The sequence below is a fragment of the Pseudomonas sp. Root71 genome, from assembly GCF_001429045.1.
GTDB lineage: Bacteria > Pseudomonadota > Gammaproteobacteria > Pseudomonadales > Pseudomonadaceae > Aquipseudomonas > Aquipseudomonas monachiensis.
In genome coordinates this window covers 343157-400827 of the sequence record NZ_LMHY01000025.1, presented here as the reverse complement: position 1 = coordinate 400827, position 57671 = coordinate 343157, and the positions used below count along the sequence as shown (strand labels likewise).

The 57671-nt window shown below is 59.9% G+C and carries 51 protein-coding genes, 1 other RNA gene and 2 pseudogenes (2 of these 54 running past the window's edge); 36 read left to right on the top strand and 18 right to left on the bottom strand.

What is annotated here, in order from left to right; translation table 11 throughout:
• From ASD95_RS18075 to ASD95_RS18065, 3 genes are all read left to right on the top strand, one after another.
• Positions 1-1992, top strand: partial view of a LuxR C-terminal-related transcriptional regulator gene (locus ASD95_RS18075; RefSeq protein ID WP_056726242.1) — the 3' portion only. Its footprint begins 747 nt before the window's first position; 1992 of the gene's 2739 nt are visible here — the last part of the coding sequence; its start codon lies beyond the left edge, outside the window; its stop codon occupies positions 1990-1992.
• Positions 1993-2078: 86 nt separating this feature from the next.
• Positions 2079-2720, top strand: a complete 642-nt coding sequence (locus ASD95_RS18070) for an MBL fold metallo-hydrolase (RefSeq protein ID WP_056726241.1) — start codon at positions 2079-2081, stop codon at positions 2718-2720.
• 104 nt (positions 2721-2824) lie between these two features.
• Positions 2825-3565 (top strand): OmpA family protein, encoded by a 741-nt coding sequence (locus ASD95_RS18065; RefSeq protein WP_056726240.1) that lies wholly within the window; start codon positions 2825-2827, stop codon positions 3563-3565.
• Between the two features lie 267 nt (positions 3566-3832).
• Here ASD95_RS18065 and ASD95_RS18060 read toward each other — a convergent pair whose 3' ends face one another.
• Positions 3833-4267: a YhcB family protein gene (locus ASD95_RS18060; protein ID WP_056726239.1), complete on the bottom strand. Its 435-nt coding sequence runs from the start codon at positions 4265-4267 to the stop codon at positions 3833-3835.
• A gap of 144 nt (positions 4268-4411) precedes the next feature.
• Here ASD95_RS18060 and ASD95_RS18055 point away from each other — a divergent pair, with 144 nt between their 5' ends.
• The 3 genes from ASD95_RS18055 (at position 4412) to zapE (ending at position 7606) form a co-directional block, all read left to right on the top strand.
• Complete coding sequence (locus ASD95_RS18055) at positions 4412-5041, top strand: alpha/beta hydrolase (protein ID WP_056726238.1); 630 nt, start codon at positions 4412-4414, stop codon at positions 5039-5041.
• Positions 5042-5065: 24 nt separating this feature from the next.
• A complete protein-coding gene (locus tag ASD95_RS18050; RefSeq protein WP_056726237.1) occupies positions 5066-6421 on the top strand; it encodes a tryptophan--tRNA ligase in 1356 nt (451 codons plus the stop codon).
• A gap of 90 nt (positions 6422-6511) precedes the next feature.
• On the top strand, positions 6512-7606 hold the full coding sequence (gene zapE / locus ASD95_RS18045) for a cell division protein ZapE (RefSeq protein WP_056726236.1): 1095 nt from the start codon (positions 6512-6514) through the stop codon (positions 7604-7606).
• A gap of 90 nt (positions 7607-7696) precedes the next feature.
• Here zapE and ASD95_RS18040 read toward each other — a convergent pair whose 3' ends face one another.
• The 5 genes and pseudogenes from ASD95_RS18040 to ASD95_RS18020 form a co-directional block, all read right to left on the bottom strand.
• Positions 7697-8680 (bottom strand): asparaginase, encoded by a 984-nt coding sequence (locus ASD95_RS18040; protein ID WP_056726235.1) that lies wholly within the window; start codon positions 8678-8680, stop codon positions 7697-7699.
• Positions 8681-8757: 77 nt separating this feature from the next.
• Positions 8758-9951, bottom strand: coding sequence for a hypothetical protein (locus tag ASD95_RS18035; RefSeq protein ID WP_056726234.1), 1194 nt, complete (start codon positions 9949-9951; stop codon positions 8758-8760).
• A 16-nt stretch (positions 9952-9967) separates the two neighbouring features.
• Positions 9968-10855 (bottom strand): nitrilase family protein, encoded by an 888-nt coding sequence (locus tag ASD95_RS18030; RefSeq protein WP_056726233.1) that lies wholly within the window; start codon positions 10853-10855, stop codon positions 9968-9970.
• A 207-nt stretch (positions 10856-11062) separates the two neighbouring features.
• A pseudogene (locus ASD95_RS18025) lies at positions 11063-13010 on the bottom strand (flavin monoamine oxidase family protein).
• Positions 13011-13208: 198 nt separating this feature from the next.
• Positions 13209-14129, bottom strand: coding sequence for a GlxA family transcriptional regulator (locus ASD95_RS18020; protein ID WP_177336483.1), 921 nt, complete (start codon positions 14127-14129; stop codon positions 13209-13211).
• 221 nt (positions 14130-14350) lie between these two features.
• Here ASD95_RS18020 and ASD95_RS18015 point away from each other — a divergent pair, with 221 nt between their 5' ends.
• On the top strand, positions 14351-15487 hold the full coding sequence (locus tag ASD95_RS18015; protein ID WP_046041911.1) for an acyl-CoA dehydrogenase family protein: 1137 nt from the start codon (positions 14351-14353) through the stop codon (positions 15485-15487).
• A 109-nt stretch (positions 15488-15596) separates the two neighbouring features.
• Here ASD95_RS18015 and ASD95_RS18010 read toward each other — a convergent pair whose 3' ends face one another.
• On the bottom strand, positions 15597-16637 hold the full coding sequence (locus ASD95_RS18010; RefSeq protein ID WP_056726231.1) for an NADP(H)-dependent aldo-keto reductase: 1041 nt from the start codon (positions 16635-16637) through the stop codon (positions 15597-15599).
• Positions 16638-16882: 245 nt separating this feature from the next.
• Between ASD95_RS18010 and rplM the strand changes: the two genes are divergently transcribed.
• The 7 genes from rplM to ASD95_RS17975 all read left to right on the top strand — a co-directional run bounded on the left by rplM (position 16883) and on the right by ASD95_RS17975 (position 21771).
• Complete coding sequence (rplM, locus tag ASD95_RS18005) at positions 16883-17311, top strand: 50S ribosomal protein L13 (RefSeq protein WP_007917032.1); 429 nt, start codon at positions 16883-16885, stop codon at positions 17309-17311.
• 14 nt (positions 17312-17325) lie between these two features.
• Positions 17326-17718: a 30S ribosomal protein S9 gene (rpsI, locus tag ASD95_RS18000; RefSeq protein ID WP_003228056.1), complete on the top strand. Its 393-nt coding sequence runs from the start codon at positions 17326-17328 to the stop codon at positions 17716-17718.
• A gap of 268 nt (positions 17719-17986) precedes the next feature.
• Positions 17987-18580: a ubiquinol-cytochrome c reductase iron-sulfur subunit gene (gene petA, locus ASD95_RS17995; RefSeq protein WP_046041913.1), complete on the top strand. Its 594-nt coding sequence runs from the start codon at positions 17987-17989 to the stop codon at positions 18578-18580.
• A complete protein-coding gene (locus ASD95_RS17990; RefSeq protein WP_008045954.1) occupies positions 18580-19791 on the top strand; it encodes a cytochrome b in 1212 nt (403 codons plus the stop codon). Before petA ends, ASD95_RS17990 begins: the two co-directional genes overlap by 1 nt.
• Positions 19791-20573 (top strand): cytochrome c1, encoded by a 783-nt coding sequence (locus ASD95_RS17985; protein ID WP_056726230.1) that lies wholly within the window; start codon positions 19791-19793, stop codon positions 20571-20573. Before ASD95_RS17990 ends, ASD95_RS17985 begins: the two co-directional genes overlap by 1 nt.
• A 150-nt stretch (positions 20574-20723) precedes the next feature.
• Positions 20724-21341: a glutathione S-transferase N-terminal domain-containing protein gene (locus tag ASD95_RS17980; RefSeq protein ID WP_007972581.1), complete on the top strand. Its 618-nt coding sequence runs from the start codon at positions 20724-20726 to the stop codon at positions 21339-21341.
• A gap of 16 nt (positions 21342-21357) precedes the next feature.
• Positions 21358-21771 (top strand): ClpXP protease specificity-enhancing factor, encoded by a 414-nt coding sequence (locus ASD95_RS17975; protein WP_007998247.1) that lies wholly within the window; start codon positions 21358-21360, stop codon positions 21769-21771.
• Between the two features lie 50 nt (positions 21772-21821).
• Here ASD95_RS17975 and ASD95_RS17970 read toward each other — a convergent pair whose 3' ends face one another.
• From ASD95_RS17970 to ASD95_RS17955, 4 genes are all read right to left on the bottom strand, one after another.
• Entirely contained in the window at positions 21822-22400 is a 579-nt protein-coding gene (locus ASD95_RS17970; protein ID WP_056726229.1) for a BON domain-containing protein, read from the bottom strand.
• Complete coding sequence (locus ASD95_RS17965) at positions 22397-22990, bottom strand: phosphoheptose isomerase (RefSeq protein WP_007972584.1); 594 nt, start codon at positions 22988-22990, stop codon at positions 22397-22399. The genes ASD95_RS17970 and ASD95_RS17965 overlap by 4 nt, the downstream gene beginning before the upstream one ends.
• Positions 22991-23094: 104 nt before the next feature.
• Positions 23095-23457, bottom strand: coding sequence for a YraN family protein (locus tag ASD95_RS17960; RefSeq protein ID WP_008045939.1), 363 nt, complete (start codon positions 23455-23457; stop codon positions 23095-23097).
• On the bottom strand, positions 23457-25268 hold the full coding sequence (locus ASD95_RS17955; protein WP_056726228.1) for a penicillin-binding protein activator: 1812 nt from the start codon (positions 25266-25268) through the stop codon (positions 23457-23459). Before ASD95_RS17955 ends, ASD95_RS17960 begins: the two co-directional genes overlap by 1 nt.
• 176 nt (positions 25269-25444) lie before the next feature.
• Between ASD95_RS17955 and rsmI the strand changes: the two genes are divergently transcribed.
• The 18 genes from rsmI (at position 25445) to lpxC (ending at position 44969) form a co-directional block, all read left to right on the top strand.
• On the top strand, positions 25445-26350 hold the full coding sequence (gene rsmI / locus ASD95_RS17950) for a 16S rRNA (cytidine(1402)-2'-O)-methyltransferase (protein ID WP_177336479.1): 906 nt from the start codon (positions 25445-25447) through the stop codon (positions 26348-26350).
• A gap of 75 nt (positions 26351-26425) precedes the next feature.
• An RNA gene (gene rnpB / locus ASD95_RS18510) (RNase P RNA component class A) lies at positions 26426-26779 on the top strand.
• 356 nt (positions 26780-27135) lie between these two features.
• Entirely contained in the window at positions 27136-27591 is a 456-nt protein-coding gene (mraZ, locus tag ASD95_RS17945; RefSeq protein ID WP_007917012.1) for a division/cell wall cluster transcriptional repressor MraZ, read from the top strand.
• Positions 27588-28535: a 16S rRNA (cytosine(1402)-N(4))-methyltransferase RsmH gene (gene rsmH, locus ASD95_RS17940; RefSeq protein WP_056726226.1), complete on the top strand. Its 948-nt coding sequence runs from the start codon at positions 27588-27590 to the stop codon at positions 28533-28535. Before mraZ ends, rsmH begins: the two co-directional genes overlap by 4 nt.
• Positions 28532-28825 carry a cell division protein FtsL gene (gene ftsL / locus ASD95_RS17935; protein ID WP_056726225.1) on the top strand — a complete coding sequence of 98 codons (294 nt, stop codon included), beginning with the start codon at positions 28532-28534 and terminating at the stop codon, positions 28823-28825. The genes rsmH and ftsL overlap by 4 nt, the downstream gene beginning before the upstream one ends.
• Entirely contained in the window at positions 28825-30564 is a 1740-nt protein-coding gene (locus ASD95_RS17930; RefSeq protein WP_173900782.1) for a peptidoglycan D,D-transpeptidase FtsI family protein, read from the top strand. The genes ftsL and ASD95_RS17930 overlap by 1 nt, the downstream gene beginning before the upstream one ends.
• Positions 30564-32027: a UDP-N-acetylmuramoyl-L-alanyl-D-glutamate--2,6-diaminopimelate ligase gene (locus tag ASD95_RS17925; RefSeq protein WP_056726223.1), complete on the top strand. Its 1464-nt coding sequence runs from the start codon at positions 30564-30566 to the stop codon at positions 32025-32027. The genes ASD95_RS17930 and ASD95_RS17925 overlap by 1 nt, the downstream gene beginning before the upstream one ends.
• On the top strand, positions 32020-33387 hold the full coding sequence (locus ASD95_RS17920) for a UDP-N-acetylmuramoyl-tripeptide--D-alanyl-D-alanine ligase (RefSeq protein WP_056726222.1): 1368 nt from the start codon (positions 32020-32022) through the stop codon (positions 33385-33387). The genes ASD95_RS17925 and ASD95_RS17920 overlap by 8 nt, the downstream gene beginning before the upstream one ends.
• On the top strand, positions 33387-34469 hold the full coding sequence (mraY, locus tag ASD95_RS17915; RefSeq protein ID WP_008045924.1) for a phospho-N-acetylmuramoyl-pentapeptide-transferase: 1083 nt from the start codon (positions 33387-33389) through the stop codon (positions 34467-34469). Before ASD95_RS17920 ends, mraY begins: the two co-directional genes overlap by 1 nt.
• 6 nt (positions 34470-34475) lie before the next feature.
• A complete protein-coding gene (gene murD / locus ASD95_RS17910; protein ID WP_056726221.1) occupies positions 34476-35822 on the top strand; it encodes a UDP-N-acetylmuramoyl-L-alanine--D-glutamate ligase in 1347 nt (448 codons plus the stop codon).
• On the top strand, positions 35819-37036 hold the full coding sequence (ftsW, locus tag ASD95_RS17905; protein ID WP_056726220.1) for a putative lipid II flippase FtsW: 1218 nt from the start codon (positions 35819-35821) through the stop codon (positions 37034-37036). Before murD ends, ftsW begins: the two co-directional genes overlap by 4 nt.
• Positions 37026-38096, top strand: a complete 1071-nt coding sequence (gene murG, locus ASD95_RS17900; RefSeq protein ID WP_056726219.1) for an undecaprenyldiphospho-muramoylpentapeptide beta-N-acetylglucosaminyltransferase — start codon at positions 37026-37028, stop codon at positions 38094-38096. The genes ftsW and murG overlap by 11 nt, the downstream gene beginning before the upstream one ends.
• Complete coding sequence (murC, locus tag ASD95_RS17895; protein WP_056726218.1) at positions 38089-39549, top strand: UDP-N-acetylmuramate--L-alanine ligase; 1461 nt, start codon at positions 38089-38091, stop codon at positions 39547-39549. Before murG ends, murC begins: the two co-directional genes overlap by 8 nt.
• Entirely contained in the window at positions 39546-40529 is a 984-nt protein-coding gene (locus ASD95_RS17890; RefSeq protein WP_056726217.1) for a D-alanine--D-alanine ligase, read from the top strand. The genes murC and ASD95_RS17890 overlap by 4 nt, the downstream gene beginning before the upstream one ends.
• A gap of 4 nt (positions 40530-40533) precedes the next feature.
• Positions 40534-41403 carry a cell division protein FtsQ/DivIB gene (locus ASD95_RS17885; RefSeq protein WP_056726216.1) on the top strand — a complete coding sequence of 290 codons (870 nt, stop codon included), beginning with the start codon at positions 40534-40536 and terminating at the stop codon, positions 41401-41403.
• 15 nt (positions 41404-41418) lie between these two features.
• Positions 41419-42678, top strand: coding sequence for a cell division protein FtsA (ftsA, locus tag ASD95_RS17880; RefSeq protein WP_007972611.1), 1260 nt, complete (start codon positions 41419-41421; stop codon positions 42676-42678).
• 73 nt (positions 42679-42751) lie between these two features.
• Positions 42752-43945 carry a cell division protein FtsZ gene (gene ftsZ / locus ASD95_RS17875; protein ID WP_046041931.1) on the top strand — a complete coding sequence of 398 codons (1194 nt, stop codon included), beginning with the start codon at positions 42752-42754 and terminating at the stop codon, positions 43943-43945.
• Between the two features lie 112 nt (positions 43946-44057).
• Positions 44058-44969: a UDP-3-O-acyl-N-acetylglucosamine deacetylase gene (gene lpxC, locus ASD95_RS17870; RefSeq protein ID WP_007916984.1), complete on the top strand. Its 912-nt coding sequence runs from the start codon at positions 44058-44060 to the stop codon at positions 44967-44969.
• Positions 44970-45139: 170 nt separating this feature from the next.
• Here lpxC and ASD95_RS17865 read toward each other — a convergent pair whose 3' ends face one another.
• The 7 genes and pseudogenes from ASD95_RS17865 to ASD95_RS17835 all read right to left on the bottom strand — a co-directional run.
• Complete coding sequence (locus ASD95_RS17865) at positions 45140-46642, bottom strand: sensor domain-containing diguanylate cyclase (RefSeq protein WP_056726215.1); 1503 nt, start codon at positions 46640-46642, stop codon at positions 45140-45142.
• A gap of 247 nt (positions 46643-46889) precedes the next feature.
• Complete coding sequence (locus tag ASD95_RS17860; protein ID WP_056726214.1) at positions 46890-47114, bottom strand: hypothetical protein; 225 nt, start codon at positions 47112-47114, stop codon at positions 46890-46892.
• 123 nt (positions 47115-47237) lie between these two features.
• Positions 47238-48602 (bottom strand): heavy metal sensor histidine kinase, encoded by a 1365-nt coding sequence (locus ASD95_RS17855; protein ID WP_056726213.1) that lies wholly within the window; start codon positions 48600-48602, stop codon positions 47238-47240.
• On the bottom strand, positions 48592-49269 hold the full coding sequence (locus ASD95_RS17850) for a heavy metal response regulator transcription factor (RefSeq protein WP_056726212.1): 678 nt from the start codon (positions 49267-49269) through the stop codon (positions 48592-48594). Before ASD95_RS17850 ends, ASD95_RS17855 begins: the two co-directional genes overlap by 11 nt.
• 8 nt (positions 49270-49277) lie before the next feature.
• Positions 49278-52379 (bottom strand): multidrug efflux RND transporter permease subunit, encoded by a 3102-nt coding sequence (locus ASD95_RS17845; protein ID WP_056726211.1) that lies wholly within the window; start codon positions 52377-52379, stop codon positions 49278-49280.
• Complete coding sequence (locus ASD95_RS17840; RefSeq protein ID WP_056726210.1) at positions 52376-53536, bottom strand: efflux RND transporter periplasmic adaptor subunit; 1161 nt, start codon at positions 53534-53536, stop codon at positions 52376-52378. Before ASD95_RS17840 ends, ASD95_RS17845 begins: the two co-directional genes overlap by 4 nt.
• 587 nt (positions 53537-54123) lie before the next feature.
• Positions 54124-54267: pseudogene (locus ASD95_RS17835) on the bottom strand (LysR family transcriptional regulator); the annotation flags it as partial.
• Positions 54268-54605: 338 nt separating this feature from the next.
• Here ASD95_RS17835 and ASD95_RS17830 point away from each other — a divergent pair.
• The 4 genes in view from ASD95_RS17830 to ASD95_RS17815 are tightly spaced (at most 29 nt apart) and all read left to right on the top strand, a layout consistent with a single transcriptional unit that may run on beyond the window.
• Complete coding sequence (locus tag ASD95_RS17830; protein ID WP_056726333.1) at positions 54606-56648, top strand: lipase family protein; 2043 nt, start codon at positions 54606-54608, stop codon at positions 56646-56648.
• A gap of 29 nt (positions 56649-56677) precedes the next feature.
• Positions 56678-57451, top strand: coding sequence for a hypothetical protein (locus tag ASD95_RS17825; protein ID WP_056726332.1), 774 nt, complete (start codon positions 56678-56680; stop codon positions 57449-57451).
• Positions 57448-57636 carry a hypothetical protein gene (locus ASD95_RS17820; protein WP_056726208.1) on the top strand — a complete coding sequence of 63 codons (189 nt, stop codon included), beginning with the start codon at positions 57448-57450 and terminating at the stop codon, positions 57634-57636. The genes ASD95_RS17825 and ASD95_RS17820 overlap by 4 nt, the downstream gene beginning before the upstream one ends.
• 29 nt (positions 57637-57665) lie before the next feature.
• Positions 57666-57671 carry the start of a hypothetical protein gene (locus ASD95_RS17815; protein WP_056726331.1) on the top strand. 768 nt of this gene lie beyond the right edge of the window, so 6 of the gene's 774 nt are visible here — the first part of the coding sequence; it begins with the start codon at positions 57666-57668; its stop codon lies off the right edge, out of view.

Sequence of the window (57671 nt, the reverse complement as noted above, 5' to 3'; positions counted from 1 at the left end):
CTGGCCGCCTCGGAGGCGGGCACCGATGGCGCGTTGCCGCAATCGTTGCACGGCGGGGAAGGACTGATCCGCGATTACCTGCTAGAAGAGGTCATCGATTGCCTGCCCGCCGAGGTCCAGTCGTTCCTCTATGACACGGCGCCCCAGGAGCGTTTTTGCAGCGAACTGTGCGACGCCGTTCGCGACGCACATGACAGCGCAGAGATCCTGCGTTTCCTGCTCGCCCACCAAGTGTTCCTGGTGCCTCTGGACGAGCATGGCCACTGGTATCGTTACCACCACCTGTTTTCCGATCTGTTGCGCACGCGCCCGACTTCCCAGTCGATGGTGCCGGCCGCCAGCCTGCACCTGCGTGCCTGCCGCTGGTTCAATGCCCAGGGGCTGCTCGATGAGGCCGTGGAGCAGGCCTTGCGCGCCGGTCACCTGGACGTCGCGGCGAACCTGGTACAGAACCTCTCCGAAGAGCAACTGCTGGCCGAGCAGAATGTCGGCATGTTGCTGCGCTGGAAAATGGACTTGCCTGACAGCTTGCTGATCAGCACGCCGCGACTGATTGTGCTCTATAGCTGGGCGCTGGGGATGGCATGCCAACTGGATGCCGCGGAAGAACTGGCCAGCCATTTGAGCCGCTTCCTGCCCGCTCCGTCGGCCACCGCCCAGAAGTCCATGTTGGCCCAATGGCTGGCATTGAGCGGCATTATTGCCCGTGGGCGCGGCAACCGCGAACTGACGCTGCGGTACTGCGGCGAAGCGTTGGAAAGCCTTCCACCCAAACGTTACGGTCAGCGCCTGATGTGCCTCTCGACCCTGTCCAACCTGGCCATTGCCGACGGTGATTTGTGGCGGGCACGAGGGCTTAACCGCGAATCGCTGGAGCTGGCGCAACGGGTCGGCAACCCCCTGTTCGAAGCACTGGCGCACTACGACCGCGCCCGGGTGCTGCAAGCGCGCGGGGAAATCTGTCGGGCGCTGGAGGAGGTCCGTCAGGGAATGCAGCGCCTGCAGAGCTTGCCTGCGCAACGGCTGTATGCGGTTCGCGCCCGGCTGACCTTGTACGAAGGCTTTTTACTGGCACTGCGCATGCAGCCGCAAGTGGCGCGCTTGCGATTGCAGGCCGGTTTGAGCGAGGCGCGGGCCTGCCGTGATATCAGCGTGCTGATCGGTCACTGCGTGATTGCCAGGCTGGAAGGCAGCAGCGGCGAGTTCGCCAAGGCCTTTGCCGAACTTGCCGAAGCCGAACGCCTCATGCACATCTGGGACGTACCACCGATCTACTACCTGGCCATGATCACCCTGGTCAAATGTGAACTCTGGCTGGCCCAGGGGCGCACCGATCTGGCCGAAGCCTGGCTAGCGCGCCTGGGGCAGACCTATAACGGCGAAAACGGGGCGGCACCACCGGAGTTCCACCCGCAACTGCCGTTGCATATCGAATTGCAACAAGCCTTGCTCGACGTCATCCAGGGCCAGCCGATGCTGGCCGAAGGGCGTTTGAATGCGCTGCTTGAACATGGCCAGCAAAGCGGTCGTCAGATGCTCAGTGCCATGGCGCTCACCCAGAAAGTGGCGTTGTTGCTGGGCAGCGGCCGGGAACCGGAAGCACGCAGGGCGCTGGCCCAGGCGCTGGACGCTGCTGGCGGAGGAGGGCTGCAACCCTTTGAGGGCTTGTTGGCCGAGCACCCGGACTGGCTGCGTGGGCAGCTTCAAAACTGTCCACAAACCCCCGTATCCCTGAGCCTCAGTGAGAAATTGCCGGCATTGGCTGCCCGTTCCGGGCCGGAATCCTGCGCGACCGCGGAACAACTCAGCACCCGGGAAATGGCGGTCCTGCGATTGATCGCCCAGGGCTGTTCGAATCAGGAAATCAGCGATCAACTGTTTATTTCCCTGCACACGGTCAAGACCCACGCCAGTCACATCAACAGCAAGCTCGGGGTCGAGCGGCGTACACAGGCGGTGGCACGGGCCAAGGAATTGGGGGTGTTGGGTTAAGGATTTTTCACGTTACCCATCGCAGCCATTGGTTCGCTGCTCAATTGTGCGAAAATCGCTCGTCCCCGTTAATCGAGCAGGCCACGATGTCCCAGCAGCCCACCCTCATCCGCGAAACCTTCCCCGTCGGGCCTTTGCAGTGCAACTGCACGATCATCGGCGATCCGGTAACGAAAAAGGCCATCGTCGTCGATCCGGGTGGCAATCATGAACTGATCCTGGCGCGTCTCGATGCCCTGGGGCTGAAAGTGGTCAGCATCATTCACACCCATGCGCACCTCGATCATTTCCTGGCTTCCGGCCAACTCAAGGAGAAAACCGGCGCGACCCTGCATCTGCACAAGGAAGACCAGTTTCTGTGGGACAACCTGGAAATGCAGTGCCAGATGTTCGGCGTTCCTTATACCCCGGTGCCGTCCCCGGATCGCTGGCTGGCCGATGATGAAGAACTGGCCTGCGGTTGTGGCGTGGCGCTGCACACGCCAGGTCATACGCCGGGCTCCATGAGCTTCTGGTTTTCCGAGGCCAAGCTGCTGATTGCCGGTGATACGTTGTTCAAGCGTGGGGTAGGGCGCACGGATTTGTGGGGCGGCGACCAGGCCACCATCGTGCGTTCGATCAAGCAGCGTTTGTACACCCTCGACGAGGAGGCGATAGTGGTGGCCGGGCATGGTCCGGATACCCGTCTGGGCGATGAAATGCGCGAAAACCCGTTTGTACGGGCCTGATTTGTAACGAGCGGAATTTTTATTCCAGGAAGTGATCCAACGCCCGCAAAGGCTGATGCCTTGGACCGTTGCACCACAGAATGCAAAAAAAGTAGGAGCTTTACATGTTCACCACGCGTCGTTTGATGATTGTCGCTACAGCTGTGGCCGTTTTGTCCGGTTGTGCCTCGCCTAACCCTTACGGCGGTCAGGGCCAGGCTCAGGGCCAGACGGATAGCGGCTCCGAAGGCATGAGCAAGACCGCGAAATACGGTGGCCTCGGCGCTCTGGCCGGTGCGTTGGCCGGTGCTGCGATCAACCACGATAACCGTGGCAAGGGCGCACTGATTGGTGCTGCGGTGGTCGGTGCTTCCGCCGCCGGCTACGGCTACTACGCCGATCAGCAAGAGAAAAAGCTGCGCGCCAGCATGGCCAACACCGGTGTTGAAGTGCAGCGCCAGGGCGACCAGATCAAGCTGATCATGCCGGGCAACATCACGTTCGCGACCGATTCGGCGAACATTGCCCCAGGTTTCTATCAGCCGCTGAACAACCTGGCGGGCTCGCTGAAAGAGTTCAACCAGAACCAGATCGAGATTGTCGGTTATACCGACAGCACCGGCAGCCGCCAGCACAACATGGACCTGTCCCAGCGTCGCGCCCAGAGCGTGGCAACCTACCTGACCTCGCAAGGTGTCAGCGGTGCCAACCTGAGCGCTCGCGGTGCCGGCCCGGATGGCCCGGTTGCCAGCAACGCTGACGTCAATGGCCGTGCACAGAACCGCCGTGTAGAGGTTAACCTCAAGGCGATTCCAGGCCAGCAGTATGGTGGTCAGCAGCAAGGTCAGGTTCAGCAGTACCCTTGATCGTCTGATTGAACCCCAGGCGTAAATAAAACCGTTCGGTCCTTTTGGGGTCGAGCGGTTTTTTTGTGTCGTCGATTCCGGCCCCATCGCGAGCAGGCTCGCTCCCACAATTGATCTTCAATAGACACAAATTCTGTGATCGAAGTAGAACCCTGTGGGAGCGAGCTTGCTCGCGATGGGGCCAGTACAGGCAAAGAAGAATGCAGAAACAAAAAAGCCCCCGGACAAGTGATTGTCCGGGGGCTTTTTGCCATGCGCGAAAGCTGATTACTTCTTCAGGCCATAATGCTCATCAAGCATGCCCGGCGAGTTCGGGGCTTTCGGTGCGTAGTCGCGCGGCGGCTCCTGATCGCGCGGTGGCGTCAGGCGCTCACGGGGTGCCTGCGTCGCATCGGCGTGCAGGGAGGCCAGCAGGCGTTGGCGGGTCTGTTCGTCCAGGGCCAGGCGGTTGGCGCCCTCGGCGAGATGGTCCTGCACTTCCTGATAGCTCTGAGTCAGTTTCTTGACCAGTGTCGCGGTGCTGTTGAAGTGGGTCACCACCTCGTTCTGATAACTGTCGAAACGTTCCTGAATATCGTCCAGCTGACGCTGCGTGCGGCTGGGCGCGGCGTTCGGTGCAACGCGAGCGATCAGGAACCCAATGGCGACACCCACAACCAGGGCAAGAGTCGGTAACAACCAAACTAAGAGCGAGTGTTCCACGAGTCCTTCCTCTATAAACGGCTTTGCTTTACGTTAACGGCTCGAACCTGCGCTGTATACCGCGATTCACTCGCAATAGACAGCCACAGACAATTTGCTAGACGAGTCGACCTGATCCGAGGTCACGGAGTTCCTTCCTTGCTTATGCGTGAAACCCCTGTAGTGATTGATGGCCCGGTGGGTCAACTGGAAGCACTGTACCTGGACAACGAGCGGCCTCGCGGCCTGGCACTGATCTGCCATCCGAACCCGGTGCAGGGCGGCACCATGCTCAACAAAGTGGTCTCGACCCTGCAGCGCACTGCGCGTGATGCCGGTTTGATCACCCTGCGTTTCAACTACCGTGGTGTCGGCGCCAGCGAAGGCACCCACGACATGGGCACCGGCGAAGTCGATGATGCCCAGGCTGTGGCTGATTGGTTCAGGGCCAAACACCCGGAGTTGCCACTGACGCTGTTCGGTTTCTCCTTCGGCGGATTTGTTGCAGCAAGTCTCGGTGGACGTCTGGAAGCGAAGGGCGAACAGCTCAAGCACCTGTTCATGGTCGCGCCGGCGGTCATGCGCCTCGGCGATCAGGATCAGCTGCCGCAACAGGGCGAACTGACCCTGATCCAGCCGGAAACCGACGAAGTGATCGATCCGCAGTTGGTTTACGAATGGTCCGACAAGCTCGAACGCCCCCATGAGCTGCTGAAAGTGGCAGAATGCGGACACTTTTTTCATGGCAAGCTGACCGATCTCAAGGATCTGATCCTGCCGCGTCTCTCGAATTGATTGCAGTCTGACAAGCGATTACCCATGACGACTCGTACCCGTATCCTCACCGGCATCACCACCACCGGCACGCCGCACCTGGGCAACTACGCCGGCGCCATCCGCCCGGCGATCGTCGCCAGCCGTGACAGCAATGCCGATTCGTTCTACTTCCTGGCCGACTACCACGCCCTGATCAAGTGCGATGACCCGCTGCGCATCCAGCGCTCGCGACTGGAAATCGCCGCGACCTGGCTGGCCGGTGGCCTGGATGTGGACCGCGTGACCTTCTATCGCCAGTCCGACATCCCGGAAATCCCCGAACTGACCTGGCTGCTGACCTGCGTTGCCGCCAAGGGCCTGCTCAATCGCGCCCACGCCTACAAGGCTTCGGTGGACAAGAACGTCGAGACCGGTGAAGACCCGGACGCCGGCATCACCATGGGCCTGTACAGCTACCCGGTGCTGATGGCCGCGGACATCCTGATGTTCAACGCGCACAAGGTGCCGGTCGGTCGTGACCAGATCCAGCACGTGGAAATGGCGCGGGACATCGGCCAGCGCTTCAACCACCTGTTTGGCCAGGGCAAGGAGTTCTTCACCATGCCCGAGGCGTTGATCGAAGAGAGCGTCGCCACGTTGCCGGGCCTGGATGGCCGCAAGATGTCGAAGAGCTACGACAACACCATCCCGCTGTTCTCCAGCGCCAAAGAGATGAAGGACGCGATTTCGCGGATCGTCACCGACTCCCGCGCGCCGGGCGAAGCCAAGGATCCGGACAATTCGCACCTGTTCACCTTGTTCCAGGCGTTCGCCACTGCGGCGCAGGCCGACGAGTTCCGTAGCGAACTGTTGCAGGGCCTGGGTTGGGGCGAGGCGAAGAATCGTCTGTTCCAGTTGCTCGACAACGAACTGGGCGAATCCCGCGAGCGTTATAACCAGCTGATCGAGCGCCCGGCGGATCTGGAAGACATCCTGCAACACGGCGCGAAAAAAGCCCGTGCGGTGGCGACGCCATTCCTCAACGAACTGCGTGAGGCGGTGGGCCTGCGCTCGTTCGTTGCCCAGACCCAAGTGGCGGCGACCACCAAGAAGAAAGCCGTGAAGGCTGCACGTTTTGTCAGCTTCCGTGAAGACGACGGCAGTTTCCGCTTCCGTCTGCTGGCGGCCGATGGCGAACAACTGCTGCTGTCGCGCAACTTCGCCGACGGTAAAACCGCAGGGCAGGTGACCAAGCAACTGCAGTCGGGCCAGGATCTGGACGTGCGCAGTGAAGACCTGAGCTTCAGCGTCTGGCTGGAAGGCGAGTGCGTTGCCGACAGCCCGGCGTTTGCCGACAGCGCCGCCCGTGACGCTGCCGTCGAGGCTTTGCGCATCGCCCTGACGCCTGTTCAGGAATAAACAACGGTTCGGCCCGACCAAGGGCCGATTGCCATTCCTCGGGGCCGTCGCTACAGTGTCGGCCCGTTTTTGTTGCCTTGCTAACGAATTATGACGCCCCTAGAACGATATCAAGCTGATCTGAAACGCCCGGAATTCTTCCATGACGCCGCACAGGAAACTGCCGTGCGTCATTTGCAGCGCCTGTACGACGACCTGGTCGCGGCCGAGCAAAACAAGCCGGGCCTGCTGGGCAAGTTGTTTGGCAAGAAGGATCAGACCCCGGTCAAGGGCCTGTATTTCTGGGGCGGCGTAGGTCGCGGCAAGACTTACCTGGTGGATACCTTCTTTGAAGCGCTGCCCTTCAAGGAAAAGACCCGTACGCACTTCCACCGCTTCATGAAGCGCGTGCACGAAGAGATGAAAACCCTGGGTGGCGAGAAAAACCCGCTGACCATCATCGCCAAGCGTTTTGCCACCGAAGCCCGGGTCATCTGCTTCGATGAATTTTTCGTTTCCGACATCACCGACGCCATGATCCTTGGCACCCTGATGGAAGAACTGTTCAAGAACGGCGTGACCCTGGTCGCGACGTCGAACATCGTGCCGGACGGCCTCTACAAGGACGGCCTGCAACGCGCGCGCTTCCTGCCGGCCATTGCGCTGATCAAGCAGAATACCGAGATCGTCAACGTCGACAGCGGCGTCGACTATCGTCTGCGTCACCTCGAACAAGCCGAGCTGTTCCACTATCCGCTCGACGAAGCCGCCAACGAAAGCCTGCGCAAGAGCTTCCGTGCGCTGACACCGGAATGCACGGCGGCGGTCGAAAATGATGTGCTGATGATCGAGAACCGTGAAATTCGTGCCGTGCGCACCTGCGATGACGTGGCCTGGTTCAACTTCCGTGAACTGTGCGATGGCCCGCGCAGCCAGAACGACTACATCGAGTTGGGCAAGATCTTCCACGCCGTGCTGCTCAGCGATGTCGAGCAAATGAGCGTTACCACCGACGACATCGCCCGACGCTTCATCAACATGGTCGACGAATTCTACGACCGTAACGTGAAGCTGATCATTTCCGCCGAAGTCGAGCTTAAAGACCTGTACACAGGTGGTCGCCTGAACTTCGAGTTCCAGCGTACCTTGAGCCGACTGCTGGAAATGCAATCCCACGAATTCCTGGCCCGGGCGCACAAGCCGTAGGACGATTCGGAAAATAAAAAAGGCCTGCGATTGCAGGCCTTTTTTGTCAGCGCAAATCCTCCGCCCACAGGTTTGTACATTGTTTTGAAGTCAAATGTCCTCGTTGAGATAATGCGCAAGCTCGTGCTGCCGTTGGCAACCAAGCAGCAGCCAAAGCAGAATTCTGGCTTTTCGCGGACATAGAAAACCCGCCATCGATGCCCCCTTGCGAATTAAGTCCATTTCACCACCGCCAAAACCGTAAGAGGCACGTGCGGTGGAGCCGGAACCGGTTCGGGTCGCAATGATCACGGGGATTCGTTCGGCAATATGTTCAATCATTGTCGCCCAGCGCTGCGAGATGTGGCCGGCGCCGAAACCGCCGATCACCAGCCCGTCGTAATCGAGTGCGAGAATATTTTCCAGTAGCAGGGTGTCGGCCGAAAGTGAGGCCTCAAGCAGCGCAACCTTCTGCGTGGTCTGTTGCGGCAGCGGTAACACCGTGCGTGGCCCTGGCGGGCGCAGGTAGCGAACACGGTCTTCCAACAGTAGGCCCGCGGGCCCCACGACCGGAGAGGAAAACGCCTGTAATGCCAGCGAATCGGTTTTGCGGACGCTGCACGCTTGATGAATCTGTCCGTTCATCACGACCTGGACACCGCGTTGCTGGCTGTTCTGCGCCAAGGCAACGCGACATGCATCCAGAAGATTGGCCGGTCCATCGGCACCTGGCTGCGCTGCGGAACGCATGGCACCGGTCAGCACCAAGGGGGTGTCGTAGGGCCACAGGTAATCGAAAAACACCGCGGCTTCTTCGAGGGTGTCGGTGCCCTGGGTTATCACGACCCCATCGGTTCCCTGTTTGACCTGAAACTCAGCCCAGGACAATACGTTCAGCAAAAGCTCGAAATCCAGGGATGCACTGGGCAGCAGGCCGAGGGTCTCGACGGTGACTCCGGCCAGTGTCGTCAGTTCCGGTATGGAAGTCAGCAGGGCTTCGCCGCTGACGGTCGGGATGACGCCTTCACCGGCATTGCTCGCTTGCATGCTTACCGTGCCGCCAAGTGCCGCGATGGACAGTTTGGGCAGGTCCATGGGATACCTCGCTTGTTTGTAATGAAAAGTGGCTGTATCCGCTTTTGAGGCCGCGATACAGCCGAATAGCTGGGGCATTAATCAGCGATCAAAAAACCGATCAGCGGCACGATCAGCAGTGTGCTGATGGCCATCGACAGTACATTAGCGATGTAGGCGTGCATGTCGGCCGGTAATTTCCTGGCAATCACACAGGCCAGCGGTGGTGCGAGTAATGCCCCCAGCAGTGCACTTGAGACGATAATCTGCCAGCTGCCGCCATAGGCCAGGATTGCCGCGGGCACCACTGAAACCAGCGGGATGTAAGTGGGATACCAGCCGCGCAACATCCATTGTCGACGCCAGATCAGCACGCCGATGGCTGAGGCTAATGCCTGCGCGCCGATGATGTGCAGCAACAGGCCCGATCCGTACGCGGGGCTTGAAGGGTTCAAGCTGTACGCCAGCAATGCACCCAGTATCAGGCCAAGGCTAGCCAGCTCATTGCCGAAGAACGGTGCTTCGGAAAAGTCCGCCAGAATCCGGCGCAGGCTCCAGATGACGCCATAGTCGGGCGCCTTGGCGGGAGCAATCGAGGCGGGTGGCGTTTGCGACGACCTGGATTTCACCAGGCTCGGCCAATAGCGGCAGAATAGAAACGCCAGGACGCTGGCAATCGCCATGCCCAGCACATTGCCAATCACTGCAGGTAAGGCCAGCGGTTGGCACACGTAGTTGACGATCAGCAGGCACATCGGTGTGACGAATAGGGCGCCCATGAGTGCGCCGTTGATTGTGACCTTCCAGCCTCCACCAAACATCAGCACCATCGCCGCTGGCAGCGAGACGAATGCTACGAATGTGGGTTGCCAGGTTGTGGCTGTCACCGTCCAGCCCCACAGCAGATTGCTCAGCAGCAGCCCGAGCAACGAACTGGTGACCAGCCAGGGCCAAAGTCCCGTTCCATAGGAGATGGCAAACCCTTGCCAGGATTTCCCCGTTCGACTCGCCCAGTAAGCCAGATAAGCGCCCGCCAGCAGGCCGATCGAGGCGAACTCGTGCTTGTAGAAAGCCACCTCGCTGATGTCACCTAACACCCAGCGCAGCCGGGCACTCGGTTCGGGTAGCAGCGATACCATGTCGCCGTACCCGGGCCAATGTGCTCCCCAGAAAGTCCGGTTGCTGAAAGAAAGCCAGACGATCAGCAGTGTCGCGCCGATCATTAGCAGGACGACGGCTGTATCAATCGGTGATTTGCGCGATGGTTGGTTTTTGTCGGTTGTAACTTCCATGGGATAGGCCTCCTGATCAACGTGGGAGGCAAGGGTGTTGGGTGTAGCCGAGCATCTGATCGTAAAGGTCGGCTCGGCGATCGCGATGCAGATCGTTCAGGTTGTTCCAGATGGGCGCACTGCGGGAGCTGGTCAGGTCGACATCGGCAAACAGGATTTCCTGTCTGTCTGCCGAAGCCACGGCGCCAATCGGCCAGCCGTTGGTTCCGGCAATCAACGAGCAACCTAGGTAGCGCGCGCCGCGCTCCTCGCCGATCCGGCTGGCGGCAGCGATAAACACGTTGTTGACGTGAGCGGCGGTCATCGTCAGATACGACGCCATGCACTTACCGGCATCGTCGAACAGCGGCGGCGGTGTCCAGACCCAGTTGTTCAGGCTGCAAATGATGTCTGCGCCTTGCTGGGCGAGGATCCGTGGCACCTCCGGGAACCAGATGTCCCAGCAGATCAACAGCCCGATGCGGCCGATCGGTGTGTCGAAAACCGGGAAACCCAGGTCGCCGGGGGTGAACCAGAGCTTCTCCAGATTCCACAAATGGGCTTTGCGGTACTTGCCGATAAAACCGTCTGGTCCCACCAGAACGCCGGTGTTGAAGAGTCGCATGCCGTCGCGTTCGGCCAGGCCGGCCACGAGGTAAACGTTGTGTTCGCGGGCGAAGTCGATCCAGCACTGCACGCTTGGCCCGTCGGGAACCGCTTCGGCATGGGCGAAGGCATCCTGTCGATTGCTGAAGAAATAGCCGGTATTGGAAAGCTCGGGCAGAACGATGAGATTCGCACCGCTGTTTACCGCTTCAAGCGCCAATTCCAGGCTGCGACGCAGATTACCTACACATTTCTCGATGCCGACTTGTGGATCGAATTGCACGACTGCTACACGAACAGGGCTTGTTGGCTCAGTCATTCCGTCGTTCCTCTTTTTATTGTTTTTCAAGCTGTTAAATGGCGTGTGTATAAGAGGGGAGTCAGGAGTGGGATGTAAGTCAGCTACTTCCGTTTAGGTCGTAGTCCTTGTCCGAAAGTGGATCAGGGTGATGTTTGATGGCGGTGGGTAGCCGGCGCGAGAGGTAGAGCCATGTATTGCTTGCATGGCTCTGGAACGGGGATGTGATCAGATTTTGAGTTGGTAGTGCGGGTAGTCGCTCAAGGAAAATCCGCCATTGAAGGTCGCGGCGGTTTTGTTGCAGATATGAATCACTGCATCGACAGCACCGCGAAAACATGGCTCCGTCCAACCGGCATCGACGGAAAATGACTCGCCGGACAAATACAAGCCAGATACATGAGCAAAGTCCCGGTTGTACTTCATCAGGCCGACGGCATCATAGTAGGTGCCCGGTCGGTAAAGCTTGGCACAACCCAGAGCATTTTTATCAGTGATCCAACGCTGAACCACCGCTTGATCAATGCCGATGTAGGGAGAGATTTTTTCCTGGACGTTGGCAGAGTTCATGAGTATGCGATCCAGCTCTTCGGCGCATTTTGATACCAGCTCCTTATCGCTGAATGAGGCCAGCTTGGTTGCGTCATCTTCCCAGGTATAACTCAGCAGGATGCAGTCATAGCTGTAATTGTCGTTGTAGCGGTAGGTATAGACATCATGGATGAAACTGTCGGTTACGATGGCTTGCGGGATGTTTTTGTTTTTCGAGAGAAATGATTTTTTCAGCGGTGCAAACACTTTGCAGCTAGTTTCCCAGTGTGCGGTTTTGTAGGCGTTAATCGTCTCGAAAGGCAGCATCTCCCGGGTGAAATTTTCGAGCTTGATTCGAGTTTCAATCAGCCAGGAGGGTAGTGTCATGATGACCGAGTCAAAGTCATCAAATTGCTCCTGGATTTGCTCGGGTTGACTGTGTTTCCAGTTGTAATAGACGCGTATTCTTTGATTGGTCAGTTTTTCCAGTTTTGTGACGGATGAGTTGGTGAGAAGCCCATTGCTTCTTTCGAGGCAATGTTCGTAGAGGGACTTTCCGGTTTCGTCGGTTTTCACAAATAGCAGGCATTCGTCCAAAGCGGCGAGGCCGATGTAGCGGGGCCTGTCGAAACTCTGCCCCCATTGAGTCAAAAACGGCTTCGCTATTGAGGTAGGGCGAATCCAGTGGATCGCCGTTTGAGTCCACTCGACCATGGATCAGTTGCAATTGGCTGCTGAAACCGAAAATCGCGGTACGCAGAGGGTAGAGGCAGCAGACGTCGTAAAAAGCTCCCCAGCTACCGTCACCTATACCTATCGCGTAAAAAATTGCGGACTCTTGCGCAGACATTCCCATTCCGCCGAAATCCCCGGGTGAGCGGCGATCCCAAGTTTCCAGTGCTGGCATGCTGACCAGGTCGCGGAACGAGACACTCTCGTATTTTTCAACGATAGAAGCCCATATGGCTTCCCATTCCTGGCTCGCATAAAGCTCAGCAACGTGGCGGGTCATGCGATCGGCAAAGGCTTTCCACTTGGAATAAACCTTTTGCAATTCATCGCCGGGAGGCGGTGTGGCGCCGTCTTCGTTTTTCCATATCAACATTTGCGGCGCCGACCCGCCGCCCATGCTGCCCTCTCGGAGATAGATGCCTGTCGAGTTAACCCATTGGCTACCGGGGTTGGCGAAGTCTGAAAACGCCAATTCAAATTGATTGGCGTAGTAAGCCATCAGCGACCGACCTTCTGTCGGTGGCTCATCCGCCCGGTTAAAGAAGGGCATGCGCATGGCGCCCATTTCAAACGGTGTATGGCTTACTGCCGAGTTTTGGCTACCGGGAACGGTCAGATGCCTGCCGCCGATGCGTCTGGATTGTTCGATGAGAGTGATATGGGTAAAGCCGCAGCGATAGAGTTCTCTGGCGGCGGTCAGGCCTGTGACGCCGGCGCCGATGATGCAGATTTTATGTTGCGGGTCAGTTGCCTTGGCGATGCCGTTTTCCTGTTCTACCAGTGCACGATAGTCAAAGCACAAATCCGGCGGATTGGGAAAGCGAGCCGCCCATTTGCTTTTAGCCGAGCGCTTTGTTCGGGCGGCCTCCTTGGCGATGTATGAAGGGTAGTTGTAGCTTGATCCGATAGTCATGGTTGATCTTCCCTGATGGTGTTTGCAGGGAAGATTTTCAAGTTTTTTAAGGGGCTGCGTCTGTGGGCGGGGTTGGGTTCTTCGGCGCTCTGTATTCCGCTTTTTGCGTAGGAAAATGCACAGCGAAAGAACTGCGTGGCCGGCGCAAGATCTGCGTGGAAGCGAGCAGGCTCGCTTCCACATTCGGTTGGTGTTCGGCTACGCAGCCTGCTGAAACTGCTGCCGATACTGATTCGGCGACAACTCCGTGTGCTGGCGGAACAACCGGGCGAAGAAGCTCGCATCGTCATAGCCGACTTCATAGCTGATGGTCTTGATGCTCTTGCGGCTGCCGGACAGCAAGCCCTTGGCGGTTTCGATGCGCAGGCGCTGCAGGTAATGCAGTGGCTTGTCGCCGGTGGCGGTCTGGAAGCGGCGCATGAAGTTGCGGATGCTCATGCCGTGTTCGCGGGCGACGTCCTCGAAACGGAACTTGTCGGCGAAGTGATCTTCGAGCCAGTGCTGGATCTGCAGGATGATCACGTCCTGGTGCAGCTTCTGCCCGCCGAATCCAATCCGTCCCGGTGAATAACTGCGCTGCACTTCGTAGAGGATGTCCCGGGCCACGGCCTGGGACACGTTGGCGCCGCAGAAGCGCTCGATCAGGTAAATGTACAAATCGCAGGCCGAGGTGGTGCCGCCGGCGCAGTACAGGTTGTCGGCGTCGGTCAGGTGCTTGTCCTGATTGAGCTGGACCTGGGGGAAACGTTCGGCGAAGGCATTGAAGAACCGCCAGTAGGTGGTCGCTTCCTTGCCATTGAGCAACCCGGCTTCGGCCAGCCAGAAAACACCGGTGGCTTCGCCGCACAGTACGGCACCGCGCGCATGTTGTTGGCGTAGCCAGGGCAGGACTTGCGGGTAACGCTTGCAGAGGCTGTCGAAATCATCCCAGAACGCCGGAAGAACGATGATGTCGGCGTTTTCCAGCCCGCCGTCCACCGGAATCATCACATCACTGAAAGTGTTGACCGGTTTGCCGTCGGGGCTGACCAGACGGGTTTCGAACGCCGGTGTCAGGCCCTGGCCCAGCTGTTTGCCGTAGCGCAGGCTGGCGAGGTGGAAGAAATCCTTGGCTTGCATGAGGGTGGAAGCGAAAACCCGGTCGATGGCCAGGATGCTGACGCGCCGCAGGGGCGTGGAGGCTTGGTTAGACATAATTCAACTTTATTTTTATAGGGGGAAGTGGTCACCAGACGGCTGGATCGTCTTATTTTTTGTCGGATGTGTCCAGTGTCCTGTATCGGAAGCGAGGCTTAGTCTCTGAAGGTCAACTCATTCTAAAAACAAAGAAAAGGTGCCGCATGATCCCCAGAACCCTGTTCAGTTCCGAGCACGAGCTTTTCCGCGACAGCGTGCGGACGTTCCTCGAAAAAGAGGCGGTGCCGTTCCATGGGCAATGGGAAAAACAGGGCTATATCGACCGCAAACTGTGGAACAAGGCGGGGGAGGCGGGGATGCTTTGCTCGCACTTGCCGGAAGAGTACGGCGGCCTGGGAGCGGACTTTCTCTACAGTGCGGTGGTGATCGAAGAAGTGGGGCGACTGGGCCTGACCGGCATCGGTTTTTCCCTGCACTCGGACATCGTGGCGCCCTACATCCTGCATTACGGCAGTGAGGCGCTGAAGCATAAATACCTGCCGAAACTGGTGTCCGGCGAGATGGTTACCGCGATCGCCATGACCGAACCGGGCGCCGGTTCCGATCTGCAAGGGGTGAAAACCACGGCCGTGCTCGATGGCGATGAGTACGTGATCAACGGCTCCAAGACCTTTATCACCAATGGCTATCTGGCCGATCTGGTGATCGTCGTCGCCAAGACCGATCCGAAGGCGGGCGCGAAGGGCACCAGTCTGTTTCTGGTGGAAGCCAATACGCCGGGCTTCGACAAGGGAAAGCGCCTGGAAAAAGTCGGGATGAAAGCCCAGGACACCTCGGAGCTGTTCTTTCAGGACGTGCGTGTACCCAAGGAAAACCTGCTGGGCCAGGCCGGGATGGGCTTTGCCTACCTGATGCAGGAATTGCCCCAGGAGCGCCTTACCGTGGCCATTGGCGGGCTGGCTTCAGCCGAAGCGGCGCTGCAATGGACGCTGGACTACACTCGCGAGCGCAAGGCGTTCGGCAAGTCGATCGCGGATTTCCAGAATACCCGGTTCAAGCTGGCGGAGATGGCCACGGAAATCCAGATCGGCCGCGTCTTTGTCGACCGCTGCCTGGAACTGCACCTGCAAGGAAAACTCGACGTGCCGACGGCGGCGATGGCCAAGTACTGGGGCACCGACCTGCAGTGCAAGGTGCTCGACGAGTGTGTGCAGTTGCACGGTGGCTACGGGTTCATGTGGGAGTACCCGATTGCCCGGGCATGGGCGGATGCGCGGGTGCAGCGGATCTATGCCGGCACCAATGAAATCATGAAGGAGATTATTGCTCGGTCGCTTTGATTGGCGCTGATGGTTGAAAAGATCGCAGCCTCCGGCAGCTCCTACACAGAATTGGCGTACACCCTGTAGGAGCTGCCGAAGGCTGCGATCTTTTCGTGGTCATGACAAATTATGGAGCCGGATTCGGATGATCCTTGTGAATCGCCTCGATCCCTTCCAGCACTTCCTCCGACAGCTTCAAGTCGAAACTGCCGATGTTGCTCTCCAGTTGCTCCATCGTCGTTGCGCCAATGATGTTGCTGGTCACGAACGGCTGCTGCGTGACGAACGCCAGGGCCATTTGCGCCGGGTCCAGGCCGTGCTCGCGAGCCAGGGCCACGTAACGGCTGCAGGCGGCTTCCGACTGCGGATTGAAATAGCGGCTGAAGCGGCTGTAGAGGCTCAGGCGACCTTTTGGTGGGCGGGCGCCACCTTCGTACTTGCCTGACAGGAAGCCGAACGCCAGCGGTGAATAGGCCAGCAGCCCGCACTGTTCGCGGATGGCGATTTCCGCCAGGCCGACTTCAAAGCTGCGGTTGAGCAGGTTGTACGGGTTCTGGATCGACACCGCACGCGGCCAGCCTCGGGCTTCGGCCAGGGCCAGGAAGCGCATGGTGCCCCATGGTGTCTCGTTGGACAGGCCGATGTGGCGGATCTTGCCGGCGCGGACCTGCTCGTCCAGCGCTTCGAGGGTGTCCTCCAGTGGGGTCAGGTTGGCTTCGATCTTGTGCTTGTAGCCCAGTTGTCCGAAAAAGTTGGTGCTGCGTTCCGGCCAGTGCAGTTGGTACAGGTCGATGTAGTCAGTCTGCAGGCGCTGGAGGCTGGCATCCACCGCTTCGGTGATGTGCTGGCGGTTGTGGCGCAGGTTTTTATCGCGAATGTAGTCGATGGTGTTGCCGGGGCCGGCGATCTTGCTGGCCAGGATCCAGTCGCCGCGGTCGCCGCGGCTTTTGAAGTAGTTGCCGATGTAGCGTTCGGTGGTGGCGTAGGTTTCGGCCTTGGGTGGCACCGGGTACATCTCGGCGGTGTCGATGAAGTTGATCCCGGCACGCTTGGCCCGCTCAATCTGGGCGAAGGCCTCTGCCTCGCTGTTTTGCTCGCCCCAGGTCATGGTTCCGAGGCAGAGGGCACTCACGTTCAGATTGGTTCGGCCTAGCTGGCGATAGTCCATCGGGTGCTCCTTGGGCAAAACAATCATAAAAGCAGGTTGAATTATTTTTCGCAATCTGCATAATTGCGCACCTCTTTCTGCAGTGGAAGTGATGCGCCGCCGCCGAAGAATCTTGCCGTTGAACGGACGCGCCGACCCGAGCCCCCGAAAGCGTCTGTATCCGGCTGCCTTTGACTTGTCAAAGTACGCACTATTCAGTAAGATCCGCCGTCTAATTTACAGGGCGGCCCCTGAGGCTATAAAGAATGAAAACTTTTACTGCTAAACCAGAAACAGTAAAGCGCGACTGGTTTGTCGTCGACGCTGCTGGTCAGACCCTGGGTCGTCTGGCCACCGAAATCGCGAGCCGTCTGCGTGGCAAGCACAAGCCTGAGTACACTCCTCACGTTGACACCGGCGACTACATCGTCGTAATCAACGCTGAGCAGATCCGTGTTACCGGTGCTAAAACCACTGACAAAATGTACTACTCCCACTCCGGTTTCCCGGGCGGCATCAAGTCGATCAACTTTGAAAAGCTGATCGCCAAGGCCCCTGAGCGCGTGATCGAGACCGCGGTTAAAGGCATGCTGCCTAAAAACCCACTGGGTCGCGACATGTACCGTAAGCTGAAAGTCTATGCGGGCGCTGCACACCCACATACTGCTCAGCAGCCCCAAGAACTGAAGTTTTAACGGAATAGTACATTATGTCGGCGACTCAAAATTACGGCACTGGCCGTCGCAAGACCGCAACCGCACGCGTTTTCCTGCGTCCGGGTACTGGTAACATCTCCATCAACAACCGTTCGCTGGATAACTTCTTCGGCCGCGAAACTGCCCGCATGGTAGTTCGTCAGCCGCTGGAGCTGACTGAGACTGTCGAGAAGTTCGACATCTACGTCACCGTGATCGGCGGTGGTGTGAGTGGTCAGGCTGGCGCAATCCGCCACGGTATCACTCGTGCCCTGATGGACTACGACGAAACTCTGCGCAGCGCCCTGCGTAAAGCCGGCTTCGTAACCCGCGATGCTCGTGAAGTTGAACGTAAGAAAGTCGGTCTGCGTAAAGCGCGTAAGCGTCCGCAGTACTCGAAGCGTTAATTCGCTTTCACGTTCAAAAAAGAACGCCCAGTTTCCTCACGGAGCTGGGCGTTTTTTTATGTCTGCGATTTATCAAAGAATTGCGCTGTGACAACTTGCCACATCCGCAGACGCCCTATACTACAAGGCTTGGGGGTGATGGGTTCCGGTAATTACCTTGTCAGAATTGGGGCTTTTCATTACCATTCGGCAAAATTTTTATAAGTACATAGTTTTACTTAGTAGACGCCTGATTTAACAGGCCACAAAGCTGATGGGAGAGGACTGAATGAGCAATGACGGCGTGAATGCAGGCCGGCGTCGCTTCTTGGTAGCAGCCACATCCGTGGTGGGTGCTGCAGGAGCGGTGGGGGCTGCGGTCCCGTTCGTGGGGTCATGGTTTCCCAGTGCCAAGGCGAAAGCCGCAGGTGCACCGGTGAAAGTGAATGTCAGCAAGATCGAGCCAGGCCAGCAGATGATTGCTGAGTGGCGCGGCCAGCCGGTGTTCATCGTCCGCCGTACACAGGAAATCCTGGGGAATCTGAAGAAGATCGAGGGCCAGCTCGCTGACCCGACCTCCAAGAACTCGACGCAACCGACTTACGTTGATCCGGAAACCCGTTCGATCAAACCCGAGGTCCTGCTGCTGATCGGTATCTGCACGCACCTGGGTTGCTCGCCGACCTTCCGTCCCGAAGTGGCACCTGCGGATCTGGGTAAAGACTGGGTAGGCGGCTATTTCTGCCCTTGCCACGGCTCCCACTACGATCTGGCTGGTCGCGTCTACAAGTCGCAGCCTGCGCCTTTGAACCTGCCAGTTCCCCCGCATTCCTATGAGACCGATGAAATTATTATCATTGGCGTCGATACGGAGAAAGCGTGATGAGCAAGTTCATGGATTGGGTTGATGCGCGCTTTCCCGCCACCAAAATGTGGGAAGACCATCTCAGCAAGTATTACGCACCGAAGAACTTCAACTTCTTCTACTTCTTTGGCTCCCTGGCGCTGCTCGTTCTGGTCAACCAGATCGTCACCGGTGTCTGGCTGACCATGAGCTACAACCCGTCGGCGGAAGAGGCGTTCGCCTCCGTCGAATACATCATGCGTGACGTCGAGTACGGCTCGATCCTGCGTCTGTTGCACTCCACCGGCGCTTCGGCGTTCTTCATCGTGGTCTATCTGCACATGTTCCGTGGCCTGCTCTACGGTTCGTACCAGAAGCCTCGTGAGCTGGTGTGGGTCTTCGGCATGCTGATCTACCTGGCGCTGATGGCCGAAGCCTTCATGGGCTACCTGCTGCCGTGGGGCCAGATGTCCTACTGGGGGGCCCAGGTGATCATCTCGCTGTTCGGTGCGATCCCGGTCATCGGCAACGACCTGACCCAGTGGATTCGTGGTGACTACCTGATTTCCGGTATTACCCTGAACCGCTTCTTCGCCCTGCACGTGGTTGCCCTGCCAATCGTTATCCTGGGTCTGGTGGTGCTGCACATCCTGGCGTTGCACGAAGTCGGTTCGAACAACCCGGACGGCGTCGACATCAAGAAGCACAAGGACGAAAACGGCATACCGCTGGACGGCATTGCCTTCCACCCGTACTACACCGTGAAAGATATCGTCGGTGTGGTGGTGTTCCTGTTCATCTTCTGCTCGATCGTGTTCTTCTTCCCGGAAATGGGCGGCTACTTCCTTGAAAAGCCGAACTTTGAAGTGGCGAACGCCTTCAAGACCCCAGAGCACATCGCTCCGGTCTGGTACTTCACCCCGTTCTACGCCATCTTGCGTGCGATTCCGGACAAGCTCCTGGGTGTGATCGCCATGGGTGCGGCCATCGCTGTGCTGTTCGTCCTGCCATGGCTGGACCGTAGCCCGGTCAAGTCGATGCGCTACAAGGGCTGGCTGAGCAAGATCTGGCTCTGGGTGTTCTGCATCTCGTTCGTGATCCTGGGCGTGCTGGGCGTATTGGCCCCAACCCCTGAGCGTACGCTGTTGTCGCAGGTATGTACCTTCCTGTACTTCGCCTACTTCATTCTGATGCCGTTCTACACCAGGCTCGAGAAGACCAAACCGGTTCCGGAAAGGGTGACTGGCTGATGAAAAAACTATTTGCTGTATTGATGCTTGCTGCGCTGCCAGTGTTTGCTTTCGCGGCTGAGCACGGTGGCCCCGAGCTGGAAAAGGTCGATATCGACGTTTCCGATAAAGCGGCCATGCAGGACGGCGCGCGTACGTTCGCCAACTACTGCATGGGTTGCCACAGTGCCAAGTTCCAACGCTATGAGCGTGTTGCCGACGACCTGGGCATTCCCCACGAGTTGATGCTCGAGAAGCTGGTGTTCACTGGCGCCAAGATCGGCGACCACATGAGCATCGGCATGCAGCCGGCGGACGCCAAGGCCTGGTTTGGCGCAGCGCCGCCGGACCTGACCCTGGTTGCCCGTGTTCGCGGCACCGACTGGCTCTACGGTTACCTGAGGTCGTTCTACGAAGACCCTGCGCGTCCATGGGGCGTGAACAACAAGGTCTTCCCGAACGTGGGCATGCCTAACGTCCTGGCCGGCCTGCAAGGTCGCCAGGTGGTTGGCTGCAAACAGGTTCAGATCGTCGAGGGCGGCAAGAAGCAATATGATCCTCTGACCGGTACGGCGCTGACTCATGAAGCATGCGATCAGTTGACCATCGTGCCGAAAAGCGGTGCCCTGACTGCAGAGCAGTTCGATGAGAAGGTCAAGAATCTGGTAACCTTCCTGGCTTACTCGGCTAACCCGGTTAAGCTGCAACATCAGCGCATCGGTACATACGTATTGTTGTACCTGGCGTTCTTCTTCGTCTTCGCTTACCTGCTCAAGCGCGAATACTGGAAAGACGTGCACTGATAAAGCTTCAAGCTATTGCTGTTAATCGCGCGCGCCCAAGGGCGCCTCTGAAGATGTAGCGAAACTGGTGATCCAGTCGTTACGGGAGGCGCCCTCTGGGCGCGCTCGTTTTTGAGCTTTCGATAATTTCTACAAGCGAGGAGGATCGCCATGGGCGTGACCAATCGGTTGGCCTGTTACTCCGACCCCGCCGACCACTATTCCCACCGAGTGCGCATCGTACTGGCAGAGAAGGGTGTCAGCGCCGAGATCATTTACGTGGAGGCTGGTCGCCAGCCGCCTAAACTGATTGAGGTGAACCCTTATGGCAGTCTGCCCACACTGGTCGATCGTGACCTGGCGTTGTGGGAGTCGACTGTGGTGATGGAATACCTGGATGAGCGTTACCCGCATCCGCCGCTACTGCCGGTTTATCCCGTGGCGCGTGCCAACAGTCGCCTGCTGATACACCGCATTCAGCGCGACTGGTGTGGTCTGGTGGACCTGATTCTGGATTCGCGGACCAAGGAAGCGGCCCGTGCCGTGGCTCGAAAAGAGTTGCGCGAAAGCCTGACGGGTGTGTCGCCACTGTTTGCCGACAAACCGTTTTTCCTCAGTGAGGAACAAAGTCTGGTGGATTGCTGCCTATTGCCAATACTCTGGCGATTGCCGATTCTGGGTATAGAACTGCCGCGGCCGGCCAAGCCGCTGCTTGATTATATGGAGCGCCAGTTTGCGCGTGAGGCTTTCCAGGCGAGTCTGTCTGGTGTCGAACGCGACATGCGCTAAGGCTTAAGGAGCCGTTATGAACTCCAGTCGACCTTATCTGGTCCGTGCGCTCTATGAGTGGATTGTGGACAACGATTGCACCCCGCACATGCTGGTCAATTCCGAGTACCCGTCGGTGCAGGTGCCTCAGGGGTTTGCCAGTGACGGACAGATCGTCCTGAACGTATCGCCACAAGCCGTGCGTCATTTGCACATGGATAACGAAGCGGTCAGTTTCGAAGGGCGCTTTGGTGGCGTACCGCACACCTTGTACGTGCCGATTGCTTCGATCCTGGGCATCTACGCCCGGGAGAATGGCCAGGGCATGGTGTTCGATCTGGAGTCGCCCATGGGCGAGGACGACGAGATCGAACCGGATGACGATCTACCGCCACCCGACAGTGAGCCGCCGCGTCCAAGCGGTCGCCCCAGTCTGAAAGTGGTGAAGTAATAAAAAAGGCGATCCAGATGGATCGCCTTTTTTATGCGTGGGATTGCAGGTCAGTCGATGTACTCGAACAGCTTCACAATCTTCTGCACGCCGGATACGCCTTGTACCAGGTTGGTCGCCTGCGCAGCTTCCTGCTTGGTCAGCAGGCCCAGCAAGTAGACGATGCCGTTTTCAGTGACAACCTTGATGCGCGAGCCGGGGATGTTCGCATCGGCGAGCATCTGGGTCTTGATCTTGGTGGTCAGCCAGATGTCGTTCTGGCGTGCCAGCAACGAGGACGGTGGCAGGACTTGCAGTTCGTTGTGTACCTGTTTCACGCGCTGGACGGCGGCGGCGGCCTGTTCGGCCTTGGCCTTGAGGTCCGCGCGTGGCGTTTGCCCGGCGAGCAGCACGACACCGTTGAAGCTGGTGACGACGATGTGCGAATCCTTATCCAGGGCCGGGTCGGCCTTGGCGACGTTCACACCAACCTTGGTGTCGATCAGGGAATCGTCGATCTTGCTGCCCAATGTGCGAGTGCCACGGTCATCTTCAATCGGTGCTTCGCGGCTGGCAGTCACCACCGAGGTGCAGCCGCTGATGCCGAGGCACAGGGTCAAGGCCAGTAGGCCAAGGCGATTAGGGGTCATTCTTCACTCCCGAACAATTGGCTGTCGATCAAGTCGCAAAGGCAGTGGATCGCCAGCAGGTGGACTTCTTGAATACGAGCGGTGACGTTGGCCGGCACGCGAATCTCGACGTCCTCGGGCAACAGGAGCGACGCCATGCCGCCGCCATCACGCCCCGTCAATGCTACGACAATCATTTCGCGATCATGTGCGGCCTGGATCGCTTGAATTATGTTGGCCGAGTTGCCGCTGGTGGAGATAGCCAGCAACACATCGCCCGGTTGGCCGAGTGCACGGATCTGCTTGGAGAAGATTTCGTTGTAGCTGTAGTCGTTGGCGATCGAGGTGATCGTCGAACTGTCGGTCGTCAGGGCGATGGCCGGCAGGCTCGGGCGTTCGCGCTCAAAGCGATTGAGCAGTTCGGACGAGAAGTGCTGGGCATCGCCGGCAGAGCCGCCGTTGCCGCAGGAAAGCATTTTGCCTTCGTTGAGCAGGGCGTTGACCATGACCTGGCTGGCTTGCTCGATGTGCGGTGCAAGTACTTCCATCGCCTGTTGCTTGGTGTCGATACTGGCCTGAAAAAGCTGGCGAATTCGCGATTGCATGTCCATCTGTGTGACCTTAAGTAGCGCGGCTGTTCGGCACGTGAATGTGCAGCCCGCAAAGCAAAGAGCAAAAATGTTGGGTGATAGTGTCCGGTTCGCAATGCCGGCGATCAGCCGTCGAAGGCATTCTGTAGCCAATTCAACTGATCGAGGTTGCTGTCGATGGCAATCACGTCGAAGCGGCAAGGGGAATTGGCCCAGCGCGGCTCGCGCTGAAGAAAATATTGCGCGGCGAAAATCAGTTTTTGCCGTTTGCGCTCATCGATGCTATCGAGCGCGCCACCCCATTGAGTGTTTTTTCTGTAGCGGACTTCAACGAATACTACTGTATCGCCATCTAGCATGACCAGATCAAGCTCGCCGCGTTTACACAACCAGTTCTGCGCCAGCAGGCGCAGACCCTGTTGTTGAAGATGCTCGAGCGCATGGCGCTCGGCATCCTTGCCGCTTTGCTGGCGTGACCTGTCGGGCATCAGCGAGCGGTGTCCGGCAGGCGCTGAACCTGGCCATTGACGAACTCGGCCCATGGCAACTGGCGCACGACCCGCTGGCTCTGAGACATGCCAAGGCTGCCCGACTCACCGTCGATGCGGCTGTCCGGCAGTGACTTGAGCTGGCCCAGGCGTGGTGCCAGGCGATAGGCGTCCACACCCATGGCATACAGGCGCCCCAGGCTGCCGGCGGCTTGTGGCCACTGGGCAGTGACCTGGCGGCGCAGTGGATCGTTGGCGTCCAGCAACCATGGCGTCTCGCAGAAGCGAATGCCATTCATGTCGTTGTACTGGTTGACGTCACCGCTGGCGCTGAACACGTGGGAGGTGGCGTAGACCGGAACATCACCTGCGTACTGGAAGTTCAGGGTCGGTTTGATCTGCTGGGCCTGTTGCGGCGTTGCGGCGAGGAAAATGAACTCGATGTCCTGGCGGCGCGATGGCTGGGCGGCCACTTGCGAGCCAACGGTGCTTTGCAGGCTCTTGGCGCGACCTTCGCTCTGACGCAGCTGGAACATGTCGGCAATCTGCTGGGCCAACTGGACCGGCTGGTCGACGCGTTCGGTGGCGACGATGGTGCCGCCATTGGCTTGCCAATCCTGGCTGAACGCCTTGAGCACGCGGTCGCCCCATTCACCTTTTGGCACCATGATGGCTGCGCGATGCAGGCCGTCGGCGCGAGCGCGGCGCGACACTTCGCGGGCTTCGTCTTCAGCGGCAAGACCGAACTGGAACAACTGCGCCGGGCCTTGATCGCCCTCGCTGTAATTGAGCGCCAGGGTGGTGATCGGTAACTGCGGACGAGTGCTCAGCTGTTTGACCAGCGGCTTCTCCAGCGGGCCGACGACCAGTTGCACGCCATCGGCCTGGGCCTTGCGGTAGAACTCGTCCATGGACGTCAGGCGCGAGCTGTCATAGAACTCGATGGCGGGTGGTTTCTGCCCGGCCTGCTGGGCCTGGTAGTGAGCGGCCATGAAACCGTCGCGCAGCGCTTTGCCAACCGAGGCCAGTTGGCCGTCCTGAGGCAGCAGCAGGGCAATCTTGTTCAGGGGCTGGCTGGCCAGCTCCTTGAGTTGGGTCAGTGGCTGCGGCAATTGTTTGGCTGCCGGGTGCTTCGGATTCTGCGCGCGCCAGTTGTCGATGGCGGCCTGTTGCTGCTCCAGGGTGCCGGCGGATTTCACGGCCAGTGCCAAGGCCATCCAGCCGCCGAGATCGTCGGTGGTGTTTGGCTGCAACTGATCGGTCGGTAGCGAAGCGATCAGGGTCCAGATGGCTTCATGGTTTTTGCTTGCGGCTTCACCTTCGAGCATCGGGGCGATGAAAATGCGCTGGCGAGCGGCGGCGAGGGTCTGGCCATCGGCTTCAAGGGCGCGGGCGTGAACGGTGCCGGTGCGGACCTGTTGTTCGTCGGGCAGTTCGCTCAAGTACTGCAGGCTCGGATGGCTCAAGGCGGCCAGCGCGGCCTTGGGCTGATTGCGGGTCATGGCCAGTTCAGCCGCCAGGGTGTTGGCGAAAACCTGTGGGGCCGGCTTGAGCTGTTCGACAGGAACCTGTTGCAGGATTTGCGCGGACTGGCCGGCATTGCCCTGGCGATAGGCCAGGTCGGCAGCGCTCAAGCGCAGCAAGGCAGCATCTTCCGGTGATTTGCTTTGGGAGGCCTTCTCAAGCAGTTGCTCGATACTGGCATCCGGTGTCCGTGGTAGTTCGCCAAGGCTGGACGAGGGCGAGCTGGCGCAAGCCGCCAGCAAGGCAGCGAGGCAGAGGGCAGATAACAGCCGCAGGCAAGCGATCATGTAAGCGTTCCTGATACTCGATCAAATTAGCGTGGAATTGTACCCAAGCACTGGCCGGGGCGCGATGTTACTGGCGTGAATCGATCAATTTAGCTGGTGTAAATGTTGCGCCAGCGCACAAACGGTCACCGATACCTTGTTTGCTTACGGGTTCGAGAGTCTCGCTACGCGCTACAATGGCGACTTTTACCGATCATGAGGTGTGCGCTTTGACTGCTCCAGGTGCTTTGAATTCCGCTGCTGGCTCGCTTTATGTGGTGGCGACGCCCATCGGCAACCTGGATGACATCAGTGCGCGGGCGCTGAAGATTCTGCGCGAAGTGGCCTTGATTGCCGCGGAAGACACTCGTCACTCCCAGCGCTTGATGCAACATTTCGGCATCTCGACGCCATTGGCGGCCTGCCATGAGCACAACGAGCGTGATGAAGGTAGCCGCTTTATCACGCGCCTGCTTGCCGGTGACAGCGTGGCGTTGATCTCGGATGCCGGGACGCCGCTGATTTCCGATCCGGGTTATCACCTGGTGCGGCAGGCCAGGGCGGCGGGCATCAGTGTGGTGCCGGTTCCGGGTGCTTGCGCATTGATTGCGGCGTTGTCGGCGGCCGGGCTGCCTTCCGACCGATTCATTTTCGAAGGTTTTCTGCCGGCCAAGGCGGTGGGGCGGCGTGCGCGTCTCGAGCAGGTAAAGGAAGAGCCTCGTACATTGATCTTCTATGAGGCCCCGCATCGCATCCTGGAATGCCTTCAGGACATGGAGTTGGTGTTCGGTCCCGAGCGCCCGGCGCTGCTTGCCCGTGAGCTGACCAAGACGTTTGAGACTCTCAAGGGGCTGCCGTTGGCTGAGCTGCGCGAGTTTGTCGAGTCGGACAGCAATCAGCAGCGTGGCGAGTGCGTGGTGCTGGTGGCGGGCTGGTCCGCGCCCGAGGAGGAAGGCACCGTCAGCAGCGAGGCGATGCGCATCCTCAACCTGTTGCTCGAAGAAATGCCGCTCAAGCGTGCGGCGGCTTTGGCGGCGCAAATCACCGGCGAGCGAAAGAATGTGCTGTACCAGATCGCGCTGGATCAGCAGAAGGGCGAGTAAAACCCGACGCACAGGCGTGCTCTATGGCGCTTGGTGCTTGTTCTTCAGGCGCTCTGCCGGTAACCTTCGCGGCGGAGAGTCGATCGGACAGTCGCTGCCCTCTATGAAAATTAGGGGGGGGAGGAAAGTCCGGGCTCCATAGGGCGAAGTGCCAGGTAATGCCTGGGAGGCGTGAGCCTACGGAAAGTGCCACAGAAAATAACCGCCTAAGCGCTTCGGCGCCGGTAAGGGTGAAAAGGTGCGGTAAGAGCGCACCGCACGTCTGGCAACAGTTCGTGGCTAGGTAAACCCCACTTGGAGCAAGACCAAATAGGGTCCCAAGGCGTGGCCCGCGCTGGGACCGGGTAGGTTGCTAAAGATGTCCAGTGATGGCCATCGTAGACGAATGACTGTTCAAGACAGAACCCGGCTTACAGATCGACTCTCCACCTTTTTCTTTCCTCTGCTTGAATCATCAGGCAGGGGGGCAAGTGATAGCAATTTCCCTCCTTACACAATCATCCGCAGAACCTCTTTTGTAATACCAAAAAAATCTTACTCTTAATAAATTACTTTAACTTTCGAACGCAGCCTTCTGTGCTGATTCAAGTTATTGGTCAGTTTCATCTGCCGGATTCTCGTTACCTCTCCGTTAATGCTCCTAAATCTCAGTTCTGTAAGGGTTTTCCTTTACTCCGCGCCTTGACGGTGTGGTGGGCGCATTCCTATAGTGTGCGCAAGTGGCGGAAAGTGGCATGAAGTGGGTTTTTTGAACTCAAAACGCTAGAATTTGGAGAAACGCTGACGTGTTTCGCGGAGCCAACGCTATCAGTCTCGATGCAAAGGGCCGTCTCGCTATGCCGAGCCGGTACCGTGACGAGCTCGATTCGCGTAGCTCCGGTCAATTGATCGTGACAATTGATGCCGTTGATCCTTGTTTGTGTGTTTACCCCCTCGATGAGTGGGAAATTATTGAAACCAAACTGCGCGCATTGCCTTCGCTTCGCGAAGAGAACCGTCGCCTGCAACGTTTACTGATTGGTAATGCCGTCGACCTCGAGCTCGATGGCAGTGGTCGTTTTCTGGTTCCACCGCGTCTTCGTGAATATGCCAAGTTGGATAAGCGCGCGATGTTGGTAGGCCAACTGAACAAGTTCCAATTGTGGGACGAGGATGCCTGGAACGCGGTTTCTGCCGCTGACCTGGCTGCCATTCAACAACCGGGCGCGATGCCTGATGAACTGCGTGATTTGATCCTGTGACTATTGATAGCGGCTTTAACCACATCACCGTACTGCTTGACGAAGCCGTCGAGGCTCTCGCCGTACGTCCTGATGGCTGCTATCTGGACGGTACGTTCGGGCGCGGCGGACACAGCCGGTTGATCCTCAGCCAGCTCGGACCCGATGGTCGGTTGCTCGGATTCGATAAGGATCCACAAGCGATTGCCACCGGGCAAGCGCTAGCGGCCGAAGACGGCCGCTTTGTCGTTGTGCAGCGCAGCTTTGCCGAGCTCGGTTCGGAAGTCGCCGAACGCGGTCTGGCCGGCAAGGTCAGCGGCGTGCTGCTGGATCTGGGGGTGTCTTCGCCACAGCTCGATGATCCTGAGCGCGGCTTCAGCTTCCTCAATGACGGCCCGCTGGACATGCGCATGGATCCGTCCCGTGGCATCAGCGCCGCCGAATTCGTCAACACCGCGCCCGTGGAGGAAATCGCCCGGGTGTTCAAGGAATACGGCGAAGAGCGTTTCTCCGGTCGCATGGCCCGTGCCGTGGCCGAGCGCCGCGACATCAGGCCATTCGAGCGTACCGGTGACCTGGCAGAAGTCCTGAAGGTCGCCAACCCGGCGTGGGAAAAGGGCAAGAACCCTGCAACCCGCGCGTTCCAGGGATTGCGTATTCACGTCAACAACGAACTGGGTGATCTGGAAACCGGCCTCGAAGCCGCTCTGGAATGCCTGGAAGTGGGTGGTCGCCTGGTGGTGATCAGCTTCCACTCCCTTGAAGACCGTATCGTCAAACTGTTCATGCGCAAGCTGGTCAAAGGCGAAGCCGACAACCTGCCGCGCAACCTGCCGGTTCGGCATGTCGCCTTCGAACCGAAAATCAAAGTCCATGGCAAAGCGCAGACGGCCTCCGACGCCGAACTCAAAGCCAACCCACGTTCCCGTAGCGCTGTCATGCGTGTGGCGGAGAAGCTGCGGTGAGCAGGCTTTTCGCCAAGCCATTGCCCGGCGGAAGCTTCTTCATGCTGCTGCTGTTTGTCGGCGTGCTCGTGTCGGCCATCGGCGTGTCCTACAGCGCGCACTGGAACCGTCAGCTATTGAATTCGCTGTACAACGAACTGAGCGTGCGCGACAAGGCGCAGGCGGAGTGGGGCCGGTTGATTCTGGAGCAGAGCACCTGGACCGCCCACAGCCGTATCGAAGTGCTGGCCACCGAACAATTGAAAATGCACATCCCCGGTGCCGCTGACGTGAAGATGGTGGCGCCATGATGAAACTCGAAGGTGCACTCTTTCCTTGGCGGTTCCGCGTGGTGCTGGGTTTGCTAGGGATAATGGTGGCCGCGATTGCCTGGCGCATCATCGATTTGCAAGTGGTCGACCGCGCCTTCCTTAAAGGTCAGGGCGATGCCCGCAGTGTTCGTCATATTCCGATTCCGGCTCACCGTGGTCTGATCACCGACCGTAACGGCGAGCCATTGGCCGTGAGTACTCCTGTCACCACCCTTTGGGCCAATGCCAAGGAGATGCAAACGGCCAAAGAGAAGTGGCCAGCATTGGCCGCTGCGCTGGGGCAAGACCCTAAAGCCTTGGCCGAGCGCCTTGAAGCGCAAGCCAATAAAGAATTCATTTACCTGGTGCGCGGGCTGACGCCTGAGCAGGGCCAGGCCGTGCTCGATCTGAAAGTGCCAGGCGTCTATGGCATCGAAGAGTTCCGCCGTTTCTATCCGGCCGGTGAAGTGACCGCGCATATGGTCGGCTTTACCGACATCGATGACCATGGAAAGGAAGGTATCGAACTGGCCTATGACGAATGGCTGGCCGGGGTGCCGGGTAAACGACAAGTCATCAAGGACCGGCGCGGCCGGTTGATCAAGGATGTCCAGGTCACCAAAAACGCCAAGGCCGGAAAGCCCTTGGCGTTGTCCATTGACCTGCGCCTGCAATACCTGGCCAACCGCGAGTTGCGTAACGCGATCATCGAGAACGGCGCCAAGGCCGGCAGCCTGGTGATCATGGACGTGAAGACCGGCGAGATTCTCGCGATGGTCAACCAGCCGACCTACAACCCGAACAATCGCCGCAACCTGCAGCCGGCGATGATGCGTAACCGCGCCATGATCGACGTGTTCGAGCCAGGCTCGACCATGAAAGCGATCTCGATGAGCGCTGCCATCGAAACCGGCCGCTGGAAGCCGAGCGACACCGTCGAGGTGTATCCGGGCTCCCTGCAGATTGGCAAGTACACCATCAAGGACGTATCCAAGACCGAAGGCCCGGTGCTCGACCTGACCGGCATTCTGATCAATTCCAGTAACGTCGGCATGAGCAAGGTCGCGTTCGATATCGGCGGCGAAACCATTTTCCGTCTGGCGCAGAAAGTCGGGCTCGGCCAGGACACCGGCCTGGGCTTCCCGGGCGAGCGTGTCGGCAACCTGCCGAACTACCGCGAGTGGCGTAAGGCCGAGACCGCGACGCTGTCCTATGGCTACGGTGTTTCCGTGACAGCGATCCAGCTGGTCCATGCCTTCTCGGCCCTGGCCAACAATGGTCGCCTCGCACCGCTGACCCTGATCAAGACCGACAAGGCGCCGCAAACCACCCAGGTGTTGCCGGAGGCGGTCGCGAAAACCATGCAAGGCATGCTGCAACAAGTGATCGAAGCCCCGCGCGGTGTGTTCCGTGCGCAGGTACCGGCGTATCACGTGGGCGGCAAGTCGGGTACTGCGCGCAAAACCTCGGTCGGCACCAAGGGTTACGCCGAGAACTCCTACCGTTCGCTGTTCGCCGGCTTCGGCCCGATGAGCGATCCGCGTTACGCCATAGTGGTCGTAATCGACGAGCCGACCAAGGCCGGTTACTTCGGTGGCCTGGTTTCCGCGCCGGTGTTCAGTCGCGTGATGTCGGGCACCCTGCGCCTGATGAACATCACGCCGGACAACCTGCCACCAACTCAACAAGCGAACGCAACACCGGTCGTTCCGCTGAAAGCCAATGGAGGGCGCGGCTGATGTCTCTGAGCCTGAACAAGATTTTCCCTCATGCCGGCCACGATTTGCTGATTCGCGAACTCGCCCTGGACAGCCGCAATGTGCGCGCGGGCGATCTGTTCCTCGCCGTGCCAGGCGGGAAGTTCGATGGGCGCGCGCATATTGCCGACGCCTTGCAGCGCGGTGCAGCCGCGGTGGCCTATGAAGTAGAAGGCGCCACGGTCCTGCCGATCACTGAAGTGCCACTGATTCCGGTCAAAGGTCTGGCGGCTCAGCTGTCGGACATCGCCGGGCGCTTTTATGGCGAGCCGAGCCATCACCTGAACCTGGTGGGCGTGACCGGCACCAACGGCAAGACCAGCGTAACGCAATTGGTTGCCCAGGCGCTGGATCTGCTCGGTCAGCACTGCGGCCTGGTCGGCACGCTCGGTTCGGGTTTCTACGGCGCGCTGGAAAGCGGCCTGCACACCACGCCAAACCCGATTGCTGTGCAAGCGACCCTGGCGGACCTGAAAAAGGCCGGCGCCAAAGCCGTGGCGATGGAGGTTTCTTCCCATGGCCTGGACCAGGGCCGTGTGACTGCACTGGCGTTCGATGTGGCTGTGATGACCAACTTGTCTCGCGATCACCTGGATTATCACGGCACCATGCAGGCTTATGGCGAAGCCAAGGCCCGGCTATTTGACTGGAATGACTTGAAATGCCGCGTGGTCAACCTCGACGACGAGTTCGGCCGGCAACTGGCCGCCGACAAGCGCGAGTCGCGGGTGATCACCTACAGCCTGGAAGATTCCAGTGCCTACCTGTATTGCCGTCAGGCGCAATTCGACGACGAAGGCGTGCGCGCCACGCTGGTCACGCCACAGGGCGAGCACCACTTGCGCAGCACCTTGCTCGGTCGCTTCAACCTGAGCAATGTCCTGGCCGCGGTCGGCGCGTTGCTCGGTCTGGATTACGCCCTGGACGAAATCCTCACGGTCCTGCCGAAGCTTGAAGGCCCTGCCGGTCGCATGCAGCGTCTGGGCGGTGGCTCGCAGCCGCTGGTGGTGGTCGATTACGCCCACACTCCGGATGCCCTGGAAAAAGTATTGCTGGCCCTGCGTCCACACGCCAAGGGCCGGTTGCTGTGCCTGTTCGGCTGTGGCGGCGACCGCGATCGCGGCAAGCGTCCGTTGATGGCCGAAGTGGTTGAGCGCCTGGCCGATGGCGTGCTGGTGACCGATGACAATCCGCGCACTGAAGATCCATCGGTGATTTTCGATGACATCCGCGCCGGTTTCACGGCTGCGGATAAAGTGGAGTTCGTTGCCGGTCGTGGTCAGGCGATTGCCCGGCTGATCGCCAGTGCCTCGGCGGATGACGTGATTGTCCTGGCCGGTAAAGGTCACGAGGACTATCAGGAAATCAACGGCGAGCGTCATGCCTTTTCCGATCTGGTCGAGGCCGATCACGCCTTGACCGCGTGGGAGGTGGCCCATGCTTAAGGCCTTGAAGCTGAGTGAACTGACCGCTGCGCTGAATGCTCGCCTGGTGTCCGCCGATGCCAGCTTCGACGGCGTCAGCATCGACAGCCGCGCGATCAAGCCGGGCCAACTGTTTATTGCCCTGACCGGTCCGCGTTTTGACGGTCATGACTATCTCAATGATGTCGCCGCCAAGGGCGCCGTGGCTGCGCTGGTCGAACGTGAAGTGGCCGACAGCACGCTGCCGCAGTTGCTGGTCAGCGACACCCGCCAGGCGTTGGGTCAATTGGGTGCGCTGAATCGCGCCGCCTACACCCATCCGGTCGCGGCCGTCACCGGTTCCAGCGGCAAGACCACGGTCAAGGAGATGCTTGCGAGCATCCTGCGCACGCGCGGCGCGGTGCTGGCCACGCGTGGCAACCTGAACAACGACCTCGGCGTACCGCTTACCTTGCTCGAACTGGCGCCGGAGCACACCGCTGCCGTGATCGAGTTGGGTGCTTCGCGCCTGGGCGAAATTGCCTACACCGTCGGCCTGACCAGGCCGCACGTGGCCATTCTCAACAATGCCGGGACCGCCCACGTCGGCGAGTTCGGCGGGCCGGAAAAAATCGTCGAAGCCAAGGGCGAGATTATCGAAGGGCTGGATGCCGATGGCGTCGCCGTTCTCAATCTCGACGACAAGGCATTCGGGATCTGGAAGGCCCGCGCCGGCGACCGCAAAGTGCTGACGTTTGCGTTGAGCAACTCCAGCGCCGATTTCCATGCCAGTGACCTGGCCACCGATGCTCGTGGCTGCCCGGCATTCAACCTGCACAGCCCTGAAGGTGTGGAGCGCGTGCAACTGAACCTGCTTGGCACCCATAACGTCGCCAATGCCATGGCTGCCGCCGCTGCTGCTCATGCCTTGGGCGTGTCGCTGTTCGGTATCGCCACCGGCCTTGGTGCGGTGCAACCGGTCAAGGGCCGCACCGTCGCGCAACTGGCCAGCAATGGCATGCGCGTGATCGATGACACTTATAACGCCAACCCCACCTCCATGTGCGCTGCCGTTGATATACTGGCCGGCTTTTCCGGTCGCACCGTCCTGGTGCTCGGGGATATCGGCGAGTTGGGCGAATGGGCGGAGCAGGGGCACCGCGACGTGGGCGAGTACGCCCGTGGCAAGGTTTCTGCGCTGTACGCCGTTGGGCCAATGATGGCTCACGCCGTGAACGCATTCGGTCCACAGGCTTTTCACTTCAGCACGCAGGCTGAACTGATCAAGGCCCTGGGCGCCGAGCAAGATACAAACACCACCATTTTGATCAAGGGGTCGCGCAGCGCTGCGATGGAAAACGTCGTTGCCGCCTTGTGCGGGTCCAGTCTGGAGAAACATTAATGCTGCTGCTGCTAGCGGAGTATCTGCAACAGTTCTACAAAGGCTTCGCGGTCTTCCAGTACCTGACCCTGCGCGGGATTCTCGGTGTACTGACCGCGCTGGTCTTGTCGCTGTGCTATGGCCCATGGATGATCCGCACGTTGCAGAACCGTCAGATCGGTCAATCCGTTCGCAACGACGGCCCGCAGTCGCACCTGTCCAAGTCGGGTACACCGACCATGGGCGGTGCGCTGATTCTGTCGTCCATCGGTGTCAGCACCCTGCTGTGGGCTGACCTGAGCAACCGCTATGTCTGGGTCGTGTTGCTGGTGACCCTGCTGTTCGGCGCCATCGGCTGGGTCGACGACTACCGCAAGGTCATCGAGAAGAACTCCCGTGGCTTGCCGAGCCGCTGGAAATATTTCTGGCAATCGGTGTTCGGTCTGGGGGCAGCGGTCTTCCTTTATATGACTGCCGCCACGCCAGTGGAAACCACCCTGATCCTGCCGATGCTCAAGGACTACAGCATTCCGCTGGGCGCCGGTTTCATCGTGCTGACCTACTTTGTGATCGTCGGTTCGAGCAACGCGGTCAACCTGACCGACGGCCTCGACGGCCTGGCGATCATGCCGACCGTGATGGTCGGTGGTGGCCTGGGCATTTTCTGCTACCTGTCGGGTAACGTGAAATTCGCCGAATACCTGCTGATTCCTTACGTACCGGGCGCCGGTGAGTTGATCGTGTTCTGTGGCGCACTGATCGGAGCGGGCCTGGGCTTCCTCTGGTTCAACACCTATCCGGCACAAGTCTTCATGGGTGACGTCGGCGCACTGGCGCTGGGCGCGGCCCTGGGCACCATCGCGGTGATCGTCCGTCAGGAAATCGTCCTCTTCATCATGGGCGGTGTGTTCGTGATGGAAACGCTGTCAGTCGTCATTCAGGTCGCCTCTTTTAAACTGACCGGTCGCCGCGTATTCCGCATGGCGCCCATTCACCACCACTTTGAACTCAAGGGTTGGCCCGAGCCGCGCGTGATCGTCCGTTTCTGGATCATCACCGTGATTCTCGTGCTGGTCGGCCTTGCCACCCTGAAGCTGAGGTAGAAACACGTGTCTCTGATCGCTTCTGACCACTTCCGCATCGTTGTCGGCCTCGGCAAGAGCGGCATGTCCCTGGTTCGCTTCCTGGCGAACCAGGGCGTGGCGTTTGCCGTGGCCGATACGCGGGAAAATCCACCGGAACTGGCCACGCTCAAGCGTGACTATCCCCACGTGGAAGTGCGTTGTGGCGAGCTGGACGTCGAATTCCTGTGCCGTGCCGACGAGCTCTACGTGAGCCCCGGCCTGGCGCTGGCGACCCCGGCCCTGCAGGCTGCCGCCGCCCGTGGCGTGAAGTTGTCCGGCGACATCGAGCTGTTCGCGCGTAACGCGAAGGCGCCGATCGTGGCCATCAGCGGTTCCAACGCGAAAAGCACCGTCACCACGCTGGTCGGCGAGATGGCGGCTGCGGCCGGCAAACGTGTTGCCGTCGGTGGCAATCTCGGTATCCCGGCGTTGGATTTGCTTAGCGACGACATCGAGTTGTACGTGATGGAGCTGTCGAGTTTCCAGCTGGAAACCACCGATCAGCTCAACGCCGAAGTGGCGACCGTGCTCAACGTCAGCGAAGACCACATGGACCGTTACAGCGGTCTGCCGGCCTACCACCTGGCCAAGCACCGGATCTTCCGGGGTGCCAGGCAGTTCGTGGTCAATCGCCAGGACGCTTTGAGTCGTCCGTTGATGGGCGAGGGCCAGCCGTGCTGGACCTTCGGCCTGAGCAAACCCGATTTCAAAGCCTTCGGCATCCGTGAAGAAGAGGGCGAGAAATACCTGGCCTTCGAATTCCAGAACCTGATGCCGGTGCGCGAATTGAAGATTCGCGGCGCCCACAACCAGTCCAACGCCCTTGCCGCCCTGGCCCTGGGTCATGCGGTCGGCCTGCCGTTCGACGCCATGCTCTCGGCCCTGCGCACCTTCGCCGGTCTCGAGCACCGCTGCCAGTGGGTCCGTGACCTCGACGGCGTGGGCTACTACAACGATTCCAAGGCCACCAACGTCGGTGCCGCGCTGGCGGCCATCGAAGGCCTGGGCGCGGACATTGACGGCAAGGTCGTGCTGATCGCCGGTGGCGACGGCAAGGGTGCCGAGTTCAAGGATCTGCGCGATCCGGTGGCGGCCAACTGCCGTGCCGTGGTCCTGATGGGCCGTGACTCCGACAAGATCGGCGAAGCCATCGGCGATGCCGTACCGCTGATCCGCGCCGGCACCCTGATCGAAGCTATCGAGCAATGCCGCGCCGCAGCCCAGCCGGGCGATGTGGTGTTGCTGTCGCCAGCCTGCGCCAGTTTCGACATGTTCAAGAACTACGAAGACCGTGGCCACCAGTTCGTCCAAGCCGTGGAGGATCTGGCATGAGCCTCAAAGGCATCATCAAGCCGTATCCATCGCCGCTCATCACCGGGCGCGGTATCGACCTCGACTTCCCGATGCTCGCCGGTTGCCTGACGCTGCTCGGCCTGGGGCTGATCATGATCGCCTCGGCATCGACCGAAGTGGCGGCCGTACAGTCGGGCAGCGCCCTGTACTACATGATCCGCCACCTTATTTACGTGGTGTTGGGCCTGGGTGCCTGCATCGTCACCATGATGATCCCGATTGCCACCTGGCAACGCCTGGGCTGGCTGATGCTGCTGGGGGCGTTCGGCTTGCTGGTGATGGTGATCATTCCGGGGATCGGCCGTGAGGTTAACGGCTCGATGCGCTGGATCGGCTTCAGTTTCTTCAACGTCCAGCCTTCCGAGATCGCCAAGGTGTTCGTGGTGATCTACCTCGCCGGTTATCTGGTGCGTCGCCAGAAAGAAGTGCGCGAAAGCTGGATGGGCTTCTTCAAGCCGTTCATCGTGCTGCTGCCGATGGCGGGCCTGCTGCTGATGGAACCGGACTTCGGTGCCACCGTCGTGATGATGGGTGCTGCGGCGGCGATGCTGTTCCTCGGCGGGGTCGGGCTGTTCCGTTTTTCCCTGATGGTGGTCCTGGCCGTCGGCGCGGTGGTGCTGTTGATTCAAATGCAGCCCTATCGAATGGCGCGCCTGACCAACTTTGCCGACCCGTGGGCCGACCAGTTCGGCGCCGGCTATCAGCTGTCCCAGGCCTTGATCGCTTTCGGTCGCGGCGAATGGCTGGGCGTCGGCCTGGGCAACAGCGTGCAGAAGCAGTTCTACCTGCCCGAAGCCCACACTGACTTCGTGTTCTCGGTCCTGGCCGAAGAGCTGGGTGCAGTGGGGTCGTTGTGCACCGTGGCACTGTTCGTCTTCGTGTGTATTCGTGGCATGTACATCGGTTTGTGGGCTGAAAAGGCCAAGCAGTTTTTTGCAGCTTATGTGGCATACGGCCTGTCGTTCCTGTGGATCGGCCAGTTCCTGATCAACATCGGCGTGAATGTCGGTCTGCTGCCGACCAAAGGTTTGACCCTGCCGTTCCTCAGTTACGGCGGTAGTTCGTTGGTGATCTGCTGTGCCTGTCTCGGCTTGTTGCTGCGCATCGAGTGGGAAAGTCGAACTCACTTGGGCAGTGAAGAGATGGAGTTCCATGAGAGCGACTTCGCCGAGGAGCCGAACCATGGGCGCTAACGTCATGATCATGGCTGGCGGCACCGGTGGCCACGTGTTCCCGGCGCTGGCCTGTGCCCGCGAATTCCAGGCGCGCGGCTATACCGTGCACTGGCTCGGCACCCCGCGTGGGATCGAGAACGATCTGGTGCCGGCGGCCGGTATCGAACTGCATCGGATCAATGCCAGCGGTCTGCGGGGCAAGGGCAAATTGTCCCTGCTCAAGGCACCGTTCATGTTGCTCAAATCAGTCTGGCAGGCGCGGGCGATCATTCGCCGTCTGCAACCGGTCTGTGTCGTGGGTTTTGGTGGCTTTGTGACCGGTCCTGGCGGCGTCGCGGCAAAACTGGCCGGTGTGCCGGTGATCGTTCACGAACAGAACGCCGTGGCCGGTACCGCCAATCGGTTGCTGGTGCCGTTGGCCGCCCGAGTCTGTGAAGCGTTCCCCGACACCTTTACCCTGTCGGACAGCCGCCGGACCACCGGTAATCCGGTGCGCACCGAGCTGTTCCTCGAAACATCGCGACCTGCCCTGGCCGGTCGCAAGGCGCGTTTGCTGATCCTGGGCGGAAGCCTGGGCGCAGAACCGTTGAACAAGTTGCTGCCCGAAGCCCTGTCGCAAGTCGCTGCCGACTTGCGTCCGGAAGTGTTCCATCAGGCCGGCAAAAACCACGATGAAGTGACTGCAGAGCGCTATCGCGCGGCTGGCGTCGAGGCGCAGGTGCAGCCCTTCATCAAAGACATGGCCCAAGCCTACAGCTGGGCCGACCTGGTGGTATGTCGCGCAGGCGCGCTGACCATCAGTGAACTGGCCGCCGCCGGTCTGCCCTCGATGCTGGTGCCTTTGCCTCACGCCATCGACGATCACCAGACCCGCAACGCCGAATATTTGGCCCGTGAAGGCGCAGCCTTCCTGATGCCACAAAGAACGACCGGCGCAGCGGATCTTGCCGCTCGCCTGACAGAGGTCCTGATGCAACCACAACGACTCAACGAAATGGCCGCCGCGGCACGCCGCCTGGCCAAACCTGATGCCACCCGTAACGTGGTCGATAGCTGCCTGGAGGTGGCCCATGGTTGAGAGTCAGAAAGCCATGCCGCAACCGGAAATGCGCCGCATCCGCCGCATCCACTTCGTCGGTATCGGCGGTGTGGGCATGTGCGGGATTGCCGAGGTGCTGCTGAACCTGGGTTATGCCGTGTCCGGCTCTGACCTGAAGGCTTCGCCGGTGACCGAGCGTCTGGAGTCCTTCGGGGCGCAGATCTTCATCGGCCATCGCGCCGAGAACGCCGCGGCCGCTGACGTGCTGGTGGTGTCGAGCGCCGTGAACACCTCCAACCCGGAAGTCGCTACCGCGCTGGAACGCCGTATCCCGGTGGTGCCGCGCGCAGAGATGCTGGCTGAGCTGATGCGTTATCGCCACGGCATCGCCGTGGCCGGTACCCACGGTAAAACCACCACCACCAGCCTGATCGCTTCGGTGTTCGCCGCCGGTGGCCTGGACCCGACATTCGTGATCGGTGGACGCCTGAACGCCGCGGGCACCAATGCCCAGCTCGGCACCAGCCGCTACCTGATTGCCGAAGCCGACGAAAGCGACGCCAGCTTCCTGCACCTGCAGCCGCTGGTGGCCGTGGTCACCAACATCGACGCCGACCACATGGCGACCTACGACGGTGACTTCAACAAACTGAAGAAAACCTTCGTCGAATTCCTCCACAACCTGCCGTTCTATGGTCTGGCGGTGGTGTGCCTGGACGATCCGGTGGTGCGTGAAATCCTCCCGCAGGTCAAACGCCCGACGGTCACCTATGGTTTCGGCGAAGACTGTGACGTGCGCGCCATCAACGTGCGCCAGCAAGGCATGCAGACCTTCTTCACCGTGCTGCGCCCTGACCGCGAGCCGCTGGATGTTTCGGTCAACATGCCGGGCAACCACAACGTATTGAACGCACTGGCGACCATCTGCATCGCCACCGACGAAGGCGTCAGCGATGAAGCCATCGTCCAGGGCCTGTCCGGGTTCCAGGGTGTCGGCCGCCGCTTCCAGGTCTACGGCGAACTGCCGGTGGAGGGCGGCAATGTGATGCTGGTCGATGACTACGGTCACCACCCGACGGAAGTCGCGGCCGTGATCAAGGCCGTACGCGGTGGCTGGCCGGAGCGCCGCCTGGTGATGGTCTACCAGCCGCACCGTTATAGCCGCACCCGTGACTTGTACGACGATTTCGTCAATGTACTGGCCGACGCCAACGTCCTGCTGTTGATGGAAGTCTATCCGGCCGGCGAAGAGCCGATTCCGGGGGCCGACAGCCGCAAGCTGTGCAACAGCATCCGTCAGCGTGGCCAGCTTGACCCGATCTACATCGAGCGTGGTGTCGACCTCGCGCCAGTGGTCAAGCCACTGTTGCGTGCCGGCGACATCCTGCTGTGCCAGGGCGCCGGCGATATCGGCGGTCTCGCACCAAAACTGTTGAAAAGTGAGTTGTTCGCCGGTGCCGTTGCCGCGCCGGAGAAGGGGAAGTTGAAATGAGTGCTGCCTACGCCAACCTGGTCTCCACGATCGCGCCGAAAGACTTCGGCCGCGTCGCTGTGCTGTTCGGCGGCAAGAGCGCCGAGCGCGAAGTGTCCCTGAAATCCGGCAACGCTGTTCTGGACGCACTGCAAACCGCCGGTGTGGACGCGTTCGGCCTCGACGTGGGCGATGACCTGCTGCAGCGTCTGCAGAGCGAAAAGATCGACCGCGCCTTCATCATCCTCCACGGTCGTGGCGGTGAAGACGGCAGCATGCAGGGCCTGCTCGAATGCCTGGGCATTCCGTACACCGGTAGCGGCATCCTGGCGTCGGCCCTGGCCATGGACAAGCTGCGCACCAAGCAGGTTTGGCACAGCCTGGGCATTCCGACCCCTCGTCACGCAGTCCTTTGCAGCGAGGCCGATTGTATTTCGGCGGCGACGGAACTGGGCTTCCCTTTGATCGTCAAACCGGCCCATGAAGGTTCAAGTATCGGGATGGCCAAAGTGAGTTCCGCGTCCGAATTGATCGACGCATGGAAAGCGGCCAGTACCTACGATTCGCAAGTGTTGGTCGAGCAATGGATTCACGGTCCGGAGTTCACCATCGCCACCCTGCGTGACCAGGTGTTGCCACCGATTGCCCTGGGCACGACGCACAGCTTCTACGACTACGACGCCAAATACATCGCCAACGATACCCAGTACCGCATTCCGTGCGGTCTGGACAGTGCCAAGGAAAAGGAACTCATGGACCTCACGGCGAAAGCCTGTGAAGCGCTGGGTATCGCCGGTTGGGGCAGGGCAGACGTGATGCAGGACGCCGACGGGCAGTTCTGGTTCCTGGAAGTCAACACCGCACCGGGCATGACCGATCACAGCCTGGTGCCGATGGCGGCCCGTGCCGCCGGTCTGGATTTCCAGCAACTGGTCCTGGCCATTCTGGCCGAGAGCGTTGTCGGCAAGACTGCCGGTAACCAAGAGTCAATGAGAGGTTAAGGCCATGCAAGGCGCTCAGCTCAGACATCAGCCCACCGTACCGACCGGCCGCAAGCCGGTACCGCGGGGTGCCAGCCGAATGGTGGCCAAAGAGCCGATGTCCGCGCGCCTGCCGAAAGCCAACTTCGGTTTTCTCAAAGCGTTGTTCTGGCCGGTACTGCTGGTGGCCCTGGGGTTCGGTACTTACGAAGGCGCGACACGGCTGTTGCCGTATGCCGACCGACCGATCACCAAGGTCAACGTGCAGGGCGACTTGAGTTACATCAGCCAGCAAGCGGTGCAGCAACGGATCGCCCCTTACGTGGCGTCGAGCTTCTTCACCATCGACCTGGCGAGCATGCGCACCGAGCTGGAAACGATGCCATGGATTGCCCACGCCGAAGTGCGCAGGGTATGGCCGGATCAAGTGGTGATCCGCCTGGAAGAACAACTGCCGGTGGCCCGTTGGGGCGACGAGTCGCTGTTGAACAACCAGGGCCAGGCCTTCACGCCGCGCGAGTTGGCGAACTATGAACACCTGCCACAGCTGTTCGGCCCACTGCGGGCCCAGCAGCAGGTCATGCAGCAATACCAGGTGCTGAGCCAGATGCTCAGGCCGCTGGGCTTCTCGATTGCACGCCTGGAACTGCGTGATCGCGGCAGCTGGTTCCTGACCACCGGCCCCGGCAGCGCGGGTCCCGGGATCGAACTGCTGCTGGGACGTGGCAACCAGGTGGAAAAGATGCGCCGTTTCATCGCCATCTATGACAAGACGCTTAAAGAACAGATTACGAACATTGCGCGCATCGATCTGCGCTACGCCAACGGCCTCGCTGTTGGCTGGCGGGAACCTGTAGCGCCCACGGCAGCCCAACCCGCTGTCGCGAAGAATTAAGAAGAGGCAGGACCCATGGCAAACGTGCAAAGCGGCAAAATGATCGTCGGTCTCGATATCGGCACCTCCAAGGTGGTGGCGCTGGTGGGCGAGGTCGCGGACGACGGCACGCTGGAAATCGTCGGGATCGGTACTCATCCGTCCCGTGGCCTGAAAAAAGGCGTGGTGGTGAACATCGAGTCCACCGTGCAATCGATCCAGCGCGCCATCGAAGAAGCGCAGCTGATGGCTGGTTGCCGCATCCACTCGGCGTTCGTCGGCGTGGCCGGCAATCACATCCGCAGCCTGAACTCCCACGGCATCGTGGCGATTCGTGATCGCGAAGTCAGCTCGGCGGACCTCGAGCGTGTGCTCGACGCTGCCCAGGCCGTGGCGATCCCGGCTGACCAGCGCGTGCTGCACACCCTGCCGCAGGATTACGTGATCGATAACCAGGAAGGCGTTCGCGAGCCTCTGGGCATGTCCGGCGTACGTCTGGAAGCCAAGGTCCACGTGGTCACCTGCGCCGTCAACGCCGCACAGAACATTGAAAAATGCGTGCGTCGCTGCGGTCTGGAAATCGACGACATCATTCTCGAACAGCTGGCTTCGGCCTATTCGGTACTGACCGATGACGAGAAAGAGCTGGGCGTGTGCCTGGTGGACATCGGTGGCGGCACCACCGACATCGCGATCTTCACCGAAGGCGCGATCCGTCACACCGCAGTGATCCCTATTGCCGGCGACCAGGTGACCAACGACATCGCCATGGCGTTGCGCACTCCGACCCAGTACGCCGAAGAAATCAAGATCCGCTACGCCTGCGCCCTGGCCAAGCTGGCCGGTGCCGGTGAAACCATCAAGGTGCCAAGCGTTGGCGACCGTCCACCGCGCGAACTGTCCCGCCAGGCCCTGGCCGAAGTGGTCGAGCCGCGCTACGACGAACTGTTCACGCTGATCCAGGCCGAACTGCGCCGCAGCGGCTACGAAGACCTGATCCCGGCCGGCATCGTGCTGACCGGCGGTACGGCGAAGATGGAAGGCGCTACCGAACTGGCCGAGGAAATCTTCCACATGCCGGTGCGCCTGGGCGTGCCGCATGGCGTGAAAGGTCTGGATGACGTAGTGCGCAACCCGATCTATTCCACGGGCGTCGGCCTGTTGATGTACGGCCTGCAGAAGCAGTCCGACGGCATCTCGTTCTCGGGCATCGGCAGCCGCGACAGCTACAGCAATGAAGAGCCACAGGCTCCGCTGCTGGACCGCCTGAAGAAGTGGGTCCAGGGCAATTTCTGAAGATTTACCGCAACACCGTTACACCGAAGCACGCAGTAGGCGAAAAAACTAGAGAATGTAAAGGAGAGGGAAAATGTTCGAACTCGTAGACAACATCCCCGCAAGCCCGGTAATCAAAGTTATCGGTGTCGGCGGTGGCGGCGGCAACGCTGTCAACCACATGGTCAAGAGCAACATTGAAGGCGTCGAGTTCATCTGCGCCAACACTGATGCCCAGGCGCTGAAATCCATTGGCGCGCGCACCATCCTGCAACTGGGTACCGGCGTGACCAAGGGGCTGGGCGCTGGCGCCAACCCTGAAGTAGGTCGTCAGGCCGCTCTCGAAGATCGTGAGCGCATCGCCGAAGTCCTGCAGGGCACCAACATGGTGTTCATCACAACCGGCATGGGCGGTGGTACCGGTACCGGTGCTGCGCCGATCATCGCCGAAGTGGCCAAGGAAATGGGGATCCTCACCGTTGCGGTGGTGACCCGTCCGTTCCCGTTCGAAGGCCGCAAGCGCATGCAGATCGCCGACGAAGGCATCCGTCTGCTGTCTGAAAGCGTCGACTCGTTGATCACCATTCCCAACGAGAAGCTGCTGACCATCCTCGGTAAAGACGCAAGCCTGCTGTCGGCTTTCGCCAAGGCCGACGATGTGCTGGCCGGTGCCGTTCGCGGTATCTCCGACATCATCAAGCGTCCGGGCATGATCAACGTCGACTTCGCCGACGTGCGTACCGTGATGAGCGAAATGGGCATGGCAATGATGGGCACTGGCTGCGCCAGCGGTCCGAACCGTGCACGCGAGGCCACCGAAGCGGCCATTCGCAACCCGCTGCTGGAAGACGTGAACCTGCAAGGCGCTCGCGGCATCCTGGTAAACATTACCGCCGGTCCGGATCTGTCCCTGGGCGAGTACTCCGACGTGGGTAGCATCATCGAAGCCTTCGCTTCCGAGCACGCGATGGTCAAGGTCGGTACCGTTATCGATCCGGACATGCGTGACGAGTTGCACGTGACTGTCGTTGCCACAGGTCTGGGCGCTAAAATCGAGAAGCCTGTGAAGGTCATCGACAACACCGTTCACACTTCGATGGCTGCACAGCCACAACAACAGGCCCCTGTTCGTCAGGAAGCTCCAGCGGTGAACTACCGTGACCTGGACCGTCCGACCGTCATGCGCAACCAGGCCCAGGCCGGTGCTGCGACTGCCGCGAAGATGAATCCGCAAGATGACCTGGACTACCTGGACATCCCGGCTTTCCTGCGTCGTCAGGCCGATTGATGGAATGTATCAGGGCTATGAAGGTGATTGGTGTTCAGCAAAGGCTCGGTCTGCTATCATCGCCAGCCTTTGTTGATACCAGTTCGCAATTTGCGCTGAAGCGGCCCAAGCCATGATTAAACAACGCACACTGAAAAATATTATCCGTGCCACAGGTGTAGGCCTGCACTCCGGGGAGAAGGTCTACCTGACCCTCAAGCCTGCGCCTGTCGACACTGGCATTGTGTTTTGTCGCGCTGACCTCGACCCTGTGGTGCAGATTCCTGCCCGCGCGGAAAACGTCGGTGAAACCACTATGTCGACCACGCTGATCAATGGCGACGTCAAAGTGGACACGGTAGAGCACTTGCTCTCGGCCATGGCTGGCCTGGGCATCGATAACGCCTACGTCGAGCTCTCCGCGTCCGAAGTCCCGATCATGGATGGCAGCGCTGGACCTTTCGTATTCCTGATTCAATCGGCAGGCCTGGAAGAACAGGACGCCGCCAAGAAATTCATCCGCATCCTGCGTGAAGTGACAGTGGAAGACGGCGACAAGCGCGCCACTTTCGTCCCTTTCGAAGGGTTCAAGGTGAGCTTCGAGATCGATTTCGATCACCCGGTTTTCCGGGACCGCACCCAAAGTGCAAGCGTGGATTTTTCCAGCACTTCGTTCGTAAAAGAAGTCAGCCGCGCCCGTACTTTCGGTTTCATGAGTGACATCGAGTACCTGCGCAAGCACAACCTCGCACTCGGCGGCAGCGTTGAAAACGCAATCGTGGTCGACGCCGATGGCGTACTGAACGAAGACGGCCTTCGCTATGAAGACGAATTCGTGAAGCACAAGATCCTCGATGCAATTGGCGACCTGTACCTGCTGGGCAATAGCCTGATTGGTGAGTTCAAGGGCTTCAAGTCCGGCCACGCACTGAACAACCAGCTGCTGCGCAAGTTGATTGAGCAGACAGATGCCTGGGAAGTCGTGACGTTCGAAGACGCCAGCACCGCACCAATCTCTTACATGCGCCCGGTTGCGGCGGTGTAAGCAAAAAACCTCTCTAGTTTTTTAAAGGCTGCCTTCGGGTGGCCTTTTTTTATGCCCTGATTTCCATGGTGGCAGTGAAGGCCTCTTCGCGAGCAAGCCCGCTCCCACAGTTGACCGCGTTTCTCTGTGCGGGCTTACCCGCGAAGAGGCCAGTCGATTCAGCATAGAATTCAGCCGGCGCACACCACCCGGTTACGCCCCCCTTCCTTGGCCTGATACAACGCCTTGTCGGCGCTGAACAGCAATTGCTCCAGGTTGATATCACTGGCCACCGTCCAGGTGGCAATACCGATACTCACGCTCATCGGCGGCTCACCAGGGTCTACTAGTGGCAGTTTCTGCACCGCTTCGCGGATGTGTTCGGCGATTTGCTTCGCGCCTTCACTGCCAGTTTCAGCCAGGACTACTGAAAACTCCTCGCCACCATAACGAGCCACCAGATCCGCCGGGCGATGGACATTGGCGCGGATGACCTCGGCCAACGCCCGCAAGGCTTCGTCGCCGGCCTGATGCCCGTGCCGGTCATTGAAGGCCTTGAAGTGATCGGCATCGATCATCAGCAACGACAACGGCTTGCCGCTGCGCTGCGCGCGAAACCATTCATGGCGCAGGGTCTGGTCAAGGGATCGACGGTTGGCCACGCCCGTCAAGGCATCGGTGGCCGCCAGTTGCGCCAATTCCTGCTCGGCATTTTGGCGCCGTCGCAGCTCGCGGCAGAGTAGCCAGGTCAGCCACAACAGGCCGATGCACAAAACCCCTGTTGCACCGCTGATCGCGTAGGCCGTGCGGTTCCAGGCAGCGAACACTTCGTCGATGGAAAGGGCCACGATGACGGTCAGCGGCAGATTGCCGACCCGGGTAAAGGTGTACAGGCGCCGTTGATGGTCGACACTCGACACGCTTTCAAAGGTGCCACTGCGCTCGCGCAGCATGCGTGCGACGTTGGGGCGGCTGGAGAGGCTTTTACCGATGGTGTTGGGTTCCCGGTACGGTTTCTGTGCCAGGAGGATCCCGTCGTCGTTGATGATGCCCAGCGTACTGCCGTTGCCGATGTCGAGGCTGCTGAACAGCTGATCGAAATAGCTCATGCGCATCGACGCCACCGCGACCCCCAGGAATTCACCCGTGGGCGATGAAATGCGCCGGCTGAAACTGATGCGCCATTCGTCGCTGTCATCGCAGTCGCACCGTGGCTTGAACGGCCGGCTGATAAACATGCCGGTGTCGCGATTGAAGGCATGGGCCAGGAAGTAATCGCGGTCAGCGAAGTTGCCCGGTTTCGGTTCGATCAATGATGAGTCGGCGAGCACGTCGCCGTGCTTGTCCAGCAGCAGGATGTCACCCTTGTAGCGTGTGGTGGTGGAGCGGTCGAACAACACCAGATGACGGATCTGCGGTGCAACCTGTTTAAGGTCGTCCCGTTGGGCGGCGGCAATCAGGCCCTGCAAGGTCAAGTCATAGAGCTCGACCGTACGCAGGACGTCGGCATCGATCAGTTGCGCAATGGTGGTCGCGCTGCGGGTGGCGGTCTGCTGGGCGTTGGCGTGTTCGCGGATCAGCAGGAAAGTGACGATGCACAGGATCGAGATGACTGTCAGGGTGCTGCCCAGGATCACCATGATTTCGGGTCGCCCGGTCGGGCCTTGAAAATGTGCGGTGCGGCTTGCGGTCATAGGGCTGACGTCTGCTAAAGGGACGCTCTAAGCGTAGTTGCATAAACGTAGCAGCCGAGTGAATCCTTCTTGTTGCTCGAACGATTGACCGTTGACGCGGGCGTCAGTGACTTTCGTTGCAGAAATTGTAATTAAGGCTGAGTCGCCACTATAAAAAAAGCCGCTGACAACAGCGGCTTTGGAGACAACTTTTCAAAGGGAAGAGCCGATGAAAAGTGTCGTTGAAAACGGTAGTGATCGGTGCCGGTCAGCTGTCTTTCTCGACCAGCGGCTTGGCCTGGATGCTGGATGCCTGCGGGACTTGGGAGTCTTGCGCAGCCTTGGCCGTCATCTCGATCCGATGCTCTTCGAACGTCGCGGCACGTGCGGCGTTATGTGCGACGAAAGTCTGCGATTCTTCCGCCATCGCCAATGGCGACAGGAACAAAGAGGACAAAACGAAAGCGCTGGCAATACCCATACTGTTGGACATCTTGGAAACCTTCTTGCTTGGCAAGTGCTGTTTGGTGCGGGCAAAGATAAGGATATGAGACGAGGGGAAAAAGAGCGGATTCATGAAAGGACTGTTACAGCAAAAGCAAAGATCGCAGATATGTCAGACCGGGAGATGGATACCGAAGGTATTCATCCCATGATCGCTGCGCACGAACACATCGCCGCCATGCATCAGCGCAATCGCCTTGACGATGGCCAGCCCCAAGCCGTGATTGTGGCCGCTGTTGCTGCGTGAGGCATCGACCCGGTAGAAACGCTCGAACAGGCGAGGCAGGTGTTCACTGGCAATCGGCGAGCCGGGGTTGGCGATGCCGATGCTGACTTGATGCTCCTGGGCTTCGATCCGCACCTGAATCACCTGCCCGGGCGCGGTGTGCTGTACGGCATTATTCAACAAGTTGATCAACGCCCGGCGCAGATGGGCGATCTCGATCCGCACCTGCGCGTCACCACTGACCTCGACCTGAACCTGAGCGTCCTCGAGAATGAAATCCAGATATTCCAGGGTCGTGGCCACCTCATCGGCCAGCGAGGTCGAGGTGAGTTTGGTCGCCTTGCTGCCCTGATCGGCGCTGGCCAGGAACAGCATGTCGTTGATGATCGAACGCAGTCGCTCCAGCTCTTCGAGGTTCGATTGCAGCACTTCGAAGTAATGCTCGGCGGAGCGTCCGCGGGTCAACGCGACCTGGGTCTGGCCGATCAGGTTGGTCAGTGGCGAGCGCAGTTCGTGGGCGACGTCGGCATTGAACGATTCAAGGCGCGAGTAGGCCTGCTCGACCCGTTCCAGGGTCGAGTTGAACGAGCTGACGAATTGATCGAGTTCCGGCGGTAACGGTGACAATCGCAAGCGTCCCGAGCGCAACGGCGGAGCCAGGCGCTGGGCTTCCTGGGACAGTTTGATCAGCGGCTTGAGCCCGATCCGCGCCACCCAATAACCCAGTGCCGAGGCCAGCAGCACGCCGACAATCGCCAGGCTGATCAGCGCGACCAGCAGGTGATGCTGGGTATGGAAAAACGTTTCGGTGTCGATGGCGATCATAAAGCGCAGCGGCGGGCGCTGATCCTTGGCCGGGAACTCGCTGACCAGCACTTTCAGCGGATACGGGTGGTCCGGCAGATGCATGTCGCGCGTGCCCAGCGGCCCTTGGGCAAAGGCGCGGATCTGCGGGGTCAGGTTGCCGTATTCGTAGCGTGGATCGCCACTGATGATCCAGAAACTGATGCGCTTGTCTTCTTCGCTCAGCAGGTTGAGCTTGTTGTTGATCTTCACCCAGTGCTCGGGCGTGCCGTAACGGCCGACCGTGGATTCGAGCACGCTGTAGCGTGCGTCCAACTCGGCTTCTGGCAGCAGGCCCAGGCCTTTGTCGACCTGCTGGTACAGAGCCCAGCCGATCAGCAGGAACACCAGCAGCGCCACCAGCGTGAACATCCCGCTCAGGCGCAGGGCAATGCTGTTACTGGACACCACGGCTCTCCAGCACATAACCCATGCCGCGAATGGTGTGCAGCAGTTTCTCTTCGAACGGCCCGTCGAGCTTGGCCCGCAGGCGTTTGATCGCGACTTCGACGACGTTGGCGTCGCTGTCGAAATTGATGTCCCAGACCATTTCGGCAATGGCGGTTTTCGAGAGGATTTCACCCTGGCGCCGGGCCAGTACGCTGAGCAGCGAGAACTCCTTGGCGGTCAGGTCCAGGCGTGTACCGGCGCGGGTGGCCTTGCGGCTGATTAAATCTATCCACAGGTCGGCGATGCTCACCTGCACCGGTTCATGGCCGCCGCTGCGGCGGGTCAGTGCTTGCAGGCGCGCCACCAGTTCCAGGAAGGAAAACGGTTTGCCCAGATAGTCATCGGCGCCTTCGCGCAGGCCCTTGATGCGATCTTCCACACGCTCGCGGGCGGTGAGCATGATCACCGGGGTTTGCTTGCGCGCACGCAGGGCGCGCAACACACCGAAGCCGTCGAGGCCCGGCAGCATCACGTCGAGGACGATCACCGCGTAGTCACTCTCCAGCGCCAGGTGCAGGCCTTCCACGCCATCGCGGGCCAGATCCACAGTGAAACCCTGTTCCGTCAGGCCGCGATGCAGATAGTCCGCGGTTTTTTCTTCGTCTTCGATAATCAGAACGCGCATGACCCGCCTCAGTCTGTGGTCGCCAGCACCGGTTCTGGCGCAGGTTCAGGTCGATGGAATAGCCGCTCAAGCCACAAGTATATGACCGGCGTGGTGAACAGCGTCAGCGCCTGGCTCACCAGCAAGCCGCCGACCACCGCGATCCCCAGGGGCTGGCGCAACTCGGCACCGGTGCCATAGCCGAGCATCAGCGGCAGGGCGCCGAGCAGGGCGGCGAGGGTGGTCATGATGATCGGCCGGAACCGCGTGATGCAGGCCTTGAAAATCGCTTCCTCAGGCGACAGCCCGCCATTGCGCTGCGCTTCGAGGGCAAAGTCGATCATCAGGATGCCATTCTTTTTCACGATACCGATCAGCAACACCAGCCCGATCAGCGCCATGATCGAAAAGTCCTGGCCGCAGATCCACAGCATGATCACCGCGCCGAGGCCCGCCGAAGGCAAGGTCGAAATGATCGTCAGCGGGTGCACGAAGCTCTCGTAGAGCACACCGAGAATGATGTACACCGCCAACAGCGCCGCCAGGATCAGCCATGGCTGGCTGGCCAGCGAACTCTGGAACGCCTGGGCCGCGCCCTGGAAATTACCGCTGATGGCGGTCGGCATGCCGATGTCGGCCTTGGCCTGGTTGAGCATGATCACCGCATCGCCCAACGCCACGCCGGGGGCCAGGTTGAACGACAGGTTGGCCGCCGGGAACATCCCGTCATGGGCGATGGACAGCGGGCCGATGGTCGGCGCATCGAACCTGGCCAGGGCCGACAGCGGCACCATTTCCCCGCTCAGGGGCGAGCGCAGGTAGAAGTAGTTGAGGCTTTCGGCCTTGCCGCGCTGTTTGGTGTCCAGTTCCAGAATCACGTTGTACTGATTGATCTGGGTCTGGAATTCATTGACCTGGCGCTGACCGAAGGCATCGTACAGGGCTTCGTCGACGTCGCTGGCGGTGAGGCCGAAACGTGCCGCGGCGCTGCGGTCGATGCTGATGTGGGTGATGCTGCCGCCCAGTTGCAGGTCGTTGGAAATGTCGCGGAACGCCGGGTTGGCGCGCAGTTTTTCCGTCAGGCGCTGGGTCCAGGTGCTGAGGGTCGCACCGTCGTTGCTCTTGAGCACGTATTGGTACTGGGCGCGGCTGGGGCCGGAGCTGAGGTTGATGTCTTGCCCTGCACGCAGGTACAGGACGATGCCCGGGACTTTCATCAGTTGTGGGCGAATCCGGTCGATGAATTCGCTGGCCGAGACGTCGCGATCCCCGCGTTTTTTCAGGGTGATCCAGAAGCGGCCGTTGGCAATGGTCTGGTTGCTGCCCGAGACGCCGACTGAGTGCGAGAAGGTTTCGACAGCGGGGTCGGCGGCAACGATTTCGGCCATCGCCAGGTGTTTTTTCACCATGTCGCCGTAGGAAATATCGGCGGCGGCTTCAGTGGTGCCAAGGACGAAACCGGTGTCCTGGATCGGGAAGAAACCTTTGGGAATGAAGATGTAGCCGGCAACGGCCAGCGCCAGCGACAAAGTGAACACGCCGATCATCATTTTCTGGTGGGCGAGGGCATGGCGCAGACCTTTTTCGTACCACGCCAGCAGACGTTCACCAAAGCCCGGTTTGCTATGAGCGTGATGCACCGGTGCCCGCATGAACAGCGCTGCCAGCGTTGGCGCCAATGTCAGCGAAACCACCACCGAAATCAAAATGGTAGAGGTGGCGGTCAGGGCGAACTCCTTGAACAGTCGGCCGACCACACCGCCCATGAACAGCAGCGGAATGAACGCTGCGACCAGCGAGAAACTGATCGACACCACGGTAAATCCGATCTCGCCGGCACCCTTGATCGCCGCCTCGCGCATGCCGTCGCCGGCCTCGAGATGTCGGTGGATGTTTTCCACCACCACGATCGCATCGTCCACCACAAAGCCCACGGCGACCACGATCGCCACCAGCGTGAGGTTGTTCAGGCTGAAGCCCATGACGTACATCAGCGCAAAGCTGGCGATCAGCGACACACCGAGCACTGCCGACACGATCAGCGTGGCCGACAGTTGGCGCAGGAACAGCGCCATCACCGCCACCACCAGCATCACGGCGATCATCAAGGTGATTTCCACCTCGCGCAGCGAAGCGCGGATGGTCTGGGTGCGGTCGATCAACACCTTGACCTGCACCGAGGCGGGCAACATCGCCTGCAGTGCCGGCAACGCGGCCTGAATGCGATCCACTGTCTCTACGATGTTGGCGCCTGGCTGGCGGAAGATCACCAGGTTCACACCCGGTTGCGAACCCGCCCACGCCTGAACGTAGGCATCTTCCGAACCGTTGACGACTTTCGCGACATCCTTGAGGTGAACCGGTGCACCATCCTTGTAGGAAACGATCAACTGGCTGTATTCGTCGGGGTGGAACAACTGGTCGTTGGTCGACAGGGTCGAGATGCTCGATTCGCCGTACAGCGCACCCTTGGCCAGATTGAGGCTGGTCTGCTGGATCGCCAGGCGAATGTCCGCCAGGGTCAGGCCGATGGCGGCGAGTTTGTCGGCGGACACCTGGACACGGATCGCCGGACGCTGCTGACCGGTGATGACGACCTGGCCTACACCGTCGACCTGACTGAGCTGACGGGACAACAAGGTTTCCGTCAGGTCGCTGAGCTCAGGGCCAGGCATCAGCGAGGAGTTGACGCTGAGGATCAGCACCGGGCTGTCGGCCGGGTTGACCTTGCGCCAGGTCGGCAGGTTCGGCATGTCCTTGGGCAGTTTGCCCGCGGCGGTGTTGATCGCCGCCTGCACTTCCTGGGCCGCGGTGTCGATGCTCTTGTCGAGGGTGAATTGCAGGGTCAGGTTGGTCGAACCCAGTGCACTGCTTGAGGTCATCTGGGTTACGCCGGGAATGGCACTGAATTGCACTTCAAGGGGCGTGGCCACCGAGGAAGCCATGGTTTCCGGGCTGGCGCCGGGCAATTGCGCGGCCACCTGGATGGTCGGGAATTCTGCCTCCGGCAACGGCGCTACCGGCAGGCGCGGAAACGCGATGACACCCAGCAGCACCAGGGCGAACGTCAGCAGGACCGTGGCCACCGGGTGGTCGATGCACCAGGCTGAAATCGAACCATGGCCCTTCATTGCGCGGCCTCCGATCGCACCACTTGAGGCGGCTCGGTCAGTACTTGCACAGTAGCGCCGGGCTTGAGCCGCGACTGACCATCGCTGACCAGTACATCACCCGGCTTCACGCCCTTGATGATGTCCTGGCCGCTGCCTTGATAGACCATCTGCACCTGCACGGCTTCGACCTTGTCCCCATTGACCCGGTACACAAAGTGCTGGTCGAGGCCGCGTTGTACGACTGTCGGCGGCACCACCAGCGCATCTTTATCCAGGGCTGTCTGAATCTTTACCGTCACCAGCAGGCCCGGCCAGAGCTTCTGTGCGTCATTGTCGAATTCGGCCTTGGCGCGGATGGTGCCGGTGTTGGCGTTGATCTGGTTGTCGATCAGGGTCAGGTGACCTTCGCCGAGCAGGTTGCCGGTTTCGCCGTCGGTGTCGGCACCGATGTAGGCCTTGACCCGGGCGTGCCGTGGGTCGTTGATCAGACCCTGCAAGGTCGGCAGCATTTGCTGCGGCAGGGAGAATTCCACAGCGATCGGGTCGATCTGGGTCACTGTGAACAGGCCTTGGGTGTCGGTCATGCGCAGGAAGTTGCCTTCGTCGACGGTACGAATGCCGACACGACCGCTGACCGGGGAGCGAATTTGTGTGTAGGAAAGCTGTACCTCGGCGGAGTCAATCGAAGCCTGGTTGCCTTGGGCGGTGGCCTTGAGCTGGTTGACCAGGGCCTGTTGCTGGTCGTAGGTCTGCTTGGACACGCCGTCGTCGACACTCAACAGCTTGTAGCGCTTGAGGTTGACCAGCGCCACTTGCAGTTGCGCCTGGCTTTCGCCCAGTTGTGCCCTGGCCTGGTCGAGGCTGGCGCGGATCGACCGGTCGTCGATGGTGGCCAGCAGGTCACCTTTTTTCACCAGTTGGCCTTCCTTGACCATGATTTTGGTGAGAATGCCGTCGATTTGCGGGCGGACCACGACGCTGTGCAGGGACAGCACCGAGCCGATGCCGCTGACGTAGCGCGGCACGTCTTTTTCGGCGACGGCGACCACGCGCACGGGGATGGCGGTGGGGGTGGCGAGTTTGGCCTTGGCCGGTTTGGTGGCGTACCACAGGCCCAGCGCTGCCAGGACGATCAGAAGGGCGACGAGCAGGGCGGGGTTTTTCTGGATTCGCATGCGAGTGGGGCGCCGGGGCTGGGTTTTGGGTCGAAGGGGAGTTTCCTTTATAAACCTGTTTGGTGGTCAGGAGGGTGACGGCTAACTGACGGCGCTGTCAGTTTGGGTTTCCTTGGCGGCCTATGGGCCGACCATGTTGTGGGTGACCGTGTACATATCCGTTTCTTCGGTAACGGCGGCTGGCGGTTTCGCCCTTACGGCGAGTCCCTTTTGGCAAACGCCCCAAAAGGAACCAAAAGGTCTCGCCCCGAACGTCCGGCCCCTCGGCCCTCCGGTCGGCTTCGCTTCGACCTACATGCAATGAGTTCGACTGCGTCGAACGGCGCTGCGCGCCAATCCCCGGATAAACACCTCCACTCAGCCTCCCGAGGGGGCGGGTGGATCAAGATCAAGAGCTGCAGGCGAGCTAACGCTCGGCCTGATGAGTGGTGAAGAGCGTGGGTGTACGCGGCTTTTGCTTTTGCTTTTCTGTGGGAGCGGGCTTGCTCGCGAAGGCGGCTTACCTGCTTACATAGATGCTGGATGTGCAGACGCCATCGCGAGCAGGCTCGTTCTCACAAAGAATCAATCCATGAGCCGAGAGATGATCAATTCGCCACCCGAACCCCACCCAAACTCCCGCTCAACTCATACGCCGCCAATTCCGCCTGATGCGCCGCCAGCAATTCCGGCAATGACCCGCGCAGGTATTCCACCCAGGTCTTGATCTTCGCATCCAGGTACTGGCGCGACGCCATGGCGACATTGTCCAGTCGAACTGATTTCAAGCGCATACGTGCTCCTGCACGAACTGGCTTACCAGCGAAGGCATCCATGCATTCGCAATAAAATGAAGGCGAACGCTGCAAGCTTCCTCCGCTGAGACATTTCTAATCCGGGTCAAATAGTCCCGTTCCGGACGATTCCTACGCGCCCCTCAGAAGCTTCCTATTTCTAAGTCAGTCAGGTTCCTGAAAGCTCTCCTGCGCTTGAGCACGAGCCCAATCCGGGTTTCGTCGAGGTGCCGGCCTGGAATGGCGACAACCGCCAGGACCAACCGGTTGATCAACACTCACGTAAAGGGACTGACATGAACGATAGGCTGCACCGTACGGACACACTGGGCTCCTGCAAGACCGTAATCTGCGGCAAACAGAAAATGCACTGGATCGAATTCCAGTTGCTCGATGAACAGGGCGAACCCTTGGCGAACCTGCCTTATCGCGCGCTGAGCGAGGCGACCCGCAGCGACTACATTCCGGAATACAGGGGCCGCACCGATGCCGAGGGAGTGATCCGCCTGGACGGCCTGCACCCGTTGGCCATCACCTTGCTGATAGACGCCGAACTCTTGGCCGAGTTACTGCAAAATCGCCGCCTGCGTGCCCAGCGAGCGGAACCCGAGCGGCCCGGCTTTGCTGATCGCGCACCGCTGTATGGTCCGCAGTGTTCGGGCTTCTCGCCCATCGAACAGCGGGCGGTCGCAGCCGGTCATGGGTATCACTACCTGCGTATCGGCCAGTTGTGTGATCGGCTGCCGACATTCGACCCGCCCTTGGCGGACGCCAGGCAACCCCCGGCCTACCATTTTCCAGACCCGAAGTTCGGCGGGTTCACCATTGCCGACGATCAACTCGATCGTCGGCATGTGCTGGAAGTCTGTCCGCTGCGCGCCTGGTCGCTGACCTTGCATCACCAGGCGGAGTACAGCCTGGTCAATGCTTACAACCTGGCGCTGATGAGTATTTTGGCGTACAGCACGCGGCCCGAGAATGCATTGGGTTCCGTTAAGGAGTTCTTCGAGCGGCAATGTTTGGACTTATCGCGTACCCCCATAATTCTGGACAGTGGTCAGAAATTGCCGTGCGTGGTCACCGATGTTCCCTTCAATGGGCGTTACACCATCGCTGAACCGTTGGACACCACTCAGGCTCGACCGCCAGAGGGGGACACCCAGCTGTTTTATGCCATCAATGCCACCCAGGTGCTGGTGGGTTGGCGGGGTACAGAAGTGGATGGGTTCGCCGATCCAGGTACTGATGCGACTTTCCGCCCGGTAAAACCGGAAGTGCAGGCCTTGTGCGAGCCCAAAGTGCCCTGTGCCGATTTGACTCCAGAGGGCAGTGTGCATTTGGGCTTTCGCGATGCGTTCGAACTGGCCAGAAGAGTTTATGCGAAGGATCTGGGTAAGACGATTCCTGAAGCTATCGAAGGTAAGGGGTTGTTCATTTGCGGCCACAGCCTGGGGGGCGCCCTCGGTCTGGTCCATGCCGCATCGCTGAAAGAGCGAAATCCACTGCTGTACACCTACGGCATGCCACGCACCTTCACCCTCAAGGCCGTAACGTGCCTCAACGAGATCGTACATTTCCGTCATGTCAACGACATCGACCCGATCCCCAGCGTGCCGCCCGAAGCCGAGCTGGACAATCATCTGTATAAACTCTACGGCCCCCTCGGTACCACCCTGGGGTTTGCCTGGTCGATGCTGCAGTTGACCGCCAGCCAGTTGTTCCGCCATGGCGATCCCTTCTGTCACCACGGCGAAATCGCCATGTTTTTCAAGGCCGAACAGCACACCCTTCGGCGAGGCTCGCCGTACCCCGCCTACCGCAACAAGGACGGGCTCGGCGCGCCTTACAACACCACCATCGCCTATCGCCTGTCGGAAAAGGTCAAGTTTTACCTGGTCCCGAGCCTGAGTCCCGACGACGACCAGCAGGCCGAGCAGGCGCAGCAGCGCCTCACCACCTCGTTGACCGCCGAAAGCCGGGCGAGGTTTTTCCCGCCCTTCAGCAATCCCAAGGCAGGCCGGTTCGTGGGTCTCGGCAATCACTTCATGAGCAATTACCAGCCATACATCTACGGCCAGTTACTGGAGTCAATCAACCCTGAGCGCTCGCCGTTGTTGAAGCGGCAACTGGATCGACAGAATTTCGAACAACAGACCAGGGATAACTACGGGAGCCTTGTCGAAGACGAACTGGCACGCAACCGGGTGTTCCTCGATTTGCAAAGTCGTCTCGGCGAAACCTTGCGGGTGACGCAACAGGCCGATGGCGGTGCCGAAGCGTTGCAACGCTTCGACGCCGTGGCCGACCCGAGCGCCTGCTACGAAAGAACCCACTGTTGAGCCCGGCCCGCGCCGTCAAGGATCCGACCATGATCAAGAAAATGCCTATCGCGATACTCACTCTGTGCGTCAGCCTCAGCGGTTGTGCCAAGGATCAGAGCCTGGCGCCTCCGCCGGATGGCGAATCGATCACCGTGACGGTGAAAGTGCCGAAGGAGCTGGTCGCGGAAACCCTACAGGTGATGTATCGCTCGACCCTGTGCACCTTTACCGACCATTCCGCCTTCGGCGAAGCCTATCAACGCGATGGCTATCAACGTACCGATCTGCAACTCGTGCGTGAGGGACAAAGTGACCGCTATGTGGCCAAGCTGCCGATCGATGGTGGCGGTGCCTGCCAGTGGAGATTGAGCAACGTGACTTTTGGCGTCGCTTATGGTCATCCCACTAATTTTGGCGAAAACGTGACTTACGGGGCAGGCGGTGGTGTGGTGGTGATCTTCGATCACAACAACTCGCCTCGTGGTGGCGCGGACATCAAGGTCGAAGGAGATTTGACGATCAGAAAGGACTATTACCCCTGGGTAAAAGAGAGCTTTTTAGGAGGATACAGAAAGCGGGTCAGTCTGGCGGGTGAGGGCGATATCTATGTGATGTATCAGGCCCTGCAAGCCCGGCAGGTGTATTTCGAACCCGTCCTGCATTCCGGTTTCCTGGTCACCTCTGTGCAGCCAAAGGTGAAGAAGAAAGGCAATCACACCAGCTTCACCTATCCCGATGGCAGCGTCGTGACGGATGGCCGCTCCAAGCCAGATTTCCGCAAATTACAGGCGATCCGCCAAGCAGCGGAGAGCAAGCAGTGAGCCCCAGTTCTCCTGCCCTGCAGATCCCCTTCGAATTGGCGCGCCACCGGGTGTTCCTCGATTTGCAGGGTCGTCTCGGCGACACCTTGCGGGTGACGCAACAGGCCGATGGCGGCGCCGAGGCGTTGCAACGCTTCGACGCCGTGGCCGACCCGAGCGCCTGCTACGAAAGAGCCCACTGTTGAACCCGTCCAGCGCCGTCAAGGATCCGACCATGATC

Excerpts from the sequence above, each read along its gene's own strand:
- ASD95_RS17990 (WP_008045954.1), top strand. The coding sequence starts at position 18,580 with ATGAGCAAGTTCATGGATTGGGTTGATGCGCGCTTTCCCGCCACCAAA.
- ASD95_RS17970 (WP_056726229.1), bottom strand. The coding sequence starts at position 22,400 with ATGACCCCTAATCGCCTTGGCCTACTGGCCTTGACCCTGTGCCTCGGC.
- ASD95_RS17965 (WP_007972584.1), bottom strand. The coding sequence starts at position 22,990 with ATGGACATGCAATCGCGAATTCGCCAGCTTTTTCAGGCCAGTATCGAC.
- ASD95_RS17865 (WP_056726215.1), bottom strand. The coding sequence starts at position 46,642 with ATGACCGCAAGCCGCACCGCACATTTTCAAGGCCCGACCGGGCGACCC.
- rpsI (WP_003228056.1), top strand. The coding sequence starts at position 17,326 with ATGTCGGCGACTCAAAATTACGGCACTGGCCGTCGCAAGACCGCAACC.
- ASD95_RS17885 (WP_056726216.1), top strand. The coding sequence starts at position 40,534 with ATGCAAGGCGCTCAGCTCAGACATCAGCCCACCGTACCGACCGGCCGC.
- ASD95_RS18040 (WP_056726235.1), bottom strand. The coding sequence starts at position 8,680 with ATGGACCTGCCCAAACTGTCCATCGCGGCACTTGGCGGCACGGTAAGC.
- ASD95_RS18070 (WP_056726241.1), top strand. The coding sequence starts at position 2,079 with ATGTCCCAGCAGCCCACCCTCATCCGCGAAACCTTCCCCGTCGGGCCT.
- ASD95_RS17840 (WP_056726210.1), bottom strand. The coding sequence starts at position 53,536 with ATGCGAATCCAGAAAAACCCCGCCCTGCTCGTCGCCCTTCTGATCGTC.
- ASD95_RS17850 (WP_056726212.1), bottom strand. The coding sequence starts at position 49,269 with ATGCGCGTTCTGATTATCGAAGACGAAGAAAAAACCGCGGACTATCTG.
- ASD95_RS18020 (WP_177336483.1), bottom strand. The coding sequence starts at position 14,129 with ATGCAAGCCAAGGATTTCTTCCACCTCGCCAGCCTGCGCTACGGCAAA.
- ASD95_RS18030 (WP_056726233.1), bottom strand. The coding sequence starts at position 10,855 with ATGACTGAGCCAACAAGCCCTGTTCGTGTAGCAGTCGTGCAATTCGAT.
- ASD95_RS17925 (WP_056726223.1), top strand. The coding sequence starts at position 30,564 with ATGTCTCTGAGCCTGAACAAGATTTTCCCTCATGCCGGCCACGATTTG.
- ASD95_RS17845 (WP_056726211.1), bottom strand. The coding sequence starts at position 52,379 with ATGAAGGGCCATGGTTCGATTTCAGCCTGGTGCATCGACCACCCGGTG.
- ASD95_RS17930 (WP_173900782.1), top strand. The coding sequence starts at position 28,825 with ATGAAACTCGAAGGTGCACTCTTTCCTTGGCGGTTCCGCGTGGTGCTG.
- rplM (WP_007917032.1), top strand. The coding sequence starts at position 16,883 with ATGAAAACTTTTACTGCTAAACCAGAAACAGTAAAGCGCGACTGGTTT.
- ASD95_RS17920 (WP_056726222.1), top strand. The coding sequence starts at position 32,020 with ATGCTTAAGGCCTTGAAGCTGAGTGAACTGACCGCTGCGCTGAATGCT.
- ASD95_RS18055 (WP_056726238.1), top strand. The coding sequence starts at position 4,412 with ATGCGTGAAACCCCTGTAGTGATTGATGGCCCGGTGGGTCAACTGGAA.
- zapE (WP_056726236.1), top strand. The coding sequence starts at position 6,512 with ATGACGCCCCTAGAACGATATCAAGCTGATCTGAAACGCCCGGAATTC.
- ASD95_RS17960 (WP_008045939.1), bottom strand. The coding sequence starts at position 23,457 with ATGCCCGACAGGTCACGCCAGCAAAGCGGCAAGGATGCCGAGCGCCAT.
- mraY (WP_008045924.1), top strand. The coding sequence starts at position 33,387 with ATGCTGCTGCTGCTAGCGGAGTATCTGCAACAGTTCTACAAAGGCTTC.
- ASD95_RS18015 (WP_046041911.1), top strand. The coding sequence starts at position 14,351 with ATGATCCCCAGAACCCTGTTCAGTTCCGAGCACGAGCTTTTCCGCGAC.
- murG (WP_056726219.1), top strand. The coding sequence starts at position 37,026 with ATGGGCGCTAACGTCATGATCATGGCTGGCGGCACCGGTGGCCACGTG.
- ASD95_RS17825 (WP_056726332.1), top strand. The coding sequence starts at position 56,678 with ATGATCAAGAAAATGCCTATCGCGATACTCACTCTGTGCGTCAGCCTC.
- lpxC (WP_007916984.1), top strand. The coding sequence starts at position 44,058 with ATGATTAAACAACGCACACTGAAAAATATTATCCGTGCCACAGGTGTA.
- ASD95_RS18065 (WP_056726240.1), top strand. The coding sequence starts at position 2,825 with ATGTTCACCACGCGTCGTTTGATGATTGTCGCTACAGCTGTGGCCGTT.
- ASD95_RS17985 (WP_056726230.1), top strand. The coding sequence starts at position 19,791 with ATGAAAAAACTATTTGCTGTATTGATGCTTGCTGCGCTGCCAGTGTTT.
- ASD95_RS17975 (WP_007998247.1), top strand. The coding sequence starts at position 21,358 with ATGAACTCCAGTCGACCTTATCTGGTCCGTGCGCTCTATGAGTGGATT.
- ASD95_RS17860 (WP_056726214.1), bottom strand. The coding sequence starts at position 47,114 with ATGTCCAACAGTATGGGTATTGCCAGCGCTTTCGTTTTGTCCTCTTTG.
- ASD95_RS17955 (WP_056726228.1), bottom strand. The coding sequence starts at position 25,268 with ATGATCGCTTGCCTGCGGCTGTTATCTGCCCTCTGCCTCGCTGCCTTG.
- ASD95_RS18050 (WP_056726237.1), top strand. The coding sequence starts at position 5,066 with ATGACGACTCGTACCCGTATCCTCACCGGCATCACCACCACCGGCACG.
- ftsA (WP_007972611.1), top strand. The coding sequence starts at position 41,419 with ATGGCAAACGTGCAAAGCGGCAAAATGATCGTCGGTCTCGATATCGGC.
- rsmI (WP_177336479.1), top strand. The coding sequence starts at position 25,445 with ATGGCGACTTTTACCGATCATGAGGTGTGCGCTTTGACTGCTCCAGGT.
- ASD95_RS18035 (WP_056726234.1), bottom strand. The coding sequence starts at position 9,951 with ATGGAAGTTACAACCGACAAAAACCAACCATCGCGCAAATCACCGATT.
- murC (WP_056726218.1), top strand. The coding sequence starts at position 38,089 with ATGGTTGAGAGTCAGAAAGCCATGCCGCAACCGGAAATGCGCCGCATC.
- petA (WP_046041913.1), top strand. The coding sequence starts at position 17,987 with ATGAGCAATGACGGCGTGAATGCAGGCCGGCGTCGCTTCTTGGTAGCA.
- ASD95_RS18010 (WP_056726231.1), bottom strand. The coding sequence starts at position 16,637 with ATGGACTATCGCCAGCTAGGCCGAACCAATCTGAACGTGAGTGCCCTC.
- ftsZ (WP_046041931.1), top strand. The coding sequence starts at position 42,752 with ATGTTCGAACTCGTAGACAACATCCCCGCAAGCCCGGTAATCAAAGTT.
- ASD95_RS17890 (WP_056726217.1), top strand. The coding sequence starts at position 39,546 with ATGAGTGCTGCCTACGCCAACCTGGTCTCCACGATCGCGCCGAAAGAC.
- ASD95_RS17830 (WP_056726333.1), top strand. The coding sequence starts at position 54,606 with ATGAACGATAGGCTGCACCGTACGGACACACTGGGCTCCTGCAAGACC.
- ASD95_RS17980 (WP_007972581.1), top strand. The coding sequence starts at position 20,724 with ATGGGCGTGACCAATCGGTTGGCCTGTTACTCCGACCCCGCCGACCAC.
- ftsW (WP_056726220.1), top strand. The coding sequence starts at position 35,819 with ATGAGCCTCAAAGGCATCATCAAGCCGTATCCATCGCCGCTCATCACC.